60 protein-coding genes (2 of these 60 running past the window's edge) are annotated in these 54,688 nt (G+C 67.0%); 32 read left to right on the forward strand and 28 right to left on the reverse strand.

Going from position 1 to position 54,688, the window contains the following annotated elements; translation table 11 throughout:
- The 3 genes in view from C6Y44_RS22980 to C6Y44_RS22990 are tightly spaced (at most 48 nt apart) and all read right to left on the reverse strand, a layout consistent with a single transcriptional unit that may run on beyond the window.
- On the reverse strand, positions 1–325 hold the 5' end (the start) of the coding sequence (locus C6Y44_RS22980; RefSeq protein ID WP_159417318.1) for an SDR family NAD(P)-dependent oxidoreductase. Its footprint begins 473 nt before the window's first position; only the first 325 of its 798 coding nucleotides appear in the window; its start codon is at positions 323–325; its stop codon lies beyond the left edge, outside the window.
- Complete coding sequence (locus C6Y44_RS22985) at positions 318–1,148, reverse strand: SDR family NAD(P)-dependent oxidoreductase (protein ID WP_016692517.1); 831 nt, start codon at positions 1,146–1,148, stop codon at positions 318–320. Before C6Y44_RS22985 ends, C6Y44_RS22980 begins: the two co-directional genes overlap by 8 nt.
- Before the next feature lie 48 nt (positions 1,149–1,196).
- Positions 1,197–1,625: a nuclear transport factor 2 family protein gene (locus tag C6Y44_RS22990; RefSeq protein ID WP_159417317.1), complete on the reverse strand. Its 429-nt coding sequence runs from the start codon at positions 1,623–1,625 to the stop codon at positions 1,197–1,199.
- 176 nt (positions 1,626–1,801) lie between these two features.
- Between C6Y44_RS22990 and C6Y44_RS22995 the strand changes: the two genes are divergently transcribed.
- The 3 genes from C6Y44_RS22995 to C6Y44_RS23005 all read left to right on the forward strand — a co-directional run bounded on the left by C6Y44_RS22995 (position 1,802) and on the right by C6Y44_RS23005 (position 5,775).
- Positions 1,802–2,464 (forward strand): IclR family transcriptional regulator, encoded by a 663-nt coding sequence (locus C6Y44_RS22995; protein ID WP_174246975.1) that lies wholly within the window; start codon positions 1,802–1,804, stop codon positions 2,462–2,464.
- 107 nt (positions 2,465–2,571) lie between these two features.
- Complete coding sequence (locus C6Y44_RS23000; protein ID WP_159417315.1) at positions 2,572–4,077, forward strand: YhgE/Pip domain-containing protein; 1,506 nt, start codon at positions 2,572–2,574, stop codon at positions 4,075–4,077.
- Positions 4,078–4,191: 114 nt separating this feature from the next.
- Positions 4,192–5,775 (forward strand): bifunctional 3'-5' exonuclease/DNA polymerase, encoded by a 1,584-nt coding sequence (locus C6Y44_RS23005; protein WP_225623849.1) that lies wholly within the window; start codon positions 4,192–4,194, stop codon positions 5,773–5,775.
- On the opposite strand, the gene C6Y44_RS23010 is transcribed toward C6Y44_RS23005, so the two are convergent.
- Genes C6Y44_RS23010 through C6Y44_RS23025 form a run of 4 tightly spaced genes read right to left on the reverse strand, consistent with a single transcriptional unit; the run spans position 5,748 to position 8,257 of the window.
- Positions 5,748–6,644, reverse strand: a complete 897-nt coding sequence (locus tag C6Y44_RS23010) for a DNA-3-methyladenine glycosylase 2 (RefSeq protein WP_159417313.1) — start codon at positions 6,642–6,644, stop codon at positions 5,748–5,750. The two genes, C6Y44_RS23005 and C6Y44_RS23010, sit on opposite strands and share 28 nt — an antisense overlap.
- Positions 6,641–7,237 carry a methylated-DNA--[protein]-cysteine S-methyltransferase gene (locus C6Y44_RS23015; protein ID WP_120280643.1) on the reverse strand — a complete coding sequence of 199 codons (597 nt, stop codon included), beginning with the start codon at positions 7,235–7,237 and terminating at the stop codon, positions 6,641–6,643. The genes C6Y44_RS23010 and C6Y44_RS23015 overlap by 4 nt, the downstream gene beginning before the upstream one ends.
- Positions 7,225–7,740: an RNA polymerase sigma factor gene (locus tag C6Y44_RS23020; protein ID WP_174246974.1), complete on the reverse strand. Its 516-nt coding sequence runs from the start codon at positions 7,738–7,740 to the stop codon at positions 7,225–7,227. The genes C6Y44_RS23015 and C6Y44_RS23020 overlap by 13 nt, the downstream gene beginning before the upstream one ends.
- Positions 7,727–8,257 carry a methylated-DNA--[protein]-cysteine S-methyltransferase gene (locus C6Y44_RS23025; RefSeq protein ID WP_120280645.1) on the reverse strand — a complete coding sequence of 177 codons (531 nt, stop codon included), beginning with the start codon at positions 8,255–8,257 and terminating at the stop codon, positions 7,727–7,729. The genes C6Y44_RS23020 and C6Y44_RS23025 overlap by 14 nt, the downstream gene beginning before the upstream one ends.
- A 108-nt stretch (positions 8,258–8,365) precedes the next feature.
- Here C6Y44_RS23025 and C6Y44_RS23030 point away from each other — a divergent pair, with 108 nt between their 5' ends.
- Entirely contained in the window at positions 8,366–9,088 is a 723-nt protein-coding gene (locus C6Y44_RS23030) for a ribulose 1,5-bisphosphate carboxylase large subunit (RefSeq protein ID WP_120280646.1), read from the forward strand.
- 113 nt (positions 9,089–9,201) lie between these two features.
- Here the strand turns inward: C6Y44_RS23030 and C6Y44_RS23035 are convergent, their stop codons facing one another.
- Entirely contained in the window at positions 9,202–9,822 is a 621-nt protein-coding gene (locus tag C6Y44_RS23035) for a TetR/AcrR family transcriptional regulator (protein WP_120280647.1), read from the reverse strand.
- Positions 9,823–9,917: 95 nt separating this feature from the next.
- On the opposite strand from C6Y44_RS23035, the gene C6Y44_RS23040 reads away from it, so the two are divergent.
- Entirely contained in the window at positions 9,918–11,297 is a 1,380-nt protein-coding gene (locus C6Y44_RS23040) for a cytochrome P450 (RefSeq protein ID WP_120280648.1), read from the forward strand.
- Between the two features lie 4 nt (positions 11,298–11,301).
- Here the strand turns inward: C6Y44_RS23040 and C6Y44_RS23045 are convergent, their stop codons facing one another.
- From C6Y44_RS23045 to C6Y44_RS23065, 5 genes are all read right to left on the reverse strand, one after another.
- Positions 11,302–12,036 carry an SDR family NAD(P)-dependent oxidoreductase gene (locus tag C6Y44_RS23045; protein ID WP_120280649.1) on the reverse strand — a complete coding sequence of 245 codons (735 nt, stop codon included), beginning with the start codon at positions 12,034–12,036 and terminating at the stop codon, positions 11,302–11,304.
- Complete coding sequence (locus C6Y44_RS23050; protein WP_120280650.1) at positions 12,033–13,061, reverse strand: phosphotransferase family protein; 1,029 nt, start codon at positions 13,059–13,061, stop codon at positions 12,033–12,035. The genes C6Y44_RS23045 and C6Y44_RS23050 overlap by 4 nt, the downstream gene beginning before the upstream one ends.
- Positions 13,058–14,269, reverse strand: coding sequence for an acyl-CoA dehydrogenase family protein (locus C6Y44_RS23055; protein ID WP_120280651.1), 1,212 nt, complete (start codon positions 14,267–14,269; stop codon positions 13,058–13,060). Before C6Y44_RS23055 ends, C6Y44_RS23050 begins: the two co-directional genes overlap by 4 nt.
- Before the next feature lie 93 nt (positions 14,270–14,362).
- Positions 14,363–14,989, reverse strand: a complete 627-nt coding sequence (locus C6Y44_RS23060; protein ID WP_159417312.1) for a TetR/AcrR family transcriptional regulator — start codon at positions 14,987–14,989, stop codon at positions 14,363–14,365.
- Positions 14,990–15,055: 66 nt separating this feature from the next.
- Positions 15,056–16,183: an NDMA-dependent alcohol dehydrogenase gene (locus C6Y44_RS23065; RefSeq protein ID WP_006554686.1), complete on the reverse strand. Its 1,128-nt coding sequence runs from the start codon at positions 16,181–16,183 to the stop codon at positions 15,056–15,058.
- A 150-nt stretch (positions 16,184–16,333) separates the two neighbouring features.
- Between C6Y44_RS23065 and C6Y44_RS23070 the strand changes: the two genes are divergently transcribed.
- Positions 16,334–16,774 carry an SRPBCC family protein gene (locus tag C6Y44_RS23070; RefSeq protein WP_059382785.1) on the forward strand — a complete coding sequence of 147 codons (441 nt, stop codon included), beginning with the start codon at positions 16,334–16,336 and terminating at the stop codon, positions 16,772–16,774.
- 8 nt (positions 16,775–16,782) lie between these two features.
- On the opposite strand, the gene hppD is transcribed toward C6Y44_RS23070, so the two are convergent.
- Positions 16,783–17,988 (reverse strand): 4-hydroxyphenylpyruvate dioxygenase, encoded by a 1,206-nt coding sequence (gene hppD, locus C6Y44_RS23075; RefSeq protein ID WP_016692535.1) that lies wholly within the window; start codon positions 17,986–17,988, stop codon positions 16,783–16,785.
- Positions 17,989–18,174: 186 nt separating this feature from the next.
- Between hppD and C6Y44_RS23080 the strand changes: the two genes are divergently transcribed.
- The 3 genes from C6Y44_RS23080 to C6Y44_RS23090 all read left to right on the forward strand — a co-directional run bounded on the left by C6Y44_RS23080 (position 18,175) and on the right by C6Y44_RS23090 (position 21,537).
- Complete coding sequence (locus C6Y44_RS23080; RefSeq protein ID WP_016692536.1) at positions 18,175–18,684, forward strand: Lrp/AsnC family transcriptional regulator; 510 nt, start codon at positions 18,175–18,177, stop codon at positions 18,682–18,684.
- Between the two features lie 140 nt (positions 18,685–18,824).
- The gene (locus tag C6Y44_RS23085; RefSeq protein WP_016692537.1) at positions 18,825–20,078 is read left to right on the forward strand and encodes a Glu/Leu/Phe/Val dehydrogenase dimerization domain-containing protein; all 1,254 of its coding nucleotides are present in this window, start codon (positions 18,825–18,827) and stop codon (positions 20,076–20,078) included.
- A complete protein-coding gene (locus C6Y44_RS23090) occupies positions 20,071–21,537 on the forward strand; it encodes an amino acid permease (protein WP_174246973.1) in 1,467 nt (488 codons plus the stop codon). Before C6Y44_RS23085 ends, C6Y44_RS23090 begins: the two co-directional genes overlap by 8 nt.
- On the opposite strand, the gene C6Y44_RS23095 is transcribed toward C6Y44_RS23090, so the two are convergent.
- Positions 21,519–21,935 carry a VOC family protein gene (locus tag C6Y44_RS23095; protein ID WP_159417310.1) on the reverse strand — a complete coding sequence of 139 codons (417 nt, stop codon included), beginning with the start codon at positions 21,933–21,935 and terminating at the stop codon, positions 21,519–21,521. The genes C6Y44_RS23090 and C6Y44_RS23095 overlap by 19 nt on opposite strands.
- 131 nt (positions 21,936–22,066) lie before the next feature.
- Here C6Y44_RS23095 and C6Y44_RS23100 point away from each other — a divergent pair, with 131 nt between their 5' ends.
- A complete protein-coding gene (locus C6Y44_RS23100) occupies positions 22,067–22,681 on the forward strand; it encodes a dihydrofolate reductase family protein (protein WP_159417309.1) in 615 nt (204 codons plus the stop codon).
- A 160-nt stretch (positions 22,682–22,841) separates the two neighbouring features.
- Positions 22,842–23,402 (forward strand): TetR/AcrR family transcriptional regulator, encoded by a 561-nt coding sequence (locus tag C6Y44_RS23105; RefSeq protein ID WP_159419097.1) that lies wholly within the window; start codon positions 22,842–22,844, stop codon positions 23,400–23,402.
- 33 nt (positions 23,403–23,435) lie between these two features.
- On the opposite strand, the gene C6Y44_RS23110 is transcribed toward C6Y44_RS23105, so the two are convergent.
- Positions 23,436–24,548: an alpha/beta hydrolase gene (locus tag C6Y44_RS23110; RefSeq protein WP_159417308.1), complete on the reverse strand. Its 1,113-nt coding sequence runs from the start codon at positions 24,546–24,548 to the stop codon at positions 23,436–23,438.
- 120 nt (positions 24,549–24,668) lie between these two features.
- Entirely contained in the window at positions 24,669–25,265 is a 597-nt protein-coding gene (locus tag C6Y44_RS23115; RefSeq protein ID WP_120280657.1) for a TetR family transcriptional regulator, read from the reverse strand.
- A gap of 137 nt (positions 25,266–25,402) precedes the next feature.
- On the opposite strand from C6Y44_RS23115, the gene C6Y44_RS23120 reads away from it, so the two are divergent.
- The 3 genes from C6Y44_RS23120 (at position 25,403) to C6Y44_RS23130 (ending at position 27,822) form a co-directional block, all read left to right on the forward strand.
- Entirely contained in the window at positions 25,403–25,633 is a 231-nt protein-coding gene (locus tag C6Y44_RS23120; protein WP_159417307.1) for a ferredoxin, read from the forward strand.
- 4 nt (positions 25,634–25,637) lie between these two features.
- Positions 25,638–26,921, forward strand: a complete 1,284-nt coding sequence (locus C6Y44_RS23125) for a cytochrome P450 (protein WP_159417306.1) — start codon at positions 25,638–25,640, stop codon at positions 26,919–26,921.
- A 61-nt stretch (positions 26,922–26,982) separates the two neighbouring features.
- Positions 26,983–27,822, forward strand: coding sequence for a mycofactocin-coupled SDR family oxidoreductase (locus C6Y44_RS23130; RefSeq protein ID WP_159417305.1), 840 nt, complete (start codon positions 26,983–26,985; stop codon positions 27,820–27,822).
- A 51-nt stretch (positions 27,823–27,873) separates the two neighbouring features.
- Here C6Y44_RS23130 and C6Y44_RS23135 read toward each other — a convergent pair whose 3' ends face one another.
- Together C6Y44_RS23135 and C6Y44_RS23140 are read right to left on the reverse strand one after the other, a co-directional pair.
- Positions 27,874–28,071, reverse strand: coding sequence for a helix-turn-helix transcriptional regulator (locus C6Y44_RS23135; RefSeq protein ID WP_059382773.1), 198 nt, complete (start codon positions 28,069–28,071; stop codon positions 27,874–27,876).
- Between the two features lie 2 nt (positions 28,072–28,073).
- Positions 28,074–28,550, reverse strand: coding sequence for a hypothetical protein (locus C6Y44_RS23140; protein ID WP_120280660.1), 477 nt, complete (start codon positions 28,548–28,550; stop codon positions 28,074–28,076).
- Between the two features lie 148 nt (positions 28,551–28,698).
- Here C6Y44_RS23140 and C6Y44_RS23145 point away from each other — a divergent pair, with 148 nt between their 5' ends.
- Entirely contained in the window at positions 28,699–29,319 is a 621-nt protein-coding gene (locus C6Y44_RS23145; RefSeq protein ID WP_159417304.1) for a class I SAM-dependent methyltransferase, read from the forward strand.
- Between the two features lie 98 nt (positions 29,320–29,417).
- Positions 29,418–29,930, forward strand: coding sequence for a DinB family protein (locus tag C6Y44_RS23150; RefSeq protein ID WP_225623667.1), 513 nt, complete (start codon positions 29,418–29,420; stop codon positions 29,928–29,930).
- Between the two features lie 12 nt (positions 29,931–29,942).
- Here the strand turns inward: C6Y44_RS23150 and C6Y44_RS23155 are convergent, their stop codons facing one another.
- The gene (locus C6Y44_RS23155) at positions 29,943–30,557 is read right to left on the reverse strand and encodes a YdcF family protein (RefSeq protein WP_159419096.1); all 615 of its coding nucleotides are present in this window, start codon (positions 30,555–30,557) and stop codon (positions 29,943–29,945) included.
- Positions 30,558–31,563: 1,006 nt separating this feature from the next.
- Between C6Y44_RS23155 and C6Y44_RS23160 the strand changes: the two genes are divergently transcribed.
- Both C6Y44_RS23160 and C6Y44_RS23165 read left to right on the forward strand, forming a co-directional pair.
- Positions 31,564–32,481, forward strand: a complete 918-nt coding sequence (locus C6Y44_RS23160; protein ID WP_159417302.1) for an RNA polymerase sigma-70 factor — start codon at positions 31,564–31,566, stop codon at positions 32,479–32,481.
- Positions 32,482–32,582: 101 nt separating this feature from the next.
- Positions 32,583–33,764 carry an NAD(P)/FAD-dependent oxidoreductase gene (locus tag C6Y44_RS23165; protein ID WP_159417301.1) on the forward strand — a complete coding sequence of 394 codons (1,182 nt, stop codon included), beginning with the start codon at positions 32,583–32,585 and terminating at the stop codon, positions 33,762–33,764.
- On the opposite strand, the gene C6Y44_RS23170 is transcribed toward C6Y44_RS23165, so the two are convergent.
- A complete protein-coding gene (locus C6Y44_RS23170) occupies positions 33,761–34,534 on the reverse strand; it encodes a PASTA domain-containing protein (protein WP_159417300.1) in 774 nt (257 codons plus the stop codon). The genes C6Y44_RS23165 and C6Y44_RS23170 overlap by 4 nt on opposite strands.
- Before the next feature lie 298 nt (positions 34,535–34,832).
- On the opposite strand from C6Y44_RS23170, the gene C6Y44_RS23175 reads away from it, so the two are divergent.
- From C6Y44_RS23175 to C6Y44_RS23195, 5 genes are all read left to right on the forward strand, one after another.
- Complete coding sequence (locus tag C6Y44_RS23175) at positions 34,833–35,627, forward strand: enoyl-CoA hydratase-related protein (RefSeq protein WP_016694125.1); 795 nt, start codon at positions 34,833–34,835, stop codon at positions 35,625–35,627.
- A gap of 31 nt (positions 35,628–35,658) precedes the next feature.
- Positions 35,659–36,390 carry an SDR family NAD(P)-dependent oxidoreductase gene (locus C6Y44_RS23180; protein WP_106201075.1) on the forward strand — a complete coding sequence of 244 codons (732 nt, stop codon included), beginning with the start codon at positions 35,659–35,661 and terminating at the stop codon, positions 36,388–36,390.
- Between the two features lie 26 nt (positions 36,391–36,416).
- Positions 36,417–38,087, forward strand: a complete 1,671-nt coding sequence (locus C6Y44_RS23185) for a class I adenylate-forming enzyme family protein (RefSeq protein ID WP_016694123.1) — start codon at positions 36,417–36,419, stop codon at positions 38,085–38,087.
- Positions 38,084–39,232: an acyl-CoA dehydrogenase family protein gene (locus tag C6Y44_RS23190; protein ID WP_120280667.1), complete on the forward strand. Its 1,149-nt coding sequence runs from the start codon at positions 38,084–38,086 to the stop codon at positions 39,230–39,232. Before C6Y44_RS23185 ends, C6Y44_RS23190 begins: the two co-directional genes overlap by 4 nt.
- Before the next feature lie 78 nt (positions 39,233–39,310).
- Complete coding sequence (locus C6Y44_RS23195; protein WP_159417299.1) at positions 39,311–39,973, forward strand: TetR/AcrR family transcriptional regulator; 663 nt, start codon at positions 39,311–39,313, stop codon at positions 39,971–39,973.
- A gap of 51 nt (positions 39,974–40,024) precedes the next feature.
- Here the strand turns inward: C6Y44_RS23195 and eutC are convergent, their stop codons facing one another.
- The 3 genes from eutC to C6Y44_RS23210 form a co-directional block, all read right to left on the reverse strand.
- Positions 40,025–40,792, reverse strand: coding sequence for an ethanolamine ammonia-lyase subunit EutC (eutC, locus tag C6Y44_RS23200; RefSeq protein WP_159417298.1), 768 nt, complete (start codon positions 40,790–40,792; stop codon positions 40,025–40,027).
- The gene (locus tag C6Y44_RS23205) at positions 40,789–42,201 is read right to left on the reverse strand and encodes an ethanolamine ammonia-lyase subunit EutB (protein WP_159417297.1); all 1,413 of its coding nucleotides are present in this window, start codon (positions 42,199–42,201) and stop codon (positions 40,789–40,791) included. The genes eutC and C6Y44_RS23205 overlap by 4 nt, the downstream gene beginning before the upstream one ends.
- Before the next feature lie 119 nt (positions 42,202–42,320).
- A complete protein-coding gene (locus tag C6Y44_RS23210) occupies positions 42,321–43,187 on the reverse strand; it encodes an SGNH/GDSL hydrolase family protein (protein WP_159417296.1) in 867 nt (288 codons plus the stop codon).
- A 158-nt stretch (positions 43,188–43,345) separates the two neighbouring features.
- Here C6Y44_RS23210 and C6Y44_RS23215 point away from each other — a divergent pair, with 158 nt between their 5' ends.
- The gene (locus tag C6Y44_RS23215) at positions 43,346–44,686 is read left to right on the forward strand and encodes a serine/threonine-protein kinase (protein WP_159417295.1); all 1,341 of its coding nucleotides are present in this window, start codon (positions 43,346–43,348) and stop codon (positions 44,684–44,686) included.
- A gap of 6 nt (positions 44,687–44,692) precedes the next feature.
- Here C6Y44_RS23215 and C6Y44_RS23220 read toward each other — a convergent pair whose 3' ends face one another.
- Positions 44,693–45,700 (reverse strand): LacI family DNA-binding transcriptional regulator, encoded by a 1,008-nt coding sequence (locus C6Y44_RS23220; RefSeq protein WP_404817778.1) that lies wholly within the window; start codon positions 45,698–45,700, stop codon positions 44,693–44,695.
- Positions 45,701–45,844: 144 nt separating this feature from the next.
- Here C6Y44_RS23220 and C6Y44_RS23225 point away from each other — a divergent pair, with 144 nt between their 5' ends.
- Both C6Y44_RS23225 and C6Y44_RS23230 read left to right on the forward strand, forming a co-directional pair.
- Positions 45,845–47,032 (forward strand): acyl-CoA dehydrogenase family protein, encoded by a 1,188-nt coding sequence (locus tag C6Y44_RS23225; protein ID WP_120280695.1) that lies wholly within the window; start codon positions 45,845–45,847, stop codon positions 47,030–47,032.
- Positions 47,029–48,141: a CaiB/BaiF CoA transferase family protein gene (locus tag C6Y44_RS23230; RefSeq protein WP_159417292.1), complete on the forward strand. Its 1,113-nt coding sequence runs from the start codon at positions 47,029–47,031 to the stop codon at positions 48,139–48,141. The genes C6Y44_RS23225 and C6Y44_RS23230 overlap by 4 nt, the downstream gene beginning before the upstream one ends.
- Before the next feature lie 13 nt (positions 48,142–48,154).
- Here C6Y44_RS23230 and C6Y44_RS23235 read toward each other — a convergent pair whose 3' ends face one another.
- The 3 genes from C6Y44_RS23235 to C6Y44_RS23245 form a co-directional block, all read right to left on the reverse strand.
- The gene (locus C6Y44_RS23235; RefSeq protein ID WP_159417291.1) at positions 48,155–48,367 is read right to left on the reverse strand and encodes a DUF4287 domain-containing protein; all 213 of its coding nucleotides are present in this window, start codon (positions 48,365–48,367) and stop codon (positions 48,155–48,157) included.
- A gap of 117 nt (positions 48,368–48,484) precedes the next feature.
- The gene (gene fabG / locus C6Y44_RS23240; protein WP_159417290.1) at positions 48,485–49,243 is read right to left on the reverse strand and encodes a 3-oxoacyl-ACP reductase FabG; all 759 of its coding nucleotides are present in this window, start codon (positions 49,241–49,243) and stop codon (positions 48,485–48,487) included.
- A 32-nt stretch (positions 49,244–49,275) separates the two neighbouring features.
- A complete protein-coding gene (locus C6Y44_RS23245; RefSeq protein ID WP_085470412.1) occupies positions 49,276–50,037 on the reverse strand; it encodes an SDR family NAD(P)-dependent oxidoreductase in 762 nt (253 codons plus the stop codon).
- 291 nt (positions 50,038–50,328) lie between these two features.
- Between C6Y44_RS23245 and C6Y44_RS23250 the strand changes: the two genes are divergently transcribed.
- From C6Y44_RS23250 to C6Y44_RS23275, 6 genes are all read left to right on the forward strand, one after another.
- On the forward strand, positions 50,329–50,931 hold the full coding sequence (locus C6Y44_RS23250) for a TetR/AcrR family transcriptional regulator (protein ID WP_085470413.1): 603 nt from the start codon (positions 50,329–50,331) through the stop codon (positions 50,929–50,931).
- A gap of 103 nt (positions 50,932–51,034) precedes the next feature.
- A complete protein-coding gene (locus C6Y44_RS23255; RefSeq protein WP_159417289.1) occupies positions 51,035–52,318 on the forward strand; it encodes a PPE domain-containing protein in 1,284 nt (427 codons plus the stop codon).
- A 5-nt stretch (positions 52,319–52,323) separates the two neighbouring features.
- Complete coding sequence (locus C6Y44_RS23260) at positions 52,324–53,067, forward strand: ESX secretion-associated protein EspG (protein ID WP_159417288.1); 744 nt, start codon at positions 52,324–52,326, stop codon at positions 53,065–53,067.
- Between the two features lie 37 nt (positions 53,068–53,104).
- Positions 53,105–53,578 (forward strand): DUF309 domain-containing protein, encoded by a 474-nt coding sequence (locus tag C6Y44_RS23265; protein ID WP_059382714.1) that lies wholly within the window; start codon positions 53,105–53,107, stop codon positions 53,576–53,578.
- Positions 53,578–54,198 (forward strand): LON peptidase substrate-binding domain-containing protein, encoded by a 621-nt coding sequence (locus tag C6Y44_RS23270; protein WP_159417287.1) that lies wholly within the window; start codon positions 53,578–53,580, stop codon positions 54,196–54,198. Before C6Y44_RS23265 ends, C6Y44_RS23270 begins: the two co-directional genes overlap by 1 nt.
- A gap of 102 nt (positions 54,199–54,300) precedes the next feature.
- A protein-coding gene (locus C6Y44_RS23275) for a nuclear transport factor 2 family protein (protein ID WP_016695862.1) crosses the window boundary here: on the forward strand, positions 54,301–54,688 show its 5' portion. Its footprint extends 95 nt past the window's final position; the window shows 388 of its 483 coding nt (coding positions 1–388); its start codon is at positions 54,301–54,303; the stop codon falls past the right edge of the window.

A 54,688-nucleotide genomic window follows, 5' to 3' on the forward strand; every position in this document is an offset into this window, starting at 1 on the left:
CGTCCGGGGTGTCCATGAATTCGAGACGTCGAGAGATGCCGGCGTTGTTGACGAGTCCGCCGAGCTCACCTCGCTGGGAACGAATCTCGTCGACGACTCGCTGCCATGCCGCGGCGTCGGACACGTCGAGCGTGTGCGCCGATGCGGAACCACCGGCCGCCTCGATCTGTTCGACGACCTCGGACGGGTCGTGGATATCCGCAAGGCACACATGCGTTCCCCGCGCAGCGAGCACGCGGGCATGGTTGGCACCCATTCCCCCGGCCGCGCCCGTGACGAGTACGACCGAGGGGTACGACACGGATTCGACGACGCTGTCAGACATGACGGGATCCACCGTCGACGGCGATCGAATGTCCGGTGACGTAGCGGGCGCTGTCGGAGAGCAGGAACAGCAACGGTCCGAAGACCTCTTCGGGGGCACCGAGCCGGTGCAGCGGGACGACGTCGAGCGCGTGCTTCAGTGCGGCCGGGTCCTCCTGGACCCACCGGGTCATCTCGGTGTCGATGTAACCCGGAGCGATCGAGTTGACGCGGATTCCCTTGTCGCCGAACTCGACTGCCAGCGATTCGGTCAGATGGGCTACGGCGGCCTTGGAGGCGCAGTACGCACCGCGACCCTTGCGTACACGCAGCGCCGAGACCGACGACATGTTCACGATCGCGCTACCGGGCTCCATGTGCCGCGCCGCGGCCTGCGAACCGAAGAGCACGCCTTCGACGTTGACGTCCAGGGTCGCCGCGATCTGGTCCTTCGAGATCTCCTCGGCGAGGGCGAACGGGAAGATGCCGGCGTTGTTGATCCAGAAGTCGATGCGACCGAACTCCTGCAGCGCGACCTGCGCGAGCGCCTCGTGCTCCGCCGGATCGGTCACGTCGACACGTGCTCCGATCATCGTGCCGGGTGTCTCGACGAGGGCTTCGACGGCGAGATCGGTGTTGATCTGCTCCGCGGTCTCCTTCATCTGCACGTCGTTGATGTCGCCGCCGACCACGTGCACGCCGCGCGTGGCCAGACCGCGCGCGAACTGGGCACCCATGCCGCGGGCCGCGCCGGTGACGACGGCAACCTTGCCGGCCATCTCCGGGTAGAGGGCGACGATCTGGGTGGTGACGGTACGGCCCGGGTTCTGGGCGTCGACGGTCATGGGTGATTCCTCCGAAAATGTGGAACGAATAGGAAAGAGATGCGACGGTCAGCTGTCGTCGCGGGAGACGACGCGGCGGGCTATGCGCCATTCGCCGCCGGTGCGCACGACGCGGTCGTCGATGGTGGTGAACCGGACGAGCCTGGATTCGCCGCCACGAACGGTGGCCACGATCTGCAGATAGGCCCGCACACGAAGGGTGTCGTCGTCGACGCGGTAGGTGGCCAGATTCGTGACGACGTGCCGGTGCACTTCCCCTGCAGCCTGCGCGCCGGCGTGGAAACGCTCGGCGAAAGCCGCGAGGTCGTCGGTTCCTGCCACGGGGGCGGGGTAGCTGGGCGAGCAGAACTTGCCCTCGGCGGTGAACGTCTCGGCCCACTCGCGCGCAGACCCCTCGTCGATGAGGTGGCTCTGCCGGCCGTAGAGCTGGTGGATGTGGGCGAGAACCGCCGCGTCCACGTAGTCGGTCCGTGTCATGTCGTACGAAAACCATCCGTGTGTGCGATAATCGCACTCAGTGTGCGATTAACGGAAATGTTAGGTGTTACAGTTCACAGACGTCAAGGGAGGTAACGGGGGTCATGACACAAATGCGGGATGTACCTGCACAAACGGGGGATCTGGATCTGCCGCGGATCGAGCCGGATGCTGGCATGTCCAAGACGCTCCACAACGGTCTCGAGATCCTGGAACTGCTCGCGCAGAACCCTCACGGCCTGTCGGTCAGCGAGATCGCCGAGAGCCTCGACGTACACCGCACGGTCGCCCACCGACTCGTCCGGACACTCGAGGCGCACCGACTGTGCCGCCGCGACGACCACAAGCGCATCTCGCTGGGCACCGGCCTGGTGACACTGGCCGAATCCGTCGAGCAGGACCTACGAACTCTGGCCCGCCCGATCCTCGAGGACCTCGCCGACAGCGTCGAGGCCACCGCCCACCTCGTCGTCCGCGAGTCCGACACCATGGTGCGCGCGATCATGGTGATCGAACCCCGTCGCTCCGATGTCCACATCGCCTTCCGCCCGGGCCAGGTCCATCCGCTGGATCGAGGCTCGGCCGGTCTGGCGATCCTCGGATCCATGCCGTCACGCCCCGACGAACGCCCGGAAGTGACCCGAGCGCGGCAGACGGGCTATGCGGTCTCTGCCGGCGAGGTCGTATCGACCACCATCGGAATCTCGGCAGCGGTGCCGACCCGTCCCGGGAGCACCCAGGCGGCGATAGGCGTCTCGGTCTTCGACGCCACCGACGAAACCCGCCTCGCGGCGGCCGTTCTCTCTGCGGCGTCGACCCTCGGCGACTTGCTCCGGTGATCGATGGCGAGTGACGACCTCGGAGTGCCGGATCACGCCGGCCCGCTCCGCGTGTACTCGAGCACTCGAGACCTCCGACAGCACACACCTGTGTGCACAATCGATAGGTGAGTTCAACCCAGTCGACTATCGATCCGCACCACGGCACCCTGCGCAGCCCCCGCTTCTGGCTCGCGCCCTTCGCTGTCGTCGCGGCGGTGATGAGTGCCTTGGCGTACTTCTATCTCGGCGCACTCCTCGATCCGAGCGAGAACCTGAGACAGTTCCCGATGGCCATCGTCAATCAGGACGTCGGCGATGTGCTGCCCGGATCGGACGAGCGACAGAACTTCGGCGACCAGATCACCGAGGGCATCCTCGACGGCATCGATCCCGAGGAGATCGATCTGCAACGGATGGGGATCTCGGCCGCCAACCAGGGACTCGACGACGGCAGCCTGTACGGCGCGATCGTCATCCCCAGCGACTTCACCAAACGCATCTCGATCCTCGCGCAGGCCTCGGTGGTTCCCGGCGACATCGAGAAACCGATCATCACCCTGTACACGAACCCCCGGACGGGCGCGTTCGCGACGGGCATCGTCACGACGATCGGCGACCGCGCGCTGACCCAGGTGAACGACACGGTCGGTCAGCAGCTCACCGAAACCGTCACCGCGACGCTCGCCGAGTCGGCACCCGACCTGCAACTGTCCGGCGCCTCCAGCCTCGTCCTGGCCCAACCGATCGATGCACTCACCGTCGAGCACAAGCCGCTGCCCGACGGGACGGGCGCGGGTCTGTCCGCCTTCTTCTACACCCTGCTGCTGATCCTGGCCGGCTTCACAGGCGCCACGATCATCAACGCGGTCGTCGACAGTGCCCTCGGTTTCGTGCCCACCGAATACGGCCCCCTCTATATCGCGAGGGAGACCACCCGGATGTCACGCATGCAGGTGCTGGCACTCAAGTGGGGCATCACGGTGGTCATGTCGTTGATCGTCTCGGCGTTGTACCTGTGGATTTCCACCGCACTCGGCATGCCGGCACCGCGCGCGTTGCTGCTCTGGGAATACGGGGCGCTCGCGATCTCCGCGGTGGGCATCACGTCCCTCGCGGTGATGTCGATCTTCGGTGCAGCGGGTCTGCTGGTGAACCTGATCGTGTTCATCGTGCTCGGCCTGCCGTCGTCCGGCGGCACCATCCCGATCGAGGCCACCCCGCGGATGTTCGAGTGGTTGTCGACCTTCGAGCCCATGCACCAGATCTACCTCGCGGTACGGTCCATCCTCTACTTCGACGGACGACCCGACGCCGGGCTCGGTCACGGCGTGACGATGACGATCGTCGGACTCGTGTTCGGTCTCGTCGTCGGCGCCCTGGTGACGTGGATCTACGACCGCGTCGGTTTCCATCGGGCCGCGGACGCACCCGTGCGTCTGCCGTGGCGACCGTCGCGACAGCACGATCGGGGTTCGACGGTCGCGGCCGACACGGTTCGCTCGGACGACAGCGTGGACGCCGGTGAGGACGATCGTGAGGATACGGACGGATCCTCCGGCAGCTCCGAGCATTCGGGCGAAAGCGACTGGCCCGCGAACGAAATGGGGGACCCCGCCGCGCGTCGGGGGTAGCGGCGGAGTCCCTCCCTCACCACGGTAGTGGCGGTCCTCGCGCGGGTCGCTCTCGATACGGGTGATTTCAAGGGTGAATCGAGGGGTTACCGCGCGTCGGAGTCTGCCGCCGTGATGGAGCACACTGTATGGGTGCGCACGGTCGTCGTTCCTCATCCTGCGGACGGCCGGGGCCGTCGCGGTGCAAGCATCGTCGAGGTCGACGCATCCGGTGCGCCGCTCGGTCCGGTACGTGAGTACCCCGAATTCGCGGATGCAGTCGCAGCGATCGAAGCCGAATCGCGACCACGCTGGGTGTGGACCTCGACGGCAACGGTCTATCCCGAGCTGCTCCGCGCGGGGGTTCGGGTGCAGCGATGCCACGATCTCGCCACCACCGGCGCCATCCTTGCCGTACGGGAGGGCCTGCCCTCACCCACTGCGGAGGAACCGGTCGACGAGCGACCCGGTCTCTTCGACGCCGCTCCCGCGATCGACGTCGAGGCGGTGGTCGCGCAGTTCGCTGATCAGCGTCGCCGCATCTCCGGCGACGCTCGCCTCGAGCTGCTCACCGCCGCCGAATCGGCCGGCACGCTCGCAGCGGCCGAGATGGGTTTCGACGGGTTGCCGTTCTCGGCGCAGGCGCATCGTCGCCTCCTCGAGGACACCCTCGGGCCGCGCCCGACCGGCTACGACCTGCCGAGCCGCATCGCCGAAGTGGTCGAGGAGATCAGCGCCGCCTTCGGCCGCCCCGTGAATCCCGCCTCGCACAGCGAGGTGCTCGAGGCGTTCCGCCGCGAGGGCATCACCGTCGAGTCGACCCGCAAGTATGTGCTGCAGCGGATCGACCATCCCGCGGTGCCTCTGTTGTTGCGGCACCGTGAGCTGTCGAAGTTGTACAGCACGAACGGCTGGCACTGGCTCGACACCTGGGTCCGCGACAACCGGTTCCGCCCGGTCTACGTTCCCGGCGCCGTCGTGTCGGGCCGATGGGCGAGTCGCGGCGGTGGCGCTCTGCAGATCCCCAAGGCGCTGCGATCGAGCGTGATCGCCGACCCGGGCCGGTCGTTCGTCGTCGCCGACGCGGGCCAGCTCGAACCGCGCATCCTGGCGGCGATGTCGGGCGATCGACGCATGGTCGCGGCTGCCGGTTCGGACGATCTGTACGCCCCGGTCGCCGCGGCGTCCTTCGGCGGCGACCGCGCGAAGGCGAAGGTCGCGGTGCTCGGCGTCCTCTACGGGGCCACGTCCGGCGACGCGCGTGCCCTGCTGACGGTGCTGCGACGCAGCTTCCCGACCGCCGTCGACTTCGTCGAACGTGCCGCCCGTGCGGGTGAACGTGGCGAGGTGGTGCATTCGTGGCTGGGCCGTGCGTGCCCACCCGCTCCGGAGGGATTCCATTCGCACGGTGATGCGCATGCACGCGGGCGGTTCACGCGGAACTTCGTCGTGCAGGCCACCGCGGCCGAGTGGGCGCTGTGCGTGCTTGCGGAACTGCGACGGCGGCTGACCACCGATCCCGACCCGACAGCCGGCGATCTCGTGTTCTTCCAGCACGACGAGGTGGTGGTGCACACCGGCAATCCGGAACTCGCGTCGTCGCACATCACCGCCTCCGTCGAGGCGGCGACGCGCCTGATGTTCGGCGACACGCAGGTTCGTTTCCCGATGGACACCGCCGTGCGCAGCGTCTACGCCGAGGATGCGGGCGGTGAGTAGGTGGCGTGTGTCCACAGATGCATGACGGCGTACGCCCGCCACGGCCGCCATCGTTCGGCGCGCTCGGCGGCTTCGCGTGCGCTCTCCACCTGCAGGGCTCGTCGGAGAACGAGGTCGCCGGACGGATACGCATCGCGATCGCCGAGTCGTAGAGCGAGATAGTCGACGGTCCACGGACCGATCCCGGGGAGCGCGAGAAGATCTGCCGCGAACGAGGGTTGCTCCGGCGCCACCCCGCCGGCCGCGGCCCGGGCCAGTTCGGAGACGGTGCGGGCACGTGACTGCGTCGTGCCGATGACGGCACGCAGGTCGCTCTGCTCGACCGTCGCGAGTCGGTGCGGCCCAGGGAAGCACCGCAGCCCACCGGGTGCGTCGTCGCCGAAGGCCGCAACGAGACGTCCTGAGAATGTGCATGCCGCAGCGACACTCACCTGCTGCCCGAGCACCGTGGACACGGCGGTGGCGAACCAGTCGGTGGTACCGACCACGCGCAGACCGGGATGGGTCTGCACGAGAGGTCCGAGCACGGGATCGGACTCGAATGCCGCATCGACGACGGACGGGTCGACGCCGAGATCGAGCCACTGGCGGATCGTCTCGCCGACCTCCTCGACATCCGCACGACCTGCGGTCTCGACGTGAACCTCGAGATGTCGCACGTCCCCGCCTCTCCCGCCGTCGGGTGTCGCCGGGTCGTCGAAGCGGACAGCGACGTGCGCGGCTCCGCCGGTCGTGCGAATCGCGCGGTGATGAGTGCCGGTGGCGCTGTCATGGTGTTCGTAGCCGGGGACGGTGTGGCTTCGCAGCGACGCCAGCATCGGACCCACCGCAACGGGTTCGGCCACCGGGAACCTGAGGGTGGTGATCACGCGACCGACTCGAGTTGCAGCAGTGCCCTCTTCGCCTCGACTCCCCCGACGTACTGCCCCATGCTGCCGTCGCTGCGTACCACCCGATGGCACGGCACCACCACGGGCAGCGGGTTCTTCGCGCACGCCGTTCCGACCGCCCGTACCGCCCGCGGGCTCCCGGCCGCGGCGGCGATCTCCGCGTAGCTCGCCGTGCGCCCGTATTCGATCTCGGGCAGTCGCGTGATCACCTCGCGCCGGAATCCGTCGGCGAGACGCAGATCGAGCGGAACGTCGAAATGTGTCCTCGTACCGGCGAAGTACTCGTCGAGCTGCCGGACCACCGGGTCGAGCCGACCCGGCGCGTCGAGAACGCGCGGGCTGATCCGGCGGGAGAGTTCGTCGAGCACGGCGTCGGATCCGCCGGCGACGTAGGCGACCCGCACGAGCCCGACGGTGGTGGTGGCCAGCAGGAGCGGACCGACGGGGGTGTCGACGACGCGGAACGCGACATCGAGCAACCCGGCCGCCTCGGCGTCGAGTACGAGCTTCTCCCGCAACCACGCGAGATCGGCCGATCCGACCGAGGGTTGTGGAAAGTTCATGAGCGACATCCTGTTCCGTGTTCGATCCGACGACGCAACGCCGCCCGACCGTCGGCCGCCGCGCGACGTGCCGCGGCCGGGCTGTTGCCGAGGATCGTGCCGATCTCCGCGTAGGGCAGGCCTCCGACGTAGTGGTAGACCAGCGCCGCACGCTGCGTGAAGGGAAGTTCGGCGACCGCGCTCCACAGTTCGTCGTCGCCCTCACCGGGGTTTCCCGTGGCCGACGCGGGTTCGGGAAGGTTCTCGGTGGGCACCGGCGTCCGCCCGCGCACACGGTGGATGTCGACGGCCTTGCGGTGCGCGATGGTGACGAGCCACGCTTCGATGTTGCTGCCCGGTGGCAGTTCAGGGTAGGCGCGCAACGCCGCGAGGAAGGTCTCGGACCAGGCGTCGTCGGCGTCGACGGCTCCGAGCAGTGCGCGACAGACCCGGAGGACCGTCGCGCCGTGACGGGTGACCACCTCGTCGAAAGGAGGCAGGCTCGCCCGCGGTAGGTGATCAGGCAGGGACATGGGTATCGCCGGCGACACCGGGCTCGGCGGAACTCAGCACCCGCGCCTCCTGGTCGAGCAGGAAGCGTTTGCGCTCGAGACCACCGGCGTAACCGGTGAGCTTGCCGCTGCTACCGATGACGCGATGGCACGGGACGATGATGCAGAGCGGGTTACGGGCATTGGCCGCAGCGACCGCCCGTACCGCGGTGGGCCGGCCGAGAGCGAGTGCGATCTCCGAGTAGGTGCGCGTGGTGCCGTACTCGATCGTCGTCAGCGCCTGCCACACCTCGCGTTGGAACGGGGTTCCGACGGGAGCGATGGGGACGGTGAACCGGGTGCGGCGACCCGCGAAGTATTCGCCGAACTGGGTGATCACTTCGTCGAACCCCTCGGTGACCTGCTCGCCGAAACCGGCGCGGTCGGGCGCGGGGTGATGCTCGGCCATGTACACGCCGCTCAGGACGCCGTCGGTGTTCACCAACGTCAGCTCGCCGATCGGTGTGTCGATGACGGTGTGGGTGCGCAATGCGGTCACGGCCTCGATCCTTCCATCCGGTGTGTGCTCTGTACCGGGTAGACGAACGGGACGCCGAAAATGTGAGGTCCGTGATCACGACGATCGGACGTACTGCACTATGACGACATGATCTCGCTGCCTGTGCCCGCGCTCGGACTCTCGGTCGCCGGTTCCATCGTCGACGTCACCCGGACCGTGCTCGGACGCACCCGCGAGACCGCCGAGTTCGCGCTGTCGCTCCCGGCGCGGGTGGAAGGACTGCTCGGCGAGGCCGAATCGCTCATCGGCTCGGTCGAATCGCTGATCCGCCGCATCGACAGTGTGGTCACCGACGCCACCGACATCGTCGAGGGAGCGTCGGTGGCCGTCGCGCAAGCGACCCAGGTGATCGCCTCGACCATCGGTGTGGTGGAGGAAGCCGCCGATGCGGTCACGCGCGCCACGGAGATCATCGACTCGACGGGCGGGGTCGTGCGCGATGCGACGGTGGTCGCGGCAGACGCGCGGATCGTCGTCGAATCCGCAGGCCGCAGCTCCGACGCCGCCGGGGAACTGCTCGAGACCTACAAGCCCCTCGCCGAACGAGCCGCTCCCCTGGCCACCCAGTTCGTCGAGGAGTTCTCACCCGAGGAACTGCGCGCCGCGATCAGGCTCATCGACCGACTCCCCGAGATCACCGAGCGGGTCGACGCCGTGCTGCCCATCATGGCGACGCTCGACACCGTCTCCCCCGAGATCCACGAACTGCTCCTCGTCGCGAAGGACGTCCGACAGGCGATCGTCGGTGTGCCCGGCTTCAACTTCCTGCGCCGACGCGGGGAGGAGAAAGAGATCAACGGTGATGACTGACCGCACTGCGGTCGGGACGACTGACCGCACCGCGGTCGGGACGACTGACCGCACCGCGGTCGCGACGACTGACTGCACCGCGGTCGCGACGACCGACCGCACCGCGGCAGGCTCTACCGGTGGGCCGTCGAGAGGAACTGGTGTGTTGCCGCGTCGACGATCTCGTCGGGCGAGATGGCGAGCTCGTCGTTCAACCACGCCGTGACCAGTTCGGCCAGACCGCCGACGAACAGCAATCCGTTGATCTCACCGCGCTCGGGCGGCCATGCCCGGTCACCGTACATTCGGGTCGCTTCGTCGGCGACCATCTGGGCGAAACTGCGTAGCGACGCTCGCCTGTGGGTGCGCAAGGGTTCGAAGCCGGCGGACTCGATGAGCGAGACCCGGCCTTTACGCGGGTCGTCGGTGAGGATCGCGACGAACGACGCGATGGCATTCCGCACGAGGTCTTCGAGTGTGCCCGTGCCGGTGCGGAGCGCGGCGAGTACGGCTTCGCGCACCTCGTCGGCGATCTTGTCGAGGACCTGCCGCAGCAGATCGTCCCTGCTGCCGAAGCTCTCGTAGAAGTACCGCTCCGTCAGCTTGGCGTGTGCGCAGATGGCGGTCATGGTGGCGCCGCTCTTCCCCGAGGCCGCGAACAGTTCCAGTCCTGCCTCGAGCAGGGCTTCGCGGCGCAGGGCGACACGCTGTTCGCCGCTCAGACCGGCGTAGCGGCGGGGCGCGGGGGAAGTCATGGGACCGATCTTGACAGACCGGATAGATGTGACGCAGACTACACCCTAATCTGACAGGGCTCCCTGTCAGATATCCGCAGAACTGGAGGTTCGTCGTGACCCGGATCCTGGCGGCTCCCCCCGCCCACTCCCATCTGCGCCCGGTCCCGGGACGATCGGGAATACCCGGTATCGGGCACGTCCTCGAATACATCCGCGATCCCCTCGCGATGATGCAGAAGCACTGGGACCGTTACGGCGAGGTGTCCTGCTTCTCGGCGGCCGGCCGACGCTGGATCTCGGTCCTCGGACCCGACGCCTGCCAGGAGGTGCTGCAGAACAAGGACCGGGCCTTCGCCAACGGCGACGGCTGGTCGGCACTGATCGGGCCGTTCTTCCACGGTGGCCTCATGCTCCTCGACTCGGAGGAACATCTCCGGCACCGCCGCATCATGCAGCAGGCATTCACCCGGTCACGCCTCGAGAAGACCGTCGAGGCCATGAATCCGTCGATCACCGAGAAACTCGACAAATGGGTTCCCACCGACGGATTCCGTGCCTACACCGCACTGAAGACACTCACCCTCGACCTTGCCACCGACATCTTCATGGGCGGCGCCGAGGACTCCACACCGGCCGAGATCGAAGCGGTGAAGAAGGCTTTCATCGACTGTGTGCAGGCCGCGACCTCGATCGTCCGGTATCCCGTCCCCGGCACCAGATGGAAGCGCGGACTCGACGGACGCCGGGTGCTCGAAGACTTCTTCCGGCACTATCTACCGGCACGACGGTCGCGGGAGACGGACGACCTCTTCTCCGTGTTGTGCCACATCGAATCCGAAGCGGGCCAACGGTTCAGCGACGACGAGATCGTCGATCACATGATCTTCCTGCTGATGGCCGCGCACGACACGTCGACCATCACGATCTCCACGATGATGCAATATCTCGGGCAACACCCGCAGTGGCAGGACCGATGCCGGGGCGAGTCTCTCGCGCTGGGCACCGCCGCCCCGAGTCACGCCGATCTCGACGCGCTCGGCAGCCTCGATCTGGTGATGAAGGAATGCCTCCGGCTGGTCTCCCCGGTCCCGGTCCTGGCGCGACGGGCCGTGCGCGACACCGAGGTCCGGGGACATTTCGTGCCGGCCGGCACGTATGCCTCCGTGGCACCGCACTTCACGCACCACATGGCGGAGTACTGGCCGGAGCCCGAACGTTTCGATCCGGAACGCTTCGCGGAGCATCGACGCGAGGACAAGGTGCACCGCTACGCGTGGGAGCCGTTCGGCGGGGGCGTGCACAAATGCCTCGGCATGCATTTCGCCGGGGTCGAGGTCAAAGCGATCGTCCACCAGTTGCTGCTGCGCTTCGAGTGGCACGTCGACGCCGGCTACGTGGCCCCGCTGGACTTCACGTCGTTGCCGTTCCCGTCCGACGGGCAGCCGGTCGACCTGCGATTGCGGTCGACCGACTCCGAACGTCAGTCCGTGTAGAGCATCAGGCGGTGTAGAGACCTGCGCCCGCGCGGCTGAGCACGAGCTTGGGCACCACGGCCCGCGACGACAGTTTGAGCAGCGCGTCGACGATCTCGACGACGTCGTTCACCTCGATCATGGACTCGGCCGGGATCTTGTCCTTGATCCAGTCGGACATGTCGGTGTCGACGTAGGCGGGTGCGAGCGCCGACGCCGAGATGCCGTTGCCGGACTCCTCGGCGTTGAGCGTCTCCACCAGCGAGATCAACGCGGCCTTCGTCGCACCGTAGGCGGCGAGACCGGCCTCGGCATAGACACCTGTGATCGACGAGAGCGCAACGATCTTCGATCCGCGGGCCGGATCGTTCTCAGCCTCGGCGCGCAGCAACGGCAGCGACGCCTGGATGAGCGCGAACGGAGCGTTGAGGTTCACGGCGACCGTCTTGTCGAACCGCCGGGCCGGGAACTCGGCGATCGGACCTGCCGTGCCGACACCGGCATTGAGGATCAGGGCCTTCATCGACCCGAACGCCTCGCGATGCGTCTCCACGACGCGGGCGGTGGCTTCCGGATCGGCGAGATCGGCTGCGACGGCGCGTACCTCCTTGGCACCCGCCTCCCGCAGCCGCTCGGCGACGCTCTCGAGACGTTCCGCGCCGCGGGCGCTGATCGTCAGTGCGTAGCCGCGCTCGGCGAGACGGGTTGCGATACCGAGGCCGATACCTCTCGAGGCTCCGGTCACGAGCGCGCTGGTCACGCGTGGGCTCCCTTCAATGCTGCGAGTCCTGCTGCCACCAGGTCCGGCACGGCTTCACCGGCACGGTCGAAACCGTCGCCGATCGTCGCTCCGGCACGCCACCGGTGGTTGATGCCCTCGGCGATGACGGCGAGCTTGAGGTAGGCCAGACCCATGTAGAAGTTCCAGTTGGCGATGTCGCGACCCGACGCCGTGGCGTAGCGCTGCACCAGATCGTCCGCCGCCGGCAGTCGTTCGCTCGACCATGCCGCCGGGAAGCCCAGGATGTCGTCGAGCGCCGGATGCCGGTACACGCACATCATGGCGAGATCGGTGAGCGGGTCGCCGAGGGTGGACAGTTCCCAGTCCACTACGGCGACGACGCGTGCCGGGTCGGTCGGGTCCAGGATGGTGTTGTCGATGCGGTAGTCGCCGTGGACGATCGACGGAGCGGGCGACTCCGGAATCGACTCGGCGAGCGCGGCGTGCAGCCGTTCGAGATCCGGCAGTTCGCGGGTCTTCACCCGGCCCCACTGGCTCGCCCACAGCTTCACCTGCCGGGTCACGTAGCCGTCCGGCCGGCCCAGTCCCCCGAGACCGACGGCCTCGAAGTCGACGTTGTGCAGTTCGGCGATGATGCGCACGAGTTCACCGACGCAGCGGTCGATCTCGTCGTCACCGAGCGCATCGAGGTCGGCCTTGCTGCGCACCACACGTCCGTCGACGAACTCGACGACGGTGAACGGCGCACCCATCACCGAATCGTCCTCGCACTGGACGACGGTGGGCGCGACCGGCACACCGGTGCCCTTCAGCGCCGACGTGATGCGGAACTCGCGGGCGACGTCGTGCGCCGACGGCGTCAGACCCGTGGTCGGAGGGCGACGCAGCACCCAGTGGGACTTCTCGTCTCGCAACCCATAGGTGAGATTGGACTTGCCGCCCGAGATGAGCTCCGCCCGAAGTTCACCGTGAACGGTCACACCGGAATCGGCGAGGAAGCGCTCGAGAACGGCGAGGTCGAGTCCCTCGTGCACGGCGGTCATTTCGCGGCCTCGCGGGCTGCCTTGCGGACGGCTCCGACGGCACGCTTGGCGATGGCCCAGCGGTGCACCTCGGAGGGGCCGTCGTACACGCGGAACGGGCGGACCTCGCGAGTGAGACGGGCGATCGGAAGGTCTTCGGAGACACCGAGACCACCGCACATCTGAGCGGAGCGGTCGACGATGCGGAAGATCGCCTCGGCGGCGAAGGTCTTGGCGATCGACGTGGCGTTCGAGGCGTGCGAACCCTGGTCGAGTTCCCAGCACGCCTGCACGAGCAGCGCGCGGGTCGCGGCGATGTCGATCTCGTTGTCGGCGATCATCTTCTGGATCATGCCGAGATCGCCGAGGCGGGAGCCGAAGCCTTCACGCTCCGCGACGTAACGGACGGCGGTGTCGTGACCGCGGCGGGCGGCACCGAGCCAGCGCATCACGTGCGTCATGCGGGCGGGGCCGAGGCGCACCTGCGCGTAGGCGAAGCCCTGGTCGACCTCGCCGAGCACGGCGGAGTCGGGGACGAACAGATCCTCGAAGTCGACCTCGCAGTGACCGCCGATCATGGAGCGGTCGAGGGTGTTGATGTGGCGGCCGACCTTCAGGCCCGCGGTGTCGGCGGGTGCGAGGAACATCGTGGCGCCGCCACGCTGACCGGGCTCACCCGAGGTGCGGGCCATGATGATGAAGAATCCGGCACCGTCGGCGCCGGTGATGAAGTGCTTGCGGCCGTTGATCTTCCAGCCACCGGAGACCTTCTCGGCGCGTGTGTTCAGCGCGTTGGGATCGGCGCCGGCACCGGGGGCAGGCTCGGTCATCGCGAAGGCCGAGCGCACGTCGCCGGCGGCGAGGGGCGCGAGGAACTGCTGCTTCTGCTCGTCGCTGGCGATGTGCGCGAGCATGTGCACGTTGCCCTCGTCGGGGGCGGCGATGTTGAGCGCGGTGGGGCCGAAGAGCGAGTAGCCCGCGGCCTCGAAGACCGGGGCGCGGTCGGACATGTTCAGGCCGTGGCCGCCGTATTCGACGGGCGCGTGCGGAGCGAAGACACCGGCAGCCTTGGCGGCCTTCTGCAGATCCGCCCGGATCGCGTCGCCACCGGCCGCGGTGATGTCGCCACCGTGGGCGTCCTCGACGGGAAGCACCTCGTCGCGGATGAACTGCTCGGTCCGCGCGATGAGGTCCCGGACGTGATCCGAGTAGGACAGGTCGACCGCCATGCTGAGCTCCTTCCGTACCGACCGATCGATCGCTCGGTCGAGTTCACGGTGGCATATCCCCGCCACCGGGTCAAGCCCGGAAGGGGTGCTCGACTACTTCGCTCCGACCGCGTTCCGCGCGACCTGCAGGTAGCGGTGCACGATCTCGTCGGGCGACAGCGAACCGTCCGGCCGGTACCAGCTCGCCACCGCGACGCACATCGTCGTCACCGCACGACTGGCATCCTTCGGATAGGGCGTGGAGAACGTGCCGTCGGAGACACCGGCCTCGACGATCTCGTCGATCATGCGTTGCTGGTCGTCGCGCAGGGCGACGAACGCGCGGCGTGCCTCGGGTTCCATGCTGCGCATCTCGGTCGACGCCACGAACGCCTGGTCGCGGCGGAACATGTGGAAGCGCAGCAACGACTCGACGACGGCGTCGAACTTCTCGGAAGGGGTGGGTCCGGCTTCGGCGATCGCCTGCCGGCTGCGGGCGAGCAGGTCGTGCAGCACGGTGGTCGTGAGAGAGACCAGCAGCGCCTGCTTCGATGGGTAGTGGTGATACAGCCCCGGCACCGACAGGCCGGACCGCGACGCGACCTCACGAATGGACGTGCCGTCGTAGCCGCGTTCGGCGAACGCCTCGAGCGCAGCGACGAGCGGCTTGGGCAGGTCGGTCGGGCCGTAGTCCCGCCAAGAGCCGACGTCGCCGGAAACCGAATCCTCACGCGTGTCCATGCTCAACACCGTAAGGGACGGTTCCGGCGACGTCGGCGCTCGCAGGATCGAAAGCCGCTCGCAGGATCAGTAATCGTCCTCGCCGTAGAGGACGAGGCCGCGGAGGTTCTTGCCGGCATGCATGTCGGCGTAGCCCTCGTTGATGTCCTCGAGCTTGTAGGTCTTGGTGACGAGGTTGTCGAGGTCGAGCTGCCCGTTGCGATACAGCTCGAGCAGCTTGGGGATCTGCGAGCGCGGGCCGGTGCCACCGAAGATGGCCCCTTGCAGGCGCTTCTGCAGCAGCGTCAGTTCGAACAGGCTCATCGTCACCTGCGAATCGGTGGCGTGACCCATGCCGACGACCACGACCTGTCCGCCCTTGGCGGTGAGACCGAGTGCGGGACCGATGATGTCGCCGGTGATCTCACCGACGGTGATGACGGTGACGTTGGCCATCTGGCCCCAGGTGATCTCGCCGATCACCGGTGCGGCCTCCTCGATCGACGCGAAGACGTGCGTCGCGCCGAACTCCTTGGCCTTCTGCCGCTTGAACTCGACCGGGTCGATCGCGACGACGAACCGCGCCCCGGCGTGTGCCGCGCCCTGGACGGAGTTGATGCCGACACCGCCGACACCGATGACGACCACGGTGTCGCCGAGCTTGGTGCCGCCGATTTCGGTGGCCGAACCCCAGCCGGTCGCGACACCGCAGCCGAGCAGTGCCGCTTTCTCGAGCGGGATGTCCTTCTCGATCTTGATGACCGACGCCTCGTTGACCGTGACGTACGGCGCGAACGTGCCGAGCAGGCACATCTGCAGCACAGGGTCGCCGTTCAGCGTCGCGCGGTAGGTCTTGTCGGAGATCGCCTGGCCGGTGAGCAGGCCGGCACCCTCGTCGCAGATGTTCTGCATGCCTTTGGCGCAGGCCCGACAGCGGCCACAAGCGGGGATGAACGCGAGGACGACGTGGTCGCCCTCCTCGAGACCCCGTACTCCCGGGCCCACCTTGGTGACCACACCCGCGCCCTCGTGACCACCGAGGACCGGGAAGGACGGAAGCGGTGTCGCCCCCGAGCGCAGATGCTCGTCGGAATGGCACAGACCCGAGGCCGCGAGGCGGATCTGCACCTCACCTGCGACGGGATCGCCGAGATCGATCTCCTCGATCTCCCACGGCTGGTTGATTCCCTTGACGACTGCTGCCTTCGTCTTCACCCGAGCCTCCTGAGCCGAAAGTGTGTGTGACGTGCGTCACGGCATTCAAACACTTATCGGACGTTAGAGCAACGGGTTCGAATCTCTTCCGGAGCGGCCCGTTACCCGCTACATTGAGTAACAGACAACTTCTCGTGAAGGGCTCCAGCCATGATTCACGTCCGCCACAGCGCCGTCGCAGACATCCCCGTCGACCTCGCGTTCTCCTACGTCGACGACTACCGCAACGTCCCCGACTGGATGTTCGGAGTGGCCCGCTTCCAACCCGTGGGCGAACAGGTCTCCGGTCTCGGTGCCGTCTACGACTCGACGATGCGGATCGGCCCCAAGGATCTCGACTCGCGCGTGGAAGTCGTCGAGTGGGAACGCAATCGCGTGATCGTCCTCGACTCGATCGCCGGATTCCGCGCCGCGTCGTCGTGGACCTTCACGGACCTCGGCGACGCGACGCGGCTCGACGTCGACTTCGGCTACCGGCTGCCCGGCGGGATCGCCGGCCGCACACTCGGCATGCTCATCGAACCCATTGTGGGAACGGCGATCCGGCAGACCGAACACGCGTTGCGCACGCGGCTCGGTCAGCTCGTCTAGGACCGGACTCAGAAGTTGCCGCGCGCGGCCTGCTCCCGCTCGATCGCCTCGAACAGCGCCTTGAAGTTGCCCTTGCCGAAGCCGAGCGAGCCGTGGCGCTCGATCAGCTCGAAGAACACGGTCGGGCGGTCGCCGACAGGCTTGGTGAAGATCTGCAGCAGGTAGCCGTCCTCGTCGCGGTCGACCAGGATGCCCCGCTTCTTCAGCTCCTCGATCGGCACCCGGACCTCACCGATACGGGCGCGCAGCTCCGGATCGTCGTAGTACGCGTCGGGGGTCGCGAGGAACTCGACGCCTTCCTCACGCAGCCGGTCGACCGCGGTGAGGATGTCGTTGGTCGCCAGGGCGAGATGCTGTGCGCCCGGTCCGCGGTAGAAGTCGAGGTACTCGTCGATCTGCGAACGCTTCTTCGCGATCGCGGGCTCGTTGAGCGGGAACTTCACGCGGTGGTTGCCGTTGCACACCACCTTGCTCATGAGCGCCGAGTAGTCGGTCGCGATGTCGTCGCCGATGAACTCCGCCATGTTCGTGAAACCCATGACGCGGTTGTAGAAGTCGACCCACTCGTCCATGCGTCCGAGTTCGACGTTGCCGACGACGTGGTCGAGCGCCTGGAAAATGCGCTTGGGCGCACCCTCACGCTTGCGGTAGGTCGAGGTGCGTTCGACGTAGCCGGGCAGGTACGGGCCGTTGTAGCGCGACCGGTCGACGAGCGTGTGCCGCGTGTCGCCGTAGGTCGCGATGGCGCCGATGCGGACGACACCGTTCTCGTCGCTGATCTCGTAGGGCTCCTCGAGGACGGTCGCCCCCTGCTTCCGGGCGTGCTCGATGCACTTGTCGACATCCGGGACCTGCAGGGCGATGTCGACCACGCCGTCACCGTGGAGGCGGTGGTGCTCGATCAACGGGCTGTCCGGATCCACCGCACCCTTGATCACGAATCGCACGGCGCCGCTGCGCAGTACGTAGGCGTGGTGGTCGCGGTTGCCGGTGGTGGGTCCGGAATAGGCGATGAGTTCCATGCCGTAGGCGGACTGGTAGTAGTGCGCCGTCTGCGTGGCGTTTCCGACCACCCACACCACGGCGTCCCAGCCGCTGACGGGGAAGGGGTCCCGTTCGCTGTCGTACTCCACGAGACCGACCAGGCGCCGGAGTTCCTCGGCGTCGAGCTGAGCGAGTCGTTCGCTGTCGGTCAGGGTGTATTCCAGAGTCATCGCTGCAACCTCCTGCCGCTCACTGCGGCACAGTCGTTGTGTCGTGTGTCACCAGGAGAAACCCACCCGTAGGTGCGACGCAACGTCGCCTTCGGCAACTGGTCCGACTGACTGGAATTCGCCGGAATCCGCGCGTTCACCTATACAATCGGGCTAGTTTTCGGCGCTCGATGGGAAGGAACCGCGATGCGCGAGCCCGTGCAACTGGACGAATTGGATTTCGCTCTCCTCGAGGCCCTGCACGCCGACCCGAAGATCGGCGCGCTCGAACTGTCCCGTCGGCTGAAGGTCGCGCGTGCCACCGTCTCGGCCCGCCTGCGACGCCTCGAGGACACCGGGGTGATCGCCGGTTACGAACCCCGGATCAACCTCGCCGCAGCAGGTTTCGACGTGCAGGCGTTCGTGACGATGGAGATCGTGCAGGGCGCGCTCGAAGACGTCACCGAGGTCCTCGAGCGCATCCCCGGCGTGCTCGAAGCGTTCGCTACCACCGGCGCGGGCGATGTGCTGTGCCGGATCGGGGCCGAATCGCATCTCGGCCTCCAGCAGACCCTCATCGAACTGAACCGCTCCTCGATCGTCGCGCGGTCGACGAGCGTGATGGTGTTGTCGGAAGTGGTGCACTACCGGGCGATGCCGCTGCTCCGCACCCTCGAGCCGGAACGATCCGCGAAGGCACCGGCCTACCGCCGCTGAGCCGATCACGTCCACAATCCGTCCCCCGCTAGCCGGATTGCACAGAAAAAAGCGCTTCGGGATCCGAACCCTCCGCACGCTGCACAGTTCGCCGAAGCACAGTTGCGCAGCATTTGTTACTGCCGTCACAGTCTTTCGCCATGAAGAACCTGCTGACGCGATTCGAAGAAAAAGCCCCCGAGATCGTCTTCGAGTGGCACGACACCGAGACCACCGCCCGGGGCTGGGTCGTCATCAACTCGCTGCGGGGCGGCGCGGCCGGCGGCGGCACCCGCATGCGCCGCGGCCTGGACCGACGCGAGGTCGAGTCGCTGGCGAAGACCATGGAGATCAAGTTCACCGTCTCCGGACCCGCGATCGGCGGTGCCAAGTCCGGCATCGATTTCGATCCCTCCGACCCCCGCAAGGAAGGCGTGCTGCGCCGCTGGTTCGCGGCCGTCACGCCCCTGCTGCGCGCCTACTACGGCACCGGCGGCGACCTCAACGTCGACGAGATGAACGAGGTCGTTCCGCTCACCGAGTCCAACGGCCTGTGGCACCCGCAGGAAGGTGTCGTCAACGGACACTTCGGCAAGGACGAGCGCCAGCGCATCCAGCGGGTGGGCCAGCTACGACTCGGCGTCGCGAAGGTCGTCGAGGACGCGCGGTTCACCCCCGCCACCAGCACGAAATACACTGTCGCCGATCTGATCACCGGTTACGGCGTCGCCGAGTCGGTCCGCCACCATCAGCTCGTCTACCGGGGCACCGACCTCGCCGGCAAGCGCGTCGTGGTGCAGGGCTGGGGCAACGTCGGAGCTGCCGCTGCCTACTATCTCGCCCAGGCCGGCGCCTCGATCGTGGGCATCATCGACCGCGACGGTGGCATCCTCGCACCCGAGGGTCTGTCCTTCGACGAGGTCCGCACCCTGCTGCTCGAGCGCGACGGCAACGCCCTGCGCAGCGACCGCATGATCCCTTTCGACGAGGTGAACGCCCGCATCTGGGATCTCGGAGCCGAGATCTTCCTGCCCTGCGCCGCGAGCCGCCTCGTCACCCGCGAGCAGGTCGACCGCATGGTCGCCGCGGGACTCGAGTCGATCGCCTCCGGCGCCAACGTCCCGTTCGCCGACGACGAGATCTTCTACGGCCCCACCTACGAGCACGCCGACAAGTCCGTCGCCGTGATCCCCGACTTCATCGCCAACTGCGGCATGGCCCGGGCCTTCGCCCAGCTCATGGAGGGCGACGTGGAGGTCTCCGACGCCGCGATCTTCGGCGATGTGTCCACCACCATCGAGACGGCACTGCGCCGCTGCCACGACCGGTCGACCGAGCTCACCGGGCTCGCCGCGACCGCCTTCGAGATCGCACTGGACCAGCTTGTCCCGGCCGGGGAGCGCATCGATGACTGACACCCTGGCTACGGCGACGACGACCGGCGCCCAGGGCACCGCAGGGACGACGACCGGCGCCCAGAACACCGCCGGTCTGCATCGCGCCATGCGGCCCCGCCAGCTCGTCATGATGAGCCTCGGCGGCGCCATCGGGGCCGGTCTGTTCGTCGGGTCGGGGGCGGGTATCGCCGTTGCCGGCCCGGCGATCCTGATCTCGTTCCTGGTGGCGGCCGTTCTCGTCGTGTTCGTGATGCGCATGATGGGTGAGATGGCCGCGGCCAACCCGGCCAGCGGTGCGTTCTCGGAGCACACCGAGAACGCGCTGGGTCCTGTCGCGGGGCGCACAATTGGCTGGCTGTACTGGGTGCAGGTGATCATCGTGATCGCCGCGGAGGCCACCGGTGCCGCCGCGATCACCGCGGTGGCGCTGCCCGGCATCCCCCAGTGGGCGTCCGCGCTGTTCTACATGGTCGTGCTGACGGGCGTGAACCTCGTCGGCGTGCGCCGCTTCGGTGAGGTCGAATTCTGGTTTGCCGCAATCAAGATCGCCGCGATCCTCGGCTTCCTGGTGATCGGTGTCGCAATGATCGCCGGGTGGATGCCCACCTTCGAGACGACCGGCTTCTCCAACCTCACGGCGCACGGCGGGTTCGCTCCCACCGGCATCGCGGGTATCGCCGCCGGCCTGCTCATCGTGGTCTTCGCCTTCGGTGGCACCGAGATCATCGCGATCGCCGCCGCGGAGACCGCCGATCCCCGGCGCAACGTGGGCCGCGCGGTGCGCACCCTGGTGTGGCGCATCCTCGTGTTCTACATCGGGTCGGTGCTCGTGATGGTGACGATCCTGCCGTGGACCTCCGAGGATCTCGCGACCGGTCCGTTCGTCGCCGTGCTGCAGGCCGGGGCCGTCCCGGGCGCCGCCGCGGTGATGACCGTGATCGTCGTGGTCGCACTGCTCTCCTCGCTCAACGCGATGCTGTTCAGCGCTTCCCGGATGATCTTCTCGCTGTCGCACCGCGGATCCGCACATCCCGTCTTCGGGCGACTGTCGTCCAACGGCGTTCCCCGTAATGCGGTGCTCGCCTCGGTGGCCTTCGGCTTCGTCACGGTCGGATTGAACTATCTCTACCCCGACCGGGTGCTGCCGTTGCTGCTCAACGCCGTCGGCTCCACGATCCTGGTGCTGTGGACGTTCGTCGCGGTCTCGCACCTCGTGCTCCGTCGTCGCGCACGCCGCAACGGCACCGAGGATGCACTGCCGCTGAAGATGTGGGGCTTTCCGTACCTGTCGTACGCGACACTCGGTCTGCTCGCCGGTATCGCGGTGCTCGCCCTGTTCGACGCCGCTGCCCGCACGCAGCTGCTCGCGACCGGCGCGTTGACCGCAGCGATCGCCGGTACCTGCACGGTGCTGGCACGGCGACGCGCTGCGGCCGAGACGGCTCGAGCGGAGACGGTTCAGGGGCGCCAACCGTAGGGACGCGTGATTATCTCCATGAAGTGACCGGCGGGGTCGAGGAAGTAGGTTCCTCGACCCCCGTCGTTCCTGTTGATGCCGTGCGCCGACTGCCGGGGGTCGGCCCAGTGTTCGATCTTCTGCTCGAGGATCCGGGCATAGATCTCGTCGAATTCGTCCTCCGACACCAGGAATGCGTAGTGCTGCGGCGGATACTCCACGTCCGGTGGCGGTTCGGCGAAATCGAGGGTGACGCCGTTGGCGAGTTCGACGGCGAGGAAGTGCCCGGCGGGCACCGGGTCGGGCAGCCCGAACAGGGTGGTGAGGAAGTAGGCCGAATGCTGCTTGTCGTCGGCCGCGACGATGGTGTGGTTGAACGCAATACTCAAGGAGAACTCCTTGTGGTCCCGCGCCTCCATGCCTGACGCAGTCCGTCATCGACACGCGACGCTGCGTCCAGAGATACCTTCCGTGGCGGAGGGATGCAAGCGATGAGTTCTCCGCGCTTCCCGGGTCTGTATTCGGCGACAACCTTCGAAAGGGGACGACGATGAAGCTCACGGTGACAACCTTCGTATCGGCCGACGGTGTGGCCCAGGGACCGGGCGGCCCCGATGAGGACCGGAGCGACGGCTTCGAACGCGGCGGTTGGGTGGTGCCGCTGTTCGACGAGGGCACCGGCACGTTCATCGACGAGGTGTTCTCGAAGGTCGATGCGTTCCTGCTGGGCCGGAAGACCTACGACGTCTTCGCTGCGTCGTGGCCGAACTCGACCGATCCCGACGATCCGGTCGCCCGTGCACTCAACACCCTCCCGAAGTACGTCGCCTCCACGACGCTCACCGACCCCGAGTGGCAGAACACGACCGTCCTCGACGGCGACGTGCCCACTGCGGTCGCGGAACTGAAGAAGCAGCCGGGACGCGAACTGCAGGTGCACGGCAGCATCCGTCTGGTCCACACCCTCTTCGAACACGACCTCGTGGACGAGTACCGCCTCATCACGTTCCCGGTCGTCCTCGGTCAGGGGCGGCGACTGTTCCCCACCGGGGGTCGCGACACGAAGTTCGATCTCGTCGAATCGCGCACCACCTCCTCCGGTATCGCCATCACCGCGTACCGGCCTGCCGGACGACCCGAGTACGGACTCGCCGAAGTCGAGTGACCCGAAGTACGAACCGATCTGTACCGAGGGGCTGCTCGAACTCGCCTGCCGCATCATCTGTTCGAGACGACTACGGACCTCGTTCCGAACGGTCGACCGAAACCCGCTCTTGGGGGTCGGCCAAGATAGCATCGGGGCGGGAACTAGGTCAGGACTGGAGATGCCTCGCAACAGACGTCCGCAGGATCGGGAAGAGAAACGCGCAGAGATCGTGGCAGCCGCCCGGCGGTTGTTCGTCGAGGAAGGATACGACGCGGCATCGATGACGCGGATCGCCCGTGACGCCGGAGTCGTGTCGAACACGCTGTACTGGTACTTCCAGGACAAGGACTCGATATTGATCGCGGTCCTGGATGCGGTTCTGGCCGACTCGATGGCCTCCTACAGCAAGATGCTGGGCTCGGGGCTGGCCGATCGACTCTTGTGGTTGGTCGAAGAATTGGAACAGCTGGGGCGGTTGGTGAGTACGGTGCACACACGCGCCGAGAAGTCCGCGTCCGTTCAGCAATGGCACGAACAGTTCCACACGCTGGCCGAAGGGTTGTTCCGGGCAGAGCTGATCGAGCTCGGTGTGCCCGCAGACGAAGTCGATCCGCTGGTAGCGATCGGCGTTTTCGTGGTCGAGGGCTTGCTGATGCACCCGACGGATCAGGCTCAGCGGCGCGCGGTGATCGAGACGTTGCTCAACGGCGCTCGCAGTCGTGCCGCAGCCACCGGCTGAGCCCCCGGCCTTCGTCCGCGAACTCGGAGCGACCTACTGTGCGGTGTGGCCGAATTGCCTTTCCAGGAAAGAGATTTGGTCACACACAGCACGTTCGAAGTGTTCACCGACGTAGATGTCGAAGTGGTCGCACACGTAGCTCTGAACCTGCACGTGCGCCAGGCCCTGTGCGTGACGCTTCGTGGTCTTCGCGGGCGCGGCCGCGTCGTTGTCGCAGACACACAGCAACGTCGGAGTGCTGAAACGAGCCAGCGCGCGACCGGGTCGATCGAGCGGAAGACGCAGTGCCAACCGGGCAGCGAGGGCGTTGGCAGCCTCGAATTCGCCGTTCGGACCGCGCAGTACACCCCAGATGCTGTCGCGGCCGGCTCCGGTCTCGGGTTCTTCCTTACCGTCGATCTCCGTCAGCTCGATGTTCTTCGACAGCTGAGCCCGCACCGACGGAAGCCGTGTCAACACCGTGCTGGTGCGCCGCGAGAGCCGGGTCCCCGCAGGCAGGAGTGCGGAAGCGCCGGCGAGGGCGTCGGGCGAGGCCACGAACGCGGGCATCCAGGACGTCCCCGCCATCGGCAACAAAATCGGCTTCGCACCGAACCACGACCCGACCGTGTCGAGGATGCCCGCCACTGTCAGTGCCACCACGCTCAGCGGGCCGGTCCGTATCCGCGCGCGCAACGACGCCGGACCGTCGGTGAAGGGACACTGCGCCACGATCGCCGCGATACGGGTGTCCTCGGAGGCGACCTGAAGGACATGCCCTCCACCGAATGAGCTGCCCCACAAAGCAATCCGGTTGACATCGACCTCCGGGAGTGTGCGCACGAAGGCCAGGGCGGCGCGCCAATCGGCGCGTTGCCGGCCGATGTCGAGGATCTGGCGCGGCGCCCCGCCGCTGGCCCCGAGATGACGGTAGTCGAACACCAGCACCGACCACCCCGCGGCGGCGAACCGTTCCGCGTAGGCATCCAAGCGCATCTCCCGCACCGCCCCGAGCCCGTGCCCCATGATCACCATCGGGCGCGGACCGTTCAGATCGGGTGCGGTGTACAGCCATGCCGCGCACTCGTCCCGGCCGGAGACGAACGAGACCTCGCGCCGCTGCACCGCTACGGCCTCGTGCCGCTCGGCAGACCCACCGATTTCCATGACGTGCGCCCTCCCCGCTTCTCCACCACATTTCTTGGACGCCATTCAAGAAGGCGTCACGATGACGATAAAGGCGTCTTGGATGCCGGTCAAGAAGACGACAGGGGTACGAGTCCGCAGTCAGGCGCCCTGGCGTTGCGTGGCCTCGTACCCCGTGGTCAGCCAGTACACCGCGCGATCGATCGTCGGCATGATCTCGGCGAGTTCGATCTGCCCTTCGAGGCAGCGGCCGACGAGTCCGAAAACGACGCTCGACAGGATCGACATCGACTCCTCGACGAAGACCGGGTCGACATCCTCCAGAACGGCCATTCCGACGGGAATCACTTCGTCGAAGCCTCGCATGTGCAGACCTTCCCAACCGGGTGCCGTTCTCACCCTGAAGTAGGCGAGGAGCATCGCGGGGTTCTTCTCCCACGGTTCGAAGATGGCTCGGATGACGCGCATCATCGCCGGATGCAAGCGCTCACCCGGCGCGCGCGGCTGCTCGACGAGACCGGCGTGGTTCTCCTTCATCCAGTGCTCGATGGCGGCGAGGATCAGTTCCTCGCGTGTCGCGAACCGTTTGTAGACGGTGGACAGCGACATGCGCGTCCGGCGCGCGACCTCGCGCAGCTGGACGGCGTCGTAGCCACCTTCCTCCAGGAGTTCGATCACGGTCTCGAGCAGGCGTGATCGCGCCTCGTCCGGCCCATTCGGGATAGCGATAACACCCATCGTGAAAACATCCTTGCCGTCAGACGGTAACCACGTTATCGTGACCTAGGTAACACGGTTACACCCTACCCCGGTGGCGGTCACCCAGCCCGGCCACACCGTCCCCGTTCGAACCCACATCCCCTCCTGGAGCGCCGATGACGGGATCACCGAAGCGTCTGCACATCGATCGAGACCTGTGCGAAGCACACGCGTTGTGCATCGAGATCGCACCCGAGATCTTCGATCTCCCCGACGACGACATCGCGACCTGCGACGAGAACCCTCCGGAAAGCCTCTGGCCCAAGGCCCATTCCGCCGCCAGCGCCTGCCCTCGGCAGGCCATCGGCATCGTCGAGAACCTCCCCTCCTCCCCGAAAGGTCAGTGATCCGATGACCGACCTTGCATCCTCCGACTACTTCACCGACGGAGAGATCGCCCAGAGTCCGTTCGAGTACTTCGACCACGTGCGCAGTCACAATCCGGTGTATCGGGAACCTCACCACGGAGTCGTGGTGGTCACCGGCTATCAGGAGGTGGTCGAGGGGTTCAAGAACAGCGAGGCACTGTCGGCGGTCAACTCGATCGGAGGTCCGTTCCCGCCGTTGCCCTTCGAACCCGAAGGCGACGACATCACCGAACAGATCGAAGCCCACCGTCACCAGTTCCCGATCTTCGAGCACATGGTGACGATGGACCCACCCGACCACACGCGCGCCCGGTCACTGCTCGGACGACTCCTCACCCCGAAACGACTGAAGGAGAACGAGGAGTACCTCTGGGGACTGGCCGACGACGTCATCGACGAATTCATCGGCGAGGGCCGATGCGAGTTCCTCGGCGACTATGCAAAGCCCTTCGCCACCATGGCGATCACCGACCTGCTCGGCGTTCCGGAGGAGGACCGCGAGGAGTTCCGGTGGGTACTCGGCGCCGGTGAACGGCCCGGCACGCGGGTCGGCGCGCTCGACCACGAGCCCGTCGGGATCAACCCCCTCGAATTCCTCGACGGACGCTTCGAGAAGTATCTCGCCGACCGTCGTCGCGAACCCCGCAACGACATCCTCAGCGGTCTGGCTGCCGCGACCTATCCGGACGGTTCGATACCCGAACTCCTCGAGGTCGTCCGACCTGCGACATTCCTCTTCGCCGCCGGCCAGGAAACGGTGACGAAACTCCTCAGTTCGTCGCTGCGGGTGCTCTGCGAACGCCCCGAGTACCAGAAGATCCTGCGCGAGGACCGCAGTCTCATCAAACCGTTCATGGAGGAATCGCTACGCTTCGACAGTCCCACGAAGGTGGACTTCCGACTCGCCCGCAAGACCACGACCATCGGCGACGTCGAGGTACCGGCCGGGTCGGTCGTGATGCTGAGTCTCGCCGCCGCGAACCGTGATCCGCGTAAGTTCGAGGAGCCGAACGAGTTCCGGCTCGATCGGAAGAACTCGCACGATCACATCGCATTCGGCCGCGGCCTGCACACCTGTGCCGGCGCCCCGCTCGCGCGCATCGAAGGGCACGTCACCCTCAACCGTCTGCTCGATCGGATGGAAGACATCCGCCTCAGCGAGCAGGCACACGGACCGGCCGGCGACCACTCGTTCGCCTACGAACCCACGTTCCTGTTGCGCGGACTCGTCGAGCTGCACATCGAGTTCACCCGCAGCACGCAGTAACCCGGCAATCCCATGGCTCTGCATCGCCCGACTGGACGGTGCACGAAGTGAGAGGTGTTCAATGGCAGGAAGAGTCGAAGGCAAGGTCGCGTTCATCACCGGAGCCGCACGCGGACAGGGACGCAGTCACGCCATCCGGCTGGCGCAGGAGGGTGCCGACATCATCGCACTCGACATCTGCGGCCCGATCCGGGAGAACGCGCAGATCGAACCGTCCACCCCGGAGGACATGGCCGAAACGGTCGAAGCCGTCAAGAGTCTCAACCGACGGATCGTCACGGCCGAGGCCGACGTCCGCGACTTCGACGCGGTGAAGGCCGCCGTCGACAACGGCGTCGAACAACTGGGCCGTCTCGACATCATCGTCGCCAACGCCGGAATCGGCACCGGTGGAGCGATGCTGCACGAGACCGACGAGTTCGATTGGCAGGAGATGCTCGACATCAACCTGTCGGGTGTGTGGAAGTCGATCAAAGCCGGAGTGCCGCACATGATTGCGGGCGGAAACGGTGGATCGATCGTCCTCACGAGTTCGGTCGGGGGACTGAAGGCCTACCCCACCATGGGTCCGTACATCTCCGCGAAGCACGGTGTGGTCGGCATGATGCGTACCTTCGCCGTCGAACTGGGGCAGCACTCCATCCGGGTCAACACCGTGCACCCCACCAACGTGAACACACCGATGTTCATGAACGAGGGTGCCATGAAGATGTTCCGTCCCGACCTCGAGAACCCGGGTCCGGAGGACATGAAGGCGGCCACGCAATTCATGCACGTCCTGCCCGTGGGGTGGGTGGAGCCGGAAGACATCAGTAATGCCGTTCTGTTCCTGGCGTCCGACGAGTCCCGTTACGTCACCGGACTCACGCTCACGGTTGACGCCGGTAGTACGCTCAAGTGATCGGGCAAGTGGCCGAGCGGGTTCTGTCGGGGAATCCGCTCTGCCACTCCGTTATTCCTCGTCGGGTACGAAGATGTCCTCGATGCGACGCCCGAACAGACGCGCGATGCGGAACGCCAGTGGAAGCGACGGGTCGAATCGTCCCTTCTCGATCGAGATGATCGTCTGGCGCGAGACCCCGAGTTCGTCGGCGAGCCGCTGCTGCGACCATCCGTTCTCCGCGCGCAGGGCCGCGAGCGAGTTGCGCACCCTCAGCCCTTCCGACGCTGCACGGCGTAGCGCACACCGAACGACGCGAAGGCCACGAGAATGACCGCCATCAGCGCGTGCAGACCCTCGACCTCGATCGGAGCGAACGCCAGAGCAGTACATCCCAGCCCCGTGACGAGAAGGATGTCGGTGAAAGCGCCCGAGGCGGCTTTCTCGTACCAGGACGCCTCGACCGAATCCTCGGGCCGGTCCGCGGCACCTTCGAGGGTCGACCGATCCACGAGAAGCACCCACGCCAGCGCCGACAGTGAGGGTGCGGTCGCCAGCGCGACCGCCACACCGGCGGCCACGGGATAGTCGGGCACCAACCCCAGGGCGGCCACCACCGCTCCCAGGACGGCTGTGGCCAGGATTCCGAGGGCGATCGCCGGCGGTACCGCGCCGATCCACCGCGAACCGACCCGCACCTTGCCCCACTTGCTCCGCCCCACCGCCGATCCGGCACCTCCGCTATCCATCACCGCTCCCTTCACCGTAAAGCACGCTTTACATGTAAAGGTAACTTAACAGCGCGTTCGGTGCGGCAGGAACGAGGGGTTCCGTTCGGCCGGCCAGGTGTCATGATGGATCGAGCAGATCGAGACGCCACGAGGCGAAGGGACTGCCATGGGCCTCTACAACGATCACGTCGTACCGCGACTGGTGAACATCGCCTGTGCACCGTCGTTCACCGAAGCGAACCGCAAACGAGTGTGCGCCGGCCTCAGCGGCCGCGTCGTCGAGATCGGATTCGGATCCGGTCTCAACGTTCCCTACTACCCCACCACCGTCGAGTCGGTCAGCGCCGTCGAACCCGCGGACCTCGGATGGAAGCTCGCACGTCCGCGCATCGACGGTTCCCCCGTGCACATCGAACGATCCGGCCTGGACGGTCAGTCACTCCCGTTCGAGGACAACACCTTCGACAGCGCACTGTCGACGTGGACGCTGTGCACCATCCCCGATGCCGACGCGGCTCTGCGCGAGGTACGGCGCGTCCTTGCACCGGGCGGCACCCTGCACTTCGTCGAACACGGACTCGCCCCGGACGAGAACGTCCGGCGGTGGCAGCACCGGCTCGAACCGATCCAGAAGCGCGTCGCGGGTGGCTGCCATCTGACACGACGGATCGCCGACCTCATCCGCGGGGCGGGGTTCGAGATCCGCGAACTCGACACCTTCTACGAGGAGAAGACACCGAAGTTCTTCGGCGCGCTGTCGCTGGGAGTGGCGACACCGGCCGCGTAAAGGCGGATAACTGCACAGCAACGTTTGCACACTTCCGGGGACAGATACACGGTGTCGACATCGAGCATGTGTCCGCTATGTCCGCGATGATTGCGTGCATGCCCTCGGACACCCTGCCACTCGCCACGCGCACGCTGTTGAAGCAACTCGACCTGGTTTGGCTCTTCACGGAACAACACGTCCTGCCGCGGATCGACGAGGCTGCCGTGCACTGGGAACCGTCGTCGAACTGCGTGGGCGTTCGATGGGTCGACGGTCGTCTCGTCGCCGACTGGCCGGACGAGACGGCCGAGGCTCTCCCCGAGCCCACGATCGCGTGGCTCCTCTGGCACATCGAGTGGTGGTGGACGAACACAGTGGAGGTCTGCAGTGGGGGAATTGCGGTCGGGCCGGACGCCTACGAGTGGTCCGGCTCGACCGACCGCATCCAGGCTCTTCGCACCGAATGGGCCGCACTTCTCGAAACTGCCGACATCGAGACGACGATCGTCGGACTCATGCCCGAACCTTCACCCCTGTGGGAAGTGGCCGGGTGGGTCAACTTCGAACTGGCGAAGAATGCTTCGGAGATCAGTCAGGTACTGACGCGGAAGGCGAACGCTCTGAACTGATACTTCCGGCGCTCACGCTGCGACGATGCCTGCGACCGGAATGCGCGCGTCGACCGCCTGCCGGAAGTTGATCATCGCGCGTTCGAGGTGGTCGCGGTTCGTCACGAGCACAGCGCCCGTGGCTCGCCGTTCGAGCAGGACATCATTGGTGAAGCGTGCGTTCTCGACGGTAGAGGTCGACTGCGATTCCTCGGTGATGCGTTCGGGCGTAATGCCTCGCACGACCAGCCAGTCCTTCATGGCCTGCGCTTCGGTGACGCCGTTGCGCGGCACGCCACCGGTGACGACGATCGGAGATTCCGGGTAGCGTTGCGCTGCACGGAGAGCTGCCTCGAGCCGTTCTTCGAGCACCGGCCGGATCTTGCCGTCCTCAGTGAGTCCGGCTCCGAGCACGACGAGATGCGTACCCCTCGGGTTCAGGTCGAGCATCAGCGGGAAGTGCGGTGTCAGCTTCTCGAGTTCGGTGCACGCGATGATCAGCGCGTCGATGGTTCCCTGGCACAGCGGGGTGACGGACAGTGCACCGTTCACAACGGTGTCGATTGCAGGAGTCGCGGCTGCCTGCCCCGTCGATACACCTACCGCGGCTGTGGCCGCGACTGCGGTCGCCACCACCGTGCGTCGCACAGCTCCCACGCGAGTCCCCTTCTTCCCGGATGTCGGCCGTGCCGCACTGTGCCATCTCGACGCGCACGTGTGGGAAGTTGGGGCTCGACGCGAAGAAGTCTCACCATATGCCGCGCCGGATTCGATGACGGCTGACAATCGGTTTTACATCCGAACCACTGGTCTATCCACGAACAAGCGCGACAACCGTTGCAAGAAGCGCTATTCGGATTAATCGCTACGCTTCCCATGATCCCAGGGAAGGCACGGGCAGAACGTGTGTTCGAGTTGACGACTTCGCACACCCGTGCGACCATCCCTGCACCGACCTGAATACAGGTCGACCCCGGCAGGTGCGCCAACACCGGACCGGGGTCTGGGCACACGACAGAAGGAACCTGTCATGCACCGTATGGTGAAGTCTATCCACACGCCTTCGAGAGGCGTACTCCAGCAACGAGCCGCGAGCGCATTCGTCCGCGCCGGCCGACACATACCCGCTCCCCCGGGTTCACATCCGACGTCCTGACTTCCCAGCCCTCCGATCCATCGTGATCGGAGGGCTCGAGACGTTTCACCTACATCGTCGCGCGCGAGGGCCGTTCCGGTAGCCGAGGCGCGTCGACGCAGCTCGTCGCTCGTCTCCCACAGTCCGACGTCAGCGCGCCGACGCTGCGAGCCGGGGCCGTTCCCTGTCTCGAAACCGACTGGGCACCAGTATCCCTCGTCTCCACAGCTGGTGGTGGAGCACCCGATCGTGCGGGTCGACACGAACGACCGGGTCCAGTGCGAGCCGCACGTCCTTCGCGACGTGGGGCTATCCGTGCTGGCCGAGACGGTCTATCGGGGCATGGCGACCGGGCAGCCTTGGGGAAGGGGACGACGACTCAGGGACCCGAAGGGTCTCCGATCGGTCGAGGGCAGCCGCCCGCAGGGCGCCCGCTTCGTTCCTGATCGAATTCATCCTCGTTGCGTGAACCCGGATGGAGTGCTGTGATCGAAGCACGGGTCTACGGGAGGGGCCGACGTGAGCGGCGTCGAAGAGTTCGAGAACCTGCGTCCACTGTTGTTCGCCATCGCCTACCGCATCCTCGGCAGCGTGACCGAAGCCGAGGACGCGGTCCAGGAGACCTGGGTGCGATACGAAACCTCCGGCGCCGAACCGGATTCAGGCCGAGCATTCCTGTCCACCGTCGTCACCCGGGTATCGATCAACATGCTCGAATCGGCGCGGGCACGGCGCGAACGATATGTGGGCGAGTGGCTGCCGGAACCGATACTCGAGGAGCCCTACGACGATCCGGCGCGCTCGGCCGAACTGCGGGAATCGATCTCGACGGCAGCGCTCGTGCTGCTCGAACGCCTCAGTCCGCTCGAACGCGCCGTCTTCGTGTTGCGCGAGGCATTCGGATTCGGCTTCTCCGAGATCGCCGAGATCGTCGACCGCTCCGAAGCGGCGTGCCGGCAGCTCGCGGTGCGGGCACGGCGCCACCTCGATCAAGGTTCGGCGCGGTTCGACACCGATCCGCAGGCGCACGAACAGCTCACCGCTCGATTCCTCACGGCGTTCCAAGACGGTGACGTCGACGCCCTGCGCGACCTACTGGCCGCCGATGTGCAACTCGTCGCCGACAGCGGTGGCAAGGCACCCGCCATCCGCAGGGTCGTGGTCGGCGGCGAGAAGGTCATGCGGTTGCTGGCCTCGTTCGTCTCGCCCATGGGCCAGCTCGGAATGTCGCTCGAATCCCGCGAGGTCAACAGGCTCCCCGGCCTGATCGTGCGGGACGCCGACGGTGCCATCGTGCAGGTCATGACGTTCGACGTCACGGACGGGAAGATCGGCGCGGTCCGGGTGATGATCAACCCGGACAAGCTCGCCCACCTGGGGCCAGTGGCCGATGTGCGGGTGCTCGCCCAGAAGCTCCGCGACCTGCAACGACCCTGAATCCTCCCGATTGTTCGGCGCGGCATGTCACAAACGACGTGGCTGTCCGGTCCTAGATGACGAGGGCTCCCCACAGAGCCAACGAACGGATCGGAGAAGCTATGTTCAACACCCGCCCCCGTGTCGTCGTCATCGGCGGTGGATACGCCGGAACGGTCGCCGCCAACCGCATGAGCAGGAAGGCTGCGGTCACCGTCATCAATCCCCGGCCGCACTTCGTCCAGCGAACCCGGTTGCACCAGTTCGCGGTCGGCAATCACCATGCGTCCGGTGACTACCGCAAACTTCTGGCGAAGGGAGTCGACCTTCTGGTCGATACCGTGACCCGCATCGAACCCGGCACGCGCACCGTCCATCTCGCATCCGGCGGAACGGTCGACTACGACTACCTCGTCTACGCCGTCGGAAGTACCGCCACGAGACGGTCCACCGTTCCCGGCGTTGAGGAATTCGCTTTTCCGGTGGCCGAATTCGAGCATGCCGAACGCCTGCAGTACGCGCTGAGCAGCCTCGAACCCGAGGCCGTCATCACAGTCGTCGGTGCCGGTCTCACCGGGCTCGAAACAGCCGGCGAGCTGGCCGAACAGGGACGTCGCGTGCGCCTCGTGTGCAGCGGCATCATCGGTCCGATGCTGTCCGAGAAGGCTCGTGCCGCAACCTACGAACGGCTCGCGGACCTGCAGGTCGAGATCATCGAGAACGCGCGGGTCACCCGCGTCGGACCCGACGGCTTCACGCTCGACGACGACACCGTCCTCGAGAGTGCGATCACCGTGTGGACCGCAGGATTCGGCGTTCCCGAACTGGCTCGGACGAGCGGCTTCAGGACGGATGCACTCGGCCGGATCCTCACCGACGAAACGCTGACCAGCATCGACGACGATCGCGTGATCGCCGCCGGTGACTGCGCGGCGCCGTCGGGAGAGCCGGTGCGGATGGCATGCCAGTCCGCCCTGCCCACCGGCCTGGCTGCGGCCGACACAGTTCTCAGCCGTATCGCCGGAGAGGAGCCCGCGAATCTCGATTTCGGCTTCAACGGCGTCGGTGTGAGCCTGGGCCGACATGTCGGCGTCGTCCAGTTCCACGAACGGGACGACACCCCGAAGGAACAGGCGTATGCCGGTCGAATCGCCTCGACCATCAAGGATCTCGGATTGAAGGCCGCGATGGCCGGTCTTCGGGTCGAGGCCCTACGGCCGGGATCGGTGGGATTCCCGAGGGGCGGCCGACATTCGTCGAAGACCATCGAGGATCTCTCCCGCACGGAGCAGCCGATGGCCTAACACCCGCTGAATTCGTCCTCTTTCAGAACGGACAGCACTGGGTCGCCTTCACCGATCGATGCTCCCACCGAGGGAGTCTGGTCGACGACGACCCAGTTCCTGTCCCATACTTGCGCGCGTCCCTGACCGGTCGCGTCGACGCTCGTGGAGTAGAACACGCCGGCGGCCTGGATGGTGTCCTGTGCCGCTTGGAGATCCATGCACACGACATTCGGCATCACCGCGGTGGACGCGACCGCCGCGACCTGCGTGGTGGAGATCCTCGTCGCGGGAGTGGCTTCCGGAGCGACGGTCCGCGCCGTGGTGGCGGCCGACGTCGTGTACGGCGTGGTGGTCGTCGGTGCGGCAGCGCGAGGCGTGGTACTCACGTCGTCTTTCGTGGGTGAGTCCAGCCCGTCCGAGATGTCGCTGATGATTCCCATGAGGACGAACAGTCCGGCGACGGCAGCGGCGATGACCACTCCGCGGCGGATCCTCGGGGGCTTCGGCGGCTCGGGCGGCGGTGCCATCGCGGCGTGCACATCCCCCGCGAGAAACGCGCGGTGGCCGGCTTCGGCACGTGCGGCGATCGCGTCCTGCTCGGCCTTGATGCGCCTGCGGCGGTCGCGCAGGGGCTTGCCGATCGCGAGATACCCCAGGCCGGCCGCGAATGCCAGGAACAGGATCGCGTCGGCCAGGTTGCCGTTGAGCACTTCCACGATCGCCAGCCACAGCGTGATGGCGGCGAACATCCCCGCTACGACGCGCAGGTAGGGGACGACGAACTTCATGTTTCTCCTTCAACCCGACACCGGGGCCCGTGTGCCGCTACTTTCTCGACCGCACACGCGCTGTGCCCTTCTGAACTGGTGTCGGAGTACCACCCGGCGTCGTTACGACGCACGGATGTCGATTTCGGTGGGTTCACCCCCGAAATCCGAGGTCAGATCCACCCAAGTAGGTCGCGTCTCCATGTGACGGTTGACACACCCCAATCGTGAATGTAGCTTCATGAGAAATGAATAGTCATTCACTCGCAGGGAATGACTATTCGATCAGGCTTCTACCTGCAGCGATGAAGGGGATCCCATGACCGACTTCGAAGACATCACCTACGAGATCGACGGCGCAGCCGGGATCATCACGATCAACCGACCCGAGCGATACAACGCCTTCCGAGGCAAGACCGTCGAAGAACTGATCAAGGCGTTCCGCTCGGCCTGGGCCGACAGCCGCGTCTCGGCCATCATCCTCACCGGCGCCGGCGAGAAGGCCTTCTGCACCGGCGGCGACGTCAAGCAGCGCGCCGAGACCGGCGACTACGGCCCCACCGAGAGCGGCATGTTCGAGATCGGCTACCTCCACAAGCTCATCCGCGACATCCCCAAGCCGGTCATCGCCGCCGTCAACGGTGTCGCCGTCGGCGGCGGGCACGTCCTGCACGTGCTGTGCGACCTCACGATCGCGTCGGAGAACGCCCGATTCGGCCAGGCCGGACCCAAGGTGGGCTCGTTCGACGCCGGTTTCGGTTCGGCCTTCCTCGCCCGTGTCGTCGGCGAGAAGCGTGCACGAGAGATCTGGTACCTGTGCCGCCAGTACGATGCCGCCACAGCCGAGCGCTGGGGGCTCGTCAACTGGGTTGTCCCACAGGACAAGCTGCTCGACGAGGCCAAGGCCGTCGCCGCCGAGATCGCCGAGAAGAGCCCCACGGCCATCAAGTTCCTCAAGCAGTCCTTCAACGCCGACACCGACCACCAGGCCGGCCTGAGCAACCTCGCGATGTCGGCACTCGACCTGTTCGGCAAGTCCGACGAAGGACTCGAAGGAGCGAAGGCGTTCGCGGAGAAGCGTCCTGCCGACTTCGCGAAGTACGTCAAGGCCTGACCCGAGTTCCCCAGACCCGTAAGGACATCCCATGAGCAACATCGCACTGGTCACCGGCGCCGGATCCGGAATCGGCAAGGCCATCGCTCTCGGTTTCGCCGCGCAGGGTGATCGCGTCGTCGCCGCCGACCTCGACCTCGCAGCCGCCGAAGCCACCGCCAAGGAGTACCCCCAGCTGATCACGGCACTGCCGGTCGACATCTCCGACCGCGCCCAGGTCGACGAGCTCCGCGACCGCACCCATGCCGAGGTGGGCGTGCCCAACGTGATCGTCAACGCCGCCGGCTGGGACCGCACCGACCAGTTCCTGAACGCCACACCGGAGTTCGCCCAGAAGGTCGTCGCGATCAATTATCTCGGCCCGGTGAACATCTGCAGCGCTTTCCTGCCCGGCATCATCGACGCCGGAAACGGCGGTCGCGTGATCAACCTCGCCAGCGATGCAGGTCGCGTCGGCAGCTCCGGCGAATCCATCTACGCGGGAGCGAAGGGCGGCGTCATCGCCCTCACCAAATCGCTCGCCCGCGAGATGGCCCGGCACAACATCAACGTCAACTGCGTGTGCCCCGGCCCCACCGACACCCCGCTGTTCCAGGCCCAGGAAGAGAAGCTCAAAGCTGCTCTTATCAAGGCCATTCCGTTCCGGCGGCTCGCACGACCCGAAGAGGTCGCCGCGCCCGTCCTGTTCTTCGCATCCGAGTCCGCATCGTTCATCACGGGCCAGGTGATCAGCGTCAGCGGCGGCCTCACCATGGCCGGCTGACCGACATCCTCAGGGGAGATCGAATCATGAGCGCGTCGTACAACGCCCGGGCCTACCGGGAGTACTTCGAGAACGACTTCACGTATCTCAACGGCTTCCGGCGCAACCTGGGACGGTACGGGAACCGCGTTGCCATCACCGATCCCGACACGGGAACTCGGCTGACCTACGCCGAACTCGGCGAGCGCGTCGACCGAGTCGCCACGGGTCTGGCCGATGCGGGTGTGCAGGCAGGGGATGTCGTCGCCTATCAGCTGTTCAACAGCGTCGAGTTCGCCGAACTGTATCTCGCCACCCAGGCCGTCGGCGCGGTGGGTTCGCCGATCAACTTCCGGCTCGCCTCCGGCGAAACATCGTTCATCCTCGACAAGTCCGCACCCACGGTCTTCGTCTACGACACCGAGCTCACTCCCATGGTGACGGAGGCGCTGGAACGCTCGGCGCACACACCGAAGGTGATCGTCGCGGTGGGCGCCGGCGATCCGGTCTCCGTTCCCGGCGCCACCGTTGTGCGGTACCGGCACCTGGCGGCCGATCGGGTCGCGCTCCCGCCGCTGCACCGGACGGTGTGGGACGAGACCACTCGCCTCTACACCTCGGGCACCACCGGTATGCCGAAGGGTGTGCCGCTCAACAGCATGATCGAGATCTTCAGCGCGCACGACGTCATCATGCATTTCCCGCTCAGCCCTGAGGACAAGACGCTCAACATGACGCCGTGGTTCCACCGCGGCGGCCTGTACTCCGGAGGGCCCAATCCGGTCTTCTACATCGGCGGAGAAGTGGTGCCGCTGCGCACCTTCGACGCCGACCGCGTCCTCGACCTCGTCGCCGAGCACGGCCTCACCTTCCTCATCGGAGCACCCACCAACCTCGCGATGCTCGCCGCCGCACAGGAGGCCCGTCCGCGCGACCTGTCGTCGCTGCGCGGAATCGTCACAATGGGTGCGCCGCTCGAACGCGAAGCGGCACTGCGATACCAGCAGGTCCTCAACCCGCGGATCTTCAACGGCTACGGCAGCACCGAAGGGTTCTGGAACACCTTTCTGCGCCCCACCGATCTGCCCGAACATGCCGGCACCGCGGGTCGGGCCTGCACCGACGACGACGTGCGCGTGGTCCACATCTACGAGGACCGACTCGCCCACCACGACGACGTCGTCGCCAAGGACGACGAAGAGGTCGGAGAAGTGATCGTCCGCTCCCCCAAGGGTTCGAACGCCTACTTCGACTCCCCCGACCAGGAGAAGGCCAAGTTCAACAACGGGTGGCTGCACATCGGCGACCTCGCCACGTGGGACGCCGGAGAGTTCGTCACCATCGTCGGACGCAAGGACGACATGCTCGTCTGCGGTGGTGAGAACGTCCATCCGGTGCAGGTCGAGGAAGCGCTCAACTCGCATCCGGGTGTGTCCGACTGCCTCGTCGTCGGCGTACCCGACGACCGGTGGGGACGCATCGTCGTCGCGTACATCGTCGCCGGCAGCCCGGACGTCACGGCGGACGTCCTCGACGCGCATTGTCGCGATCACCCGCTGCTGTCGACCTTCAAGCGACCGCGGGCATATCGCTTCGTCGAGTCACTGCCGGTCTCGGCCACCGGAAAGAAACTGCACTACAAGGCAACCCGAACAGCAGCCGACGAATTCGCCGCAGGGTTGTTCACCGCACCCACCGACTCGAGGATCACACGATGAACGCACGCCTCGAATACGAGACCGAGCACCAGCAGTTCCGGGAGGTCGCTCGCGACTTCGTCCGCGACAAGATCACACCCGTGCACGAGGACTGGGAGCACGCGAGCTGCCTCGACCGGTCGTTGTTCACCGAAGCCGGTAAGCTCGGACTGCTCGCCTTCTCCGTCGACGAGAAGTACGGCGGTCCCGGCGTCGACGACTTCCGCTACAACGCCATCCTCATCGAGGAGGTCAACCGAGCGGGCAACGCCGCGGCCGGTATCGCGTTCTCCCTGCAGAACGACGTGGTGCTGCCCTACCTGACCGAGTTGACCACCGACGAACAGAAGGCACGGTGGCTGCCCGGCGTCGTCAGTGGCGAGACCGTGCTGGGCATCGCCATGACCGAACCCGGCACCGGCAGCGACCTCACCGGTATCCGCACCTCCGCGGTGCGCGACGGCGATCACTACGTCGTCAACGGAGCCAAGACGTTCATCTCCAACGGTCAGAACGGCGACCTGTTCGTCGTCGCGACCCGCACCTCCGACGACCCGCACAAGGGATTGACGCTGCTGGTCGTCGAGGCCGACACCCCCGGCTTCTCCCGCGGACGCAATCTCGAGAAGATCGGTCTGCACGCCCAGGACACCAGCGAGCTGACGTTCACCGACATGCGGGTGCCGGTCGCGAACCGTCTCGGCGACGAAGGCCGCGGCTTCTACCAACTGGTGCACAACCTCCCGCAGGAACGGTTGTCGCTGTCCATCGGTGCGGTCGCCGCCGCCGAGGGCGTCCTCGCGCAGACCCTCGACTACGTCCGCGAGCGGAAGGCGTTCGGGAAGCCGGTGTCGAGCTTCCAGAACACCCAGTTCGTGCTCGCCGAGCTGGCCACCGAGCTCGACATCGCCCGCACCTACCTCGACGACTGCATCGCCGAGCACGTCGCCGGGCAGCTCACCGCCGCCCGCGCCGCCCGTCTGAAGTGGTGGGCCACCGAACTGCAGGTGCGTGTCGCCGACCGGTGCCTGCAACTGCACGGCGGCTACGGCTACATGCGCGAATACGGCGTCGCACGCGCTTTCGTCGACGCCCGCATCCAGACGATCTACGGCGGAACCACCGAGATCATGAAGACGATCGTCGCGAAGGATCTCGGGATCTGACGACCGTCCCAGCTGCACGATTCACACCGCTGAGCACTCGGTACTGTGAATCGGACCGAAAAGCGACGAGGAGCCCCTATGACCACCGACCACGATGCACTTCCCGTGGAAGAGGCCGTGCGGGCAGTTCGTACCAGTTCCCGCCGCAAGCAGGTCCTCGACGCCGCCGTGCAGGTCATGCAGCGCACCGGTTTCCACCAGATGTCGATGCAGGCGCTGGCCGACGAGGCCGGTGTCAGCGTCGGACTGATCTACAAGTACTTCGGCGGCAAGGAGGAAATCCTCCTCGCCACCATCGTCTCGATCCTCGACACCTTCCGCGACCAGATCGAACCTGCGATGGAGGCCGCCGGCGACGACCCGGTCGAACGGCTCGCCGCCGGCATCCGCCGCTACATCGAGATCGTCGACGAGAACCTCGATGCCACCGTCCTCACCTACCGGGAGAGCCGCACGCTCGACGCTGCAGGTCGCGCCCGGATCAAGGAACTGGAGGTCGAGACGTCGGCGCCGCTGCGCTCCGCCCTCGACGACGGCATCGCCGCCGGAATCATGGAGCCCATCGACGTCGATCTGATGGTGTTCGACATCTTGCTCCTCGCCCACGGGTGGGCGCTCAAGCACTGGCACTTCGGAGCCATCTACACCCTCGACGACTACATCCGGCTCCAGACCCGGCTGGTGCTCAACACGACCCTGAAAGCGGCGCGGCGCGGGGAGTACGCGCACTTCCTCCGGTAATCACCACCCTCGACCGCGGACAGCGGAGCGCGAAATGGTCACAGATGCGCGTTATTGCGCGCTCCGATGACCGATTCCCGCTCCGTTGTCGGGGTCGGTGAGTGCGGGGTCCCGCGAGGTGTCCTTCAACGCGACCCCCGACGCACCCAACTGTCGCGCGCCGTTCACGAGGGCCGCGACGACGCGCGCCGCGTGGTCGTAGGTCATCCCGCCGGGCGGGTGGATGTTCGACACGCAGTTGCGTTCGGCGTCACTGCGTCCCGGCCTCGGGTGGTGCGTCAGGTACACGCCGACGCTGTCGGCCACCGAGAGGCCGGGGCGTTCGCCGATGATCACGAGCATCGTCGTGACGCCGAGTCGTTCACCGATATGGTCTCCCAGCGCGACACGCGCCTGCGTCGCGATGACCGGCGGCGCCACCGTCAGCCCCGGCAGGGCAGCGACGATCGCCGCGAGCAGATCGGGTCCGTGGGCGTCGAGAGCAGTGGACGACAACCCGTCGCACAGCGCGATGCCGAGGTCGGCGTCCGTTCGTGGCAGCGCGGTTCCCTCGGCGAGTTGCCGGCCGAGGTCGGGGCGCCGCAGATACGTACTGCGATCCTGCGCTGCGCTTTCCACGACGAGCGGATCACCGAGTCCGAGTTCTTTCGTCCGCCGCACCATCGCGGGCACGTCGAGCGGGACGTGCACGGCGTCGCGCGCCTCGGCATGGGCCGTCACGAATTCCAGATGACGGCGTGTCGGGATGCTGTTCCCGGTACGGCCCAGTCCGATCCGGGCCTGGGTGTGCCGACGCAGTTCATCCCACAGGTCGCTCACAGGGCACCTCCGAGCGCGCGCAGCGGGGACGTGCCGATGTCCACCGGCAGGATGCGACCGACGTCGTCCGCCATGCCCTGCCTGCGTAGCCAGTCCTCGAATTCCGGTGCCGGCCGCAGATCGGCGGCCTCCCGCACGTACAGCACGTCGTGGAACGACAGCGACTGGTAGCCGAGCATCACGTCGTCGGCGCCGGGCACGGTGATGACGAAAGCTGTTCCGGCAACGGCCAACAGGGTCAGCAGGGTGTCCATGTCGTCCTGGTCGGCCTCGGCATGGTTGGTGTAGCAGACGTCCACACCCATCGGCAGGCCGAGAAGTTTGCCGCAGAACTGGTCTTCGAGACCCGCACGGATGATCTGCTTGCCGTCGTACAGGTATTCCGGTCCGATGAATCCCACGACCGTGTTGACGAGCAGCGGATGGAACTTGCGCGCAACGGCATACGCACGCGCTTCGAGCGTCTGCTGATCCACCGGTCTGCCTCCGGTTCCGACATGGGTTCCCGATGACAACGCCGAGCCCTGCCCGGTCTCGAAGTACATGACGTTGCTGCCGACGGTCCCCCGTCGCAGCGACCTGCCGGCCTCGTTGCCCTCCCGCAGCACTGCGAGGTCCACCCCGAAGCTGCGGTTGGCACCCTCGGTGCCCGCGACGGACTGGAACACCAGGTCGACGGGTGCGTCCTTCTCGATCAGATCGATGGTGGTGGTGACGTGGGTGAGCACGCACGATTGCGTGGGGATCTCGAATCGCTGCCGGATCTCGTCGAGCAGGTGCAGCAGGTCGGACACGGCGTGCGGTGAGTCGCTCGCCGGATTGATGCCGACCACCGCGTCGCCGCATCCCATCAGCAGACCGTCGAGGACGGACGCGGCGACCCCACGCGGATCGTCGACGGGATGGTTCGGTTGCAGGCGTGTCGCGAGCCGGCCGGGCAATCCGATGGTCGTGCGGAACGCACTGGTCACGGTCGCGGCACGGGAGACCGCGATGAGGTCCTGGTTGCGCATGATCTTGCTGGTCGCCGCGACCATCTCCGGGGTGAGTCCCGGCGCGAGTGCTGCGAGCACGTCGGCGGAGTCCGGTCGGGCCGCGACCTCCAGGAGGTGGTCGCGCAGTTCCCCGACGGTCATGTGCGAGACCGGCGCGAAGGCCGTCGCGTCGTGGGTGTCGACGATCAGCCTGGTGACCTCGTCGGTCTCGTACGGGACGACCGCCTCGGTGAGGAAGGCGGTCAGCGGGAGGTCGGCGAGAGTCAGCTGTGCCGCGGCGCGTTCGGCATCCGAGGTGGCCGCGCAGCCCGCGAGTTCATCGCCCGAGCGGCGCGGGGATGCTTTGCCGAGCAGGTCGACGAGGCCGTCGAACTCGTAACCGGTTCCGCCGAGCTGTTGTCGGTAGATCGTCATCGAGGCCTCCCGCGCAGGACCGGTTCGACGGATGTGAGCACGCAGTGGAGTGCAGCATTCCACTTTTTCGCCGTCGTGTCCGGCGAGTGTCGCGACGAAACGCCGCTGGTCGTCGGTTTCTAGCCCCGCTGGTACCAGACGTTCGTCACCCGCTGCGCCATGTGCCGCATCCCCGCGGCGGTGGGATGCAGCGCCTTCGCCAGCGACAGCGACTGCCGTCCTTCGTAGAAGCGCTGCTCGGAGGGCGCACACGCGTCGTGTCCTTCCGATCCGGCCATGACGTCGACGAACTCGGCACCGGCCTCGCCGGCGGACCGGGCGAGCACTCGGTTCATCCGCACGAAGAAGTTCGTCACGAAGGAGGCGTCGGCATCGCTGGTGGGGATGTTGGGCCAGCAACCCCGGTTGCCGAAGACGCCACCGTGCCCGACCAGCAGGACCCGTGCGCGCGGTGCGCGTTGCTGGACGGCTGTGAGTGTCGCGGTGACCTTCGGTCCGAGCGCGCTCAGGGCGGCGTCCATGCGCGACGTGGTGCCCGGATCGGTGCGGCAGTGCGCGTCGCCGCCCGGAAGCTCGGTGTAGCAGGCCGAGACGAGCCCCGCCCAGCCGACATCGTTGCCGCCGATGCTCAGCGTGACGAGATTCGTGTCCGGAGTGAGCGAATCGATCTGCGGCGGGACCGATCCGGTCGACGTCTGCTGCGGGACGGACGTGATGTGCTCGGTGCGTGCTCCCGAACACGCGACGTTGACGATACTGACGGTCTGCAGCGAACCCGCGACGAGGTTCGGATATCCCGCATCCGCGCGGGCACATCCGCTGAGCATCGCCGCTGCGTCGAGGTAGGGTCCGGCGGCACGCGAGTCGCCGAGCGCGACGTATCGGATGCCCTGCTCGCTACCCGGGTCGCTCATCGCGGACACCGGCCACACCATCGATGCAGCTGCCATGCCGGCGACGATCCCGGCTCGCACAATCGTCTTCATCCAGACCCTCCGGCAGCGTGGTTCTCCCGGGCATGAGATCGGCACGAATTACAAACGCGTTACGAGCATCGGGTGAAGATCACGGATGAAGCCCGGATGCCCGTCCTCCCACCAGCGCATTTTGTTTACTCCCCCCTTCGAACGGCTACCGTCGACCTGTGACCGTCCACAAAGTTCTCGACGGCCGCTACGAGCTGAGCGGTCTGCTCGGCGTGGGCGGCAGCGGCGAGATCCACGACGGTTGGGACACCCGCCTCCACCGGCCCGTCGCCGTCAAACTGCTCGGACGGGAGGTGGGTAGCAGACCGGACGTACGACGTCGTTTCGAAGTCGAGGCCCGGGCCGCCGCGGCCCTGAACCACCCTCGCATCGTCGCCGTGTACGACACGGGTGAACACGACGGACGTCCCTACATCGTTATGGAACGGCTTCCCGGGCGGACCCTCGCCGACGACATCGCCCGCGGACCCCTACCCGACGATCGGGTGCGCACGGTGCTCGCCGGAATTCTCGAGGCACTCGTCGCCGCGCACGGTGCGGGGATCCTTCACCGGGACATCAAACCGGCGAACGTGCTCGTCGCGGAGAACGGTGAGATCAAGGTCGCCGACTTCGGTATCGCGAAGAGCGTCGGCGACGACCTCACCCGCACCGGTGAACTCGTGGGGACCGTCGCCTATCTGAGCCCGGACCGCATCACCGGACACCCCGCGTCCGTTACGGACGATCTGTACGCGGTCGGGATCGTCGGCTACGAGTCCCTGTGCGGGCGGAGGCCGTTCGCCGAGGACAACATCCTCGCGCTGGCACGGGCCATCACGCACGACCGGCCGCAGCCGCTCACCGAACTCCGACCGGACGCCCATCCTGGGCTCGTCGCAGTGATCGAGCGGGCCATGGCACGAGAGCCTTCCGACCGGTTCCGCAGTGCGCACGAGATGCTCTCGGCATTGCAGAACTCCGACGGATACCGCACTGCGACGACCCGGCTGCCGGCAGGTATGGCTGTCGACCCGACGACCACCGTAGGCACGGACCGTTCCCGTGGAGTTCTTGTCGCGGCGGGTCTGACGCTGGTCGGAGCGCTCGCCGTGGGCGGTCTCGCGCTCGGATTCGGGCGGGGCGACTCCCCGCCGGCGGCCACACCGGAGACCCGGACGCCGGGCACGTCCGCAGCGACGCCCGAACGGGTACCGGCCACCACCGAGCTCCCTGTGACTCCCGAATCCACGGTCGTCCCGGCTCGCACAGCGGACGAAACCCCCGTGGTTCCGCCCGTCGTACCCGCTCCGGAGACCGTTCCTGTCGCACCGCCGGCGGATGCCGGGCCCACGAGGTCCGAATCCGAGTCCCGTGGGAACAGCGGACCCGGCAACAACAACGGGAATGGCAACGGCAACGGCGGTGATGGAAATGGGAACAACGGCAACGGGAACAACGGTCGCGGCAACGGCAACAATGGCAACAGCGGCCGCGGCAACGGCAACGGCAACGGGTGAGGTCGCTCAGCTCGATCCGCGCGCGACGAGTTCGACGGGCAGCTTCGTCGATTCCGTCTCCCCGGTGCGCACGAGTTCGAGCAGACGCTCGATGGCCGTCACCCCGATATCGTGCGCGGGCGATCGCACGGTGGTGAGCGGAACCGGCAGCTGCGCGACGACAGGGATGTCGTTGTAACCGACGACGGCGAGATCGCCGGGGATGGACAGACCCAGGTCGCGGGCGACACCGAGGATGCCGATGGCAATGGTGTCGCTGACCGCGAAGATCGCGCGGGGCCGGTCGGGGCGATCCAGCAGCGCACGCGCGGCCTCGACACCCCCGGCGACGTCGAAGCTCGACCGCACGATCCGCTCGGGCGGCAGGGCCACCGACGCTTCCTTCAGGGTGTCGACGAAGCCGTCGCGCCGGTCGCGGGCAGTGCTGGCGTGGTCGGGGCCGGCGATGATCGCCAGGTCGTCGTAGCCGCGGTCGAGCAGGTGCCGGGCGGCCAGCACTCCTCCTCGGTAGTCGTCGCCCACTACGAACGGCAACCCGGCGTCGGCGTGCCGGGTGACCGCGAGGATGGGCAGCGATCCGAGCGCCAGCGACTCGACGAACGGGCGGCCCGGCAGGTGCATGCTGCTCAGCAGCAGACCGTCGACCTGCCGGCCCACGAGCAGCGCGATGGCGCGACGTTGCGCCTCGAGATCGTCGGGTGGGCTCGACAGCAGCACCGAGTAGCCCGCTTTCGTGGCGGCTTCCTCGATGCCCTGGTAGGTCGTGGCGACCACGCCGTCGGTGAGTCGCGGCATGACGACACCGAGGGTCGTGGTCTTGCGGGTCCGCAGGCTCGCTGCCCACAGATTGGGGCGATATCCCAGTTCGGCCGCGACCTCCCGCACCCGCAGTGCCGAGTCCGACCAGCCGTCGACCGGTTCGGGCTGGCGCAGCACCCGGGATGCCGTCGAGACGTGGACACCGGCGCGCTCGGCGATCTCCTTGAGCGTCGGGGCGCGGTCGGGACGGGGCATGCGGCTCTCCTGCTTGTACGGCATCGAGTTCGTGTTCCGGGTTGACGCGCCCGGAGCATGCCTTTAGCGTAGGCCATGCAATCGATCGTGCAAACGTTCTCGCAATCGTTCTGACAAACGTTTCCTCGACCACCGGAGAAGGCCATGTCCCACGCTCAGTCGCTCACCCAGCTGTTCGCCCTCGACTCCCTGCTCGAGCAGGAGGAGATCGACATCCGCGACACCGTCCGCAAGTTCGGCAACGAGCGCATCCGCCCGCACGTGGCCCAGTGGTTCGAGGAAGCGAAGCTCCCGGCGCGCGAGCTCGCCAAGGAACTCGGACAGCTGGGCGTGCTCGGCATGCACCTCGACGGCTACGGCTGCGCCGGCATGAGCGCCACCGCCTACGGCCTGGCCTGCCTCGAACTCGAGGCCGTCGACTCCGGCATCCGCAGCCTCGTGTCCGTGCAGGGCTCGCTGGCGATGTTCTCCATCCACCACTGGGGCAGCGAAGAGCAGAAGCAGGAATGGCTCCCCCACATGGCCGCCGGCGAGGCCATCGGCTGCTTCGGCCTGACCGAGCCCGACTTCGGCTCCAACCCCGCCGGGATGCGCACCAACGCCAAGCGCGACGGCGACGACTGGATCCTCAACGGCACCAAGATGTGGATCACCAACGGCTCGATCGCCGACGTCGCCGTCGTCTGGGCGCAGACCGACCTCGAAGAAGGCGCCAAGGGCATCCGCGGCTTCGTCGTCCCCACCGACACCCCCGGTTTCTCCGCCCCGGAGATCCACTCCAAGCTGTCGCTGCGCGCCTCGGTCACCTCGGAGCTCGTCCTCGACGGCGTGCGTCTGCCCGCCTCGGCGATGATGCCGAAGGCCAAGGGTCTGCGCGGACCGCTGACCTCCCTTGGTGAGGCCCGCTTCGGCATCGTCTTCGGTGCCATCGGCGCCGCCCGCGACTGCCTCGAGACCGCCATCGAGTACTCGCAGTCCCGCGAGGTGTTCGACAAGCCGCTCGCCGGCTACCAGCTCACCCAGGCCAAGATCGCCGACATGGCGCTCGAGGTCGGCAAGGGTCACCTGCTCGCCTACCACCTCGGCCGCATCAAGGACCGCGGCGAGATCGCCCCGGAGCAGGTCAGCCTCGGCAAGCTCAACAACGTGCGCGAGGCCATCGCGATTGCCCGCGAGTGCCGGACCATCCTCGGCGCCAACGGCATCACGCTCGAGTACCCCGTCATCCGCCACGCCAACAACCTCGAATCGGTGCTGACCTACGAGGGCACCTCCGAGGTCCACCAGCTGACCATCGGCAAGGCGCTGACCGGCGAGGCGGCTTTCCGGTGACCACCCTTCCCAGTGCGCTCGAGGGGCTGGTGATCGCCGACTTCGGTCGCGTGCTCGCCGGCCCCTACGCCACCATGCTGCTCGCCGACCTCGGGGCGGAGGTCGTCAAGATCGAACGACCCGGCTTCGGGGACGACACCCGGCACTGGGGCCCGCCCTGGGTCGGCGACGAGTCGACCTACTTCCTCGGCGTCAACCGCAACAAGAAGTCGGTGGCCATCGACCTGACCACCGACGAAGGACTCGGGCAGGCACGCGATCTCGTCGCCCGCGCCGATGTCGTCGTCGAGAACTTCCTGCCCGGCACGATGACACGGCTCGGGCTCGGATACGAGCAGGCCCGGGAACTCAACCCCGGCATCGTCTACACCTCGATCACCGGCTTCGGTGGGCACAACAATCTGCCCGGCTACGACCTGCTCATCCAGGCCGTCGGCGGTCTGATGAGCATCACCGGGCCCGACCCGGCGACACCCACCAAGGTCGGCGTCGCCGTGGTCGACGTCATCACCGGAATGCACGCTGCGCTCGGCATCCTCGCCGCGCTGCGGCACCGCGACCGCACCGGTGAGGGCCAGCGCGTCGAGGTGAACCTGTTGTCGTCCCTGTTGTCGGCGTTGGCGAACCAGTCGTCGGGCTACGTCGCGGCAGGTGTGGTGCCGAAGGCGATGGGCAATCGTCATCCGAGCATCGCGCCCTACGAGGTGTTCCACACGGCCGACCGGCCGTTCGTCCTCGCCGTGGGCAACGACCGTCAATTCGCTTCGCTGGCCGAGGTTCTCGGCGCTCCGGAACTCGCCACCGACGACCGGTTCACTACGAACACCGCCCGCGTCGCGAACCGGGAGGAGCTGACGAAGATCATCGACGAACTGCTGTCGACGGACACCGCCGACGCGTGGTTCGACGCTCTGACCGCGGCGCGGGTGCCGTGCGGTCCGCTCAACGACATCGCCGACGCGGTCGCGCTCGCCGAACGACTCGGCCTCTCACCGGTGGTGTCGATCGACGATCCCGACCGGGACGCTCCGCTTCGTCAGATCGCCAACCCGATCCGGCTCAGCGCAACCCCCGCGACCTACCGCACCGCACCCCCACGGTTGGCGTAGCCGGACGCTCTCGTCACTCGGGCTTCTGTTCCTTCAGAGTGTGCGCGACGAGAGCGTTGGCGTGCCCGTGGCCCATCCTGTGTTCCTGCTTCAGCCAGTTCACGAGCTCCATGTGCTTGGCGAGATCCGACGCGCGGATCATGTTCTTCCACTCCTCGATCGGGCGTCCGTACTTCTGCTCGATCGACGGAAAATACGACTCGGGTCCCTTGACCTTCTCACTCATGCGGAGAGGTTAACCGGGGCGACCGACACGGTCGGACCGTTCGGTTCGATCCACTGAGAACGACCGCGGCGCCGCAGTCCCGGATGGGATGCGGCGCCGCGGACGTATGGAAGAGGATCAGGCCTTCGGGCCACCGGCCACGTAGATGACCTGACCGGACACGAAGCCCGCACCCTCGGACGCGAGGAACGATGCGGTGTGGGCGATGTCGTCGACCTCGCCGATACGGCCGACCGGGATGTTGGACGCGATGTTCGACTTGAAGTCGTCGAACGACAGGCCGAGACGCTCGGCGGTCGCGGCGGTCATCTCGGTGGCGATGAAGCCCGGCGCGATGGCGTTGGCAGTGACGCCGAACTTGCCCAGCTCGATCGCGAGGGTCTTCGTGAAGCCCTGCATGCCGGCCTTGGCAGCGGAGTAGTTGACCTGGCCACGGTTGCCGAGAGCCGACGTGCTGGAGAGGTTGACGATGCGGCCGAACTTGGCGTCGACCATGTAGCTCTGGACGGCACGCGTCATGAGGAAGGCGCCGCGCAGGTGCACGTTCATGACGGCGTCCCAGTCCTCGACCGTCATCTTGAACAGCAGGTTGTCGCGGGTGATGCCGGCGTTGTTGATCAGTACGGTGGGTTCGCCGAGCTCGGTGGCGACCTTCTCGACGGCAGCGGCGACGGACTTCTCGTCGGAGACATCGGCGCCCACGGCGAGCGCCTTGCCGCCGGCGGACTCGATGGCCGAAACGGTGTCCTTGCAGGCGGATTCGTCGAGGTCGAGGACGGCGACCTGGTAGCCGTCGCCGGCGAGCCGCTTGGCGACGGCTGCGCCGATGCCGCGTGCGGCTCCGGTGACGAGGGCAGTGCGGGGCTGTGTGCTCATAGCGTTCCTCCGTAGGGGGATGGGTGGTGCCGTCAGGTGATGGTGAGTCCGCCGTCCACGGCGATTGTCTGACCGGTGACGTAGGCGGCGGCGTCGGACGCCAGCCAGACCGCGGTGGCCGCGATCTCCTCGGCATCCCCGGTCCGGCCGAGGATGATTCGCTGCTTCATCGAGTCGAGGTAGCCGGGCTGGTACTCGTCCGTCATCTCCGTGTGGAAGAAGCCGGGTGCGATGGCGTTGACGCGGATTCCCTTGCGCGCTCCCCACTGCTGGGCCAGGTCGCGCGTGAGGCCGATGACGCCCGCCTTGCTGGCCGAGTACGCGGCCTGCGGCAGGCCGGCCGTGGTGAGACCGAGGACCGACGAGATGTTGACGATCGAGCTACCGGGTTGCATCACACGGCCGACGGCCTGTGCCGCCCAATAGGATCCGTTCAGGTTGATGTCGATGACCTGACGGAACTGCTCGGGGGTCTCCTTGGTGGCGGGGACGGCGGTGCCGATACCGGCATTGTTGATGAGGATGTCCACCCGGCCGAGTTGCTCGACCGCCCGGTCGACCATGCGCTGCGCCTGTTCGGGATCCGCGATGTCGGTCTCGACCGTGACGGCCTGCCGTCCGGCCTCCCGGACCAGCTCGGCGGTCTTCTCGAGGCGGTCGACGCGGCGTGCGGCGAGCACGACGTCGGCTCCTGCTTCGGCCAGCCCTCGGGCGAATGCGACACCGAGGCCCGAAGAGGCACCGGTGACGATGGCAACGCGGCCGTCGAGACGGAAGCGGTCGAGCACGGACATACGTCATCTCCTCGCTGTGACGGGGCCTACAGGAACTGTATAGCCGACCGTCTTCTCATCCACCAAACAGCCTGTATCCAATTTGATTGGACAGCACTGCCTTTCAGAGCCTGGCCCTATTCCTCTCTTCGGCGGATCCTATGCGGCCGCAGGCGTTGCAGCACGGAGAGAACCCCGCGCCGCACCCACCGTTACCAAGTCGATAAGCACTGGCTTATTTCTAAGCGCTCGCTTATCGTGCGATGCCGTAGCGGACTTGTCAACACAACCGGACAGAACGGAAGTGCCCTCGTGAGTGATACATGGGACGACGTCGTCGGCGGATCCAAGGCCGCTGCTCGCATCCGCACGGCCGCGATAGAGGAGTTCGCGGAACACGGCTACGGCGGCACCACGACGCGCCGGATCACTGCGCGACTCGGCATGAGTCCCGCCGCGATGTATCCGCACTACGCGTCCAAGGAAGAGCTGCTCTTCGCCATCGCCTACGAGGGCCACGCCCTCGCCCTGCAGGTTGTCGAGAACGCCGACCGCCCCGATTCCGAACCGTCCGACCGGCTCGCCTCCGTCATCGGACGCTTCGCCGCCTGGCAAGCGGAGAACCACCGGTGGAGCCGCGTGATCCAGTACGAACTGGCCGCGCTCGACCGCGACCACTACCGCACGATCGTCGGACTACGACGGCAGATCACGCAGGTCGTGCGGGGTGTCGTGGACGCCGGCCACGTCTCGGGCGAGTTCACCCTTCCGGACGCCGAAGGTGTCACTCTCGCCCTGATGTCGCTCTGCGTCGACGTCTGTCGCTGGTATCCCTCGGGCCGCTACGACGACGCCGCGACGATCAGCGACCTGTATGCCGATCTTGCCCTGCGTCTGGTCGGTGCCGTGCGTTAGCATCGTCGCCACCATCTGATCGGGGGGATCTACGTGGGCAGGGGGATATTGCGCCGCCGTCGGCTCCTCGAGACGCGAGAGCATCGAGGGGGAGCTGTCGTCCATGTCCACGAATGACAACGTCGTCGACCGACTACTGGTGTCGCTCGGGGTCGACGCCCCGGTCCCCGATTCCGTCTCCCGCCGGCAGTCCAACTACGACACGCTCGCCGCGCGCATCGACGCGGGAGTCGATCCCGAATACATCGCAGCGTTCGAGAACTTCCACGGCATGGAGCATGCCGACATCCACCGGCTCGCCCAGAGCATCAATCCCGTCGCGATGACCACCCTGGCCACCGAATGGGCCGAACTCGGAAAGGGTTTCAGCCTCACCGTCGCGTGGGGAACGCTGATGATCCGCAAACTCATCGGCCAGCACTGGGAGGGTCCGGCGGCCGAGGCCGCGATGGACGCGACGGTGCGATTCGGCGAATCCGCCCAACAGTTGTCCGATGCTGCACGCGCGACGTCCGAGAAACTCCGCATCGCCGCCGACGTCGGCGAGCGGGTGCGAGCGTCCGTGCCTCCACCCACGGTGAACACGTCGTCGGTCCTGTACGCGCTCGATCCCGTCGCGGGTGCTGCCGCCGCCCGGCAGGAAGAGGCCGTTCGCGCCCAGGCCGTGCGGGTGATGGAAGCCCTCTACAAGCCGTACTACCGCGATTCCGGCACGGCGGTTCCGGTCCTGCCCTCCCCGTATGCCGCCACCACGAGCCGTGCCACCGAGACATTCGTTCCTCAGGGCTACGGCACACCGGGTGTCGGCGGCGCCCGGACCGCCGGCGACCCGACGGCAATCCCAGGCGGGGACGGAGAACGTCCGGCTGGGCAGACCGCCACGGAAGCGGAGAACCGTACGGACGCTTCGACGCCCGGCGAAAGCATGGACGGCCGGCCGGAAGGTTCGGATTCGGCAGGTAAGGCGGGCTCTAACGATCCTGCGGCGACCACTCCTGCATCCACCTCCCCAGCAGCGAGCGGCGCCCCGGGAAGCCCGACCGGTCAGTCGTATGGCTCACCTTCCTCCGGAGCGGGCGCAGGTGTCGGAGGTGGCCTACCGGGCGCCGGTGGCGTCGGGTCGGCCGGTGGCGCATCGCCCACGGCGGGTCCCGCTCCGCTCGTCGCGGGAGCCGCACCCACCGGCGGTGCTGCCGGCCGGCCCGGTGCCGCCGCGACTCGCGGTGCCGGTGTGCGCCCGTTCGGCATGATGCCCGGCATGGCACCCGCCTCCTCCCGCGGCGACGAGCAGGACAAACGCGCGGCCGGTTATCTCGTCACCGGGGAGAACGGGAACGAACTGATCGGGTCGTTGCCCGACACCGCTCCGCCGGTTCTGGGGGCCTGAGCGCTGTGGACCGGTATCTGACACCCGATCGATTCCTGGCGTCGTGGACCGCTGCGGGTGGCGACGAGTTCCCCTTCCCTCTGCGCTATCGCACCTCGGCGATGTGGGAGGACGAGCACGCCGCGAACCTGCAGGCCGCTCGCGCGTGGCTGCACGAGACTCCCGACCCTGCCCTCGACGACGCGATGCGGATCCTGCTGACCGGGGAGGTCGCGGTGGAGGTCTACGGCCGCTCCACCGACCCGACCTGCGAAGTCTTCGTCCGCGCGGCCGCGACCGACGAGCAGGCCGTCCTTGCCCATCAGGCTCCCGGCGCGGGCGACATCCGCATCACCACGACCACCGATCTCGCAGGTGCGATCGTCGGACACCTGCCGGTCATGGCAGCGGGCCGCGAACCGGCACGCACCGCGCCGAGCCGGGATGTGCTCGAGCCGTCCGAATTCGGCGCTGTCCGTCGTCCGGCGGGTGGCACGCACGCAGAGTCGTTGCGCCGGTTGCTGCGTCGCGAACGCTCGGCCACCGGCAGCATCCGCATCCTGCGGTACTCGAATCCGGGGTACGCGCCCGTCGCCGACATCGGCTGGTTCGACGTCGTGGGCGACGGCCGGTACCTCTTCCTCCCCGGCCCCGACCTCCGCGTCGCGCCGGGCACCGTCGACGCATTCGTCCGGGAACTGTCGGCGCAGCTGTCCCGGCTGCGCAAGTCGCCGCACGAGGATCGGAGCGGCGTCCTGCGACGGCAGTGATCCCTTCCCGAACCTGTCGTTCGTCTAGGCTGGCGACATGACGGACCGGGACCGCACACCCGACGGCAGGCCGCAGAACGCGCGTCCGCGCGACGCCCTGGGGCGTCCGTTGCCGCCGGGCGAAGAAGGCGTCGAACGTGTTCCCGAAGACATCGATCTGGATGTCGAGGAGACCATCGCCGAAGGTCAGCGCCTCCTCGACCACGGTTTTCCGTTCCACGCCCACGAGGTCTTCGAGGCGATGTGGAAGAAGGCACCACCCGAGGAACGTCCCCTCTGGCAGGGCCTCGCCCAGCTCGCCGTGGGGCTGACCCACCTGCTCCGGGGCAACCCCACCGGCGCGGCGTCGCTGCTGAAGCAAGGACAGGCGCGGGTGCGGCACTACGAGGACGAACCGCCCTACCGCCTCGACATCGACGGCCTCGCGAGTTGGGCCGATCATCTGCTCACCGAGATCGCTCGCGACGAACCGATCCCCGCTCCCCCGACCCCGCGCCTGAGGATGCCCTGATGCCGATACTGCCCATGTTCCCGCTCGGCACCGCACTGCTTCCCGGATCCGACCTTCCGTTGCGCATCTTCGAGCCGAGATATCAGCAGCTCGTCCAGGACTGCACGGCATCACCGGACGGCCCTCTCTTCGGGGTCGTCCTCATCGCCCGAGGACACGAAGTGGGCGGAGGCGAGCAACGACACGACGTCGGCACCATCGCGCGGATCATGGTCGACACCGAGGTCGGTGCGGGTCGTCGCGAACTCGAATGCATTGCAGAGGAACGCATTCGCGTCACCCGATGGCTGCCCGACGACCCCTATCCCCTCGCGGAGGTGGAGCCCTGGCCCGACACCGATTCGGGACCGGTGGATTTCGCCGAGATCACCGGACCGATGGGCCGGTTGTACGGGGTGCTCGACCGTCTCACGGGCGGCCGGGCCCCGCTGCCTCCCGCCACCACCGAACTACCGGAGGATCCGGGGGCGCGACTGTTCGCGCTCGCCCGGTACGTGCCGATGGGGGAAGCGGACCGCTATGCGGTTCTCGCCGCGCCGGGTCCGGCCGAACGCATGGCCGTGCTGCTCGAAGCGATCTCCACCGCAGTCGATCTCGCGGAATGGAAGTTGAAGGGCTGAGACGCGTGCGCCCGCCCGGTGAGTGGGAGTATCGCCCTTCTGGTCCCATGGTTGCAGGCTAGGGTCCGGGACACCGTTCGTCCCCGACCGGAAGGCACCCTGATGGACACCGTCGAACAACGGTTGGCCCGGCTCGAAGCTCTCGAAGAGATCAGGATGCTCAAGCATCGCTACTTCCGGGCGTGCGATGCCAAGGACCCGGACGCGATGCGCAGGTGCTTCGTCGCGCAGGGCGCCGACATCTACTACGGACCGGCGCTGGGTAGCTTCGACGACGCCGACGCCCTGGTCGACATCTACTCCCGGATCGCTCTCGAACGGGTCGACGACCGCTACGTCGTGCTCGACATGCATCACGGCATGCATCCGAGCATTCACCTGACCGGGCCCGACACCGCGACCGGCGCCTGGACGCTGCGGTTCCGGCAGGTGGATCTGCGTACGCGCACCGAACGGGTCACCGCGCTCGACTACGACGACGACTACGTGG

The organism is Rhodococcus rhodochrous, from assembly GCF_014854695.1.
Classification (GTDB): Bacteria; Actinomycetota; Actinomycetes; order Mycobacteriales; family Mycobacteriaceae; genus Rhodococcus.

Bases quoted from the DNA above. Each gene is read 5' to 3' on its own strand.
- C6Y44_RS22985 (WP_016692517.1), bottom strand. From the start codon at position 1,148: ATGACCGTCGACGCCCAGAACCCGGGCCGTACCGTCACCACCCAGATC.
- C6Y44_RS22990 (WP_159417317.1), bottom strand. From the start codon at position 1,625: ATGACACGGACCGACTACGTGGACGCGGCGGTTCTCGCCCACATCCAC.
- C6Y44_RS22995 (WP_174246975.1), top strand. From the start codon at position 1,802: ATGTCCAAGACGCTCCACAACGGTCTCGAGATCCTGGAACTGCTCGCG.
- C6Y44_RS23005 (WP_225623849.1), top strand. From the start codon at position 4,192: ATGGAGCACACTGTATGGGTGCGCACGGTCGTCGTTCCTCATCCTGCG.
- C6Y44_RS23015 (WP_120280643.1), bottom strand. From the start codon at position 7,237: ATGTCGCTCATGAACTTTCCACAACCCTCGGTCGGATCGGCCGATCTC.
- C6Y44_RS23020 (WP_174246974.1), bottom strand. From the start codon at position 7,740: ATGTCCCTGCCTGATCACCTACCGCGGGCGAGCCTGCCTCCTTTCGAC.
- C6Y44_RS23030 (WP_120280646.1), top strand. From the start codon at position 8,366: ATGATCTCGCTGCCTGTGCCCGCGCTCGGACTCTCGGTCGCCGGTTCC.
- C6Y44_RS23035 (WP_120280647.1), bottom strand. From the start codon at position 9,822: ATGACTTCCCCCGCGCCCCGCCGCTACGCCGGTCTGAGCGGCGAACAG.
- C6Y44_RS23050 (WP_120280650.1), bottom strand. From the start codon at position 13,061: ATGACCGCCGTGCACGAGGGACTCGACCTCGCCGTTCTCGAGCGCTTC.
- C6Y44_RS23055 (WP_120280651.1), bottom strand. From the start codon at position 14,269: ATGGCGGTCGACCTGTCCTACTCGGATCACGTCCGGGACCTCATCGCG.
- C6Y44_RS23060 (WP_159417312.1), bottom strand. From the start codon at position 14,989: ATGGACACGCGTGAGGATTCGGTTTCCGGCGACGTCGGCTCTTGGCGG.
- C6Y44_RS23070 (WP_059382785.1), top strand. From the start codon at position 16,334: ATGATTCACGTCCGCCACAGCGCCGTCGCAGACATCCCCGTCGACCTC.
- hppD (WP_016692535.1), bottom strand. From the start codon at position 17,988: ATGACTCTGGAATACACCCTGACCGACAGCGAACGACTCGCTCAGCTC.
- C6Y44_RS23080 (WP_016692536.1), top strand. From the start codon at position 18,175: ATGCGCGAGCCCGTGCAACTGGACGAATTGGATTTCGCTCTCCTCGAG.
- C6Y44_RS23085 (WP_016692537.1), top strand. From the start codon at position 18,825: ATGAAGAACCTGCTGACGCGATTCGAAGAAAAAGCCCCCGAGATCGTC.
- C6Y44_RS23090 (WP_174246973.1), top strand. From the start codon at position 20,071: ATGACTGACACCCTGGCTACGGCGACGACGACCGGCGCCCAGGGCACC.
- C6Y44_RS23095 (WP_159417310.1), bottom strand. From the start codon at position 21,935: ATGGAGGCGCGGGACCACAAGGAGTTCTCCTTGAGTATTGCGTTCAAC.
- C6Y44_RS23100 (WP_159417309.1), top strand. From the start codon at position 22,067: ATGAAGCTCACGGTGACAACCTTCGTATCGGCCGACGGTGTGGCCCAG.
- C6Y44_RS23105 (WP_159419097.1), top strand. From the start codon at position 22,842: ATGCCTCGCAACAGACGTCCGCAGGATCGGGAAGAGAAACGCGCAGAG.
- C6Y44_RS23110 (WP_159417308.1), bottom strand. From the start codon at position 24,548: ATGGAAATCGGTGGGTCTGCCGAGCGGCACGAGGCCGTAGCGGTGCAG.
- C6Y44_RS23115 (WP_120280657.1), bottom strand. From the start codon at position 25,265: ATGGGTGTTATCGCTATCCCGAATGGGCCGGACGAGGCGCGATCACGC.
- C6Y44_RS23120 (WP_159417307.1), top strand. From the start codon at position 25,403: ATGACGGGATCACCGAAGCGTCTGCACATCGATCGAGACCTGTGCGAA.
- C6Y44_RS23125 (WP_159417306.1), top strand. From the start codon at position 25,638: ATGACCGACCTTGCATCCTCCGACTACTTCACCGACGGAGAGATCGCC.
- C6Y44_RS23130 (WP_159417305.1), top strand. From the start codon at position 26,983: ATGGCAGGAAGAGTCGAAGGCAAGGTCGCGTTCATCACCGGAGCCGCA.
- C6Y44_RS23140 (WP_120280660.1), bottom strand. From the start codon at position 28,550: ATGGATAGCGGAGGTGCCGGATCGGCGGTGGGGCGGAGCAAGTGGGGC.
- C6Y44_RS23145 (WP_159417304.1), top strand. From the start codon at position 28,699: ATGGGCCTCTACAACGATCACGTCGTACCGCGACTGGTGAACATCGCC.
- C6Y44_RS23150 (WP_225623667.1), top strand. From the start codon at position 29,418: ATGCCCTCGGACACCCTGCCACTCGCCACGCGCACGCTGTTGAAGCAA.
- C6Y44_RS23165 (WP_159417301.1), top strand. From the start codon at position 32,583: ATGTTCAACACCCGCCCCCGTGTCGTCGTCATCGGCGGTGGATACGCC.
- C6Y44_RS23170 (WP_159417300.1), bottom strand. From the start codon at position 34,534: ATGAAGTTCGTCGTCCCCTACCTGCGCGTCGTAGCGGGGATGTTCGCC.
- C6Y44_RS23175 (WP_016694125.1), top strand. From the start codon at position 34,833: ATGACCGACTTCGAAGACATCACCTACGAGATCGACGGCGCAGCCGGG.
- C6Y44_RS23180 (WP_106201075.1), top strand. From the start codon at position 35,659: ATGAGCAACATCGCACTGGTCACCGGCGCCGGATCCGGAATCGGCAAG.
- C6Y44_RS23185 (WP_016694123.1), top strand. From the start codon at position 36,417: ATGAGCGCGTCGTACAACGCCCGGGCCTACCGGGAGTACTTCGAGAAC.
- C6Y44_RS23190 (WP_120280667.1), top strand. From the start codon at position 38,084: ATGAACGCACGCCTCGAATACGAGACCGAGCACCAGCAGTTCCGGGAG.
- C6Y44_RS23195 (WP_159417299.1), top strand. From the start codon at position 39,311: ATGACCACCGACCACGATGCACTTCCCGTGGAAGAGGCCGTGCGGGCA.
- C6Y44_RS23205 (WP_159417297.1), bottom strand. From the start codon at position 42,201: ATGACGATCTACCGACAACAGCTCGGCGGAACCGGTTACGAGTTCGAC.
- C6Y44_RS23210 (WP_159417296.1), bottom strand. From the start codon at position 43,187: ATGAAGACGATTGTGCGAGCCGGGATCGTCGCCGGCATGGCAGCTGCA.
- C6Y44_RS23220 (WP_404817778.1), bottom strand. From the start codon at position 45,700: ATGCCCCGTCCCGACCGCGCCCCGACGCTCAAGGAGATCGCCGAGCGC.
- C6Y44_RS23225 (WP_120280695.1), top strand. From the start codon at position 45,845: ATGTCCCACGCTCAGTCGCTCACCCAGCTGTTCGCCCTCGACTCCCTG.
- C6Y44_RS23235 (WP_159417291.1), bottom strand. From the start codon at position 48,367: ATGAGTGAGAAGGTCAAGGGACCCGAGTCGTATTTTCCGTCGATCGAG.
- fabG (WP_159417290.1), bottom strand. From the start codon at position 49,243: ATGAGCACACAGCCCCGCACTGCCCTCGTCACCGGAGCCGCACGCGGC.
- C6Y44_RS23245 (WP_085470412.1), bottom strand. From the start codon at position 50,037: ATGTCCGTGCTCGACCGCTTCCGTCTCGACGGCCGCGTTGCCATCGTC.
- C6Y44_RS23255 (WP_159417289.1), top strand. From the start codon at position 51,035: ATGTCCACGAATGACAACGTCGTCGACCGACTACTGGTGTCGCTCGGG.
- C6Y44_RS23265 (WP_059382714.1), top strand. From the start codon at position 53,105: ATGACGGACCGGGACCGCACACCCGACGGCAGGCCGCAGAACGCGCGT.
- C6Y44_RS23270 (WP_159417287.1), top strand. From the start codon at position 53,578: ATGCCGATACTGCCCATGTTCCCGCTCGGCACCGCACTGCTTCCCGGA.